Origin of the sequence: Litoribrevibacter albus, from assembly GCF_030159995.1 — a bacterium.
GTDB classification, from domain to species: Bacteria; Pseudomonadota; Gammaproteobacteria; order Pseudomonadales; family Litoribrevibacteraceae; genus Litoribrevibacter; species Litoribrevibacter albus.
Genome location: NZ_BSNM01000002.1, coordinates 230,687 through 288,357, shown reverse-complemented (window position 1 = coordinate 288,357; position 57,671 = coordinate 230,687). Strand labels below are relative to the sequence as shown.

Annotated in this window: 56 protein-coding genes (2 of these 56 running past the window's edge); 25 read left to right on the top strand and 31 right to left on the bottom strand. The window is 44.7% G+C overall.

Going from position 1 to position 57,671, the window contains the following annotated elements; all coding sequences use genetic code 11:
• From QQL66_RS01430 to rpoE, 6 genes are all read right to left on the bottom strand, one after another.
• Positions 1–653, bottom strand: partial view of a DUF4344 domain-containing metallopeptidase gene (locus QQL66_RS01430; protein ID WP_284377904.1) — the 5' portion only. 373 nt of this gene lie to the left of the window's left edge; only the first 653 of its 1,026 coding nucleotides appear in the window; it begins with the start codon at positions 651–653; its stop codon lies beyond the left edge, outside the window.
• A 100-nt stretch (positions 654–753) separates the two neighbouring features.
• Positions 754–2,148 (bottom strand): DegQ family serine endoprotease, encoded by a 1,395-nt coding sequence (locus QQL66_RS01425; protein WP_284377902.1) that lies wholly within the window; start codon positions 2,146–2,148, stop codon positions 754–756.
• 60 nt (positions 2,149–2,208) lie between these two features.
• Entirely contained in the window at positions 2,209–2,646 is a 438-nt protein-coding gene (locus tag QQL66_RS01420; RefSeq protein ID WP_284377900.1) for a SoxR reducing system RseC family protein, read from the bottom strand.
• Positions 2,647–2,671: 25 nt separating this feature from the next.
• Entirely contained in the window at positions 2,672–3,598 is a 927-nt protein-coding gene (locus QQL66_RS01415; protein ID WP_284377898.1) for a MucB/RseB C-terminal domain-containing protein, read from the bottom strand.
• 142 nt (positions 3,599–3,740) lie between these two features.
• A complete protein-coding gene (locus QQL66_RS01410) occupies positions 3,741–4,316 on the bottom strand; it encodes a sigma-E factor negative regulatory protein (protein WP_284377895.1) in 576 nt (191 codons plus the stop codon).
• 97 nt (positions 4,317–4,413) lie between these two features.
• On the bottom strand, positions 4,414–5,007 hold the full coding sequence (rpoE, locus tag QQL66_RS01405; RefSeq protein ID WP_284377892.1) for an RNA polymerase sigma factor RpoE: 594 nt from the start codon (positions 5,005–5,007) through the stop codon (positions 4,414–4,416).
• A 168-nt stretch (positions 5,008–5,175) separates the two neighbouring features.
• On the opposite strand from rpoE, the gene nadB reads away from it, so the two are divergent.
• Positions 5,176–6,837 (top strand): L-aspartate oxidase, encoded by a 1,662-nt coding sequence (gene nadB, locus QQL66_RS01400; protein ID WP_284377889.1) that lies wholly within the window; start codon positions 5,176–5,178, stop codon positions 6,835–6,837.
• Between the two features lie 56 nt (positions 6,838–6,893).
• Here the strand turns inward: nadB and QQL66_RS01395 are convergent, their stop codons facing one another.
• Positions 6,894–7,361: a protein YgfX gene (locus QQL66_RS01395; protein WP_284377887.1), complete on the bottom strand. Its 468-nt coding sequence runs from the start codon at positions 7,359–7,361 to the stop codon at positions 6,894–6,896.
• Positions 7,339–7,596: an FAD assembly factor SdhE gene (locus QQL66_RS01390; protein ID WP_431356878.1), complete on the bottom strand. Its 258-nt coding sequence runs from the start codon at positions 7,594–7,596 to the stop codon at positions 7,339–7,341. The genes QQL66_RS01395 and QQL66_RS01390 overlap by 23 nt, the downstream gene beginning before the upstream one ends.
• Positions 7,597–7,808: 212 nt before the next feature.
• On the opposite strand from QQL66_RS01390, the gene ygfZ reads away from it, so the two are divergent.
• Positions 7,809–8,804 (top strand): CAF17-like 4Fe-4S cluster assembly/insertion protein YgfZ, encoded by a 996-nt coding sequence (ygfZ, locus tag QQL66_RS01385; protein WP_284377885.1) that lies wholly within the window; start codon positions 7,809–7,811, stop codon positions 8,802–8,804.
• A 106-nt stretch (positions 8,805–8,910) separates the two neighbouring features.
• Positions 8,911–9,753, top strand: coding sequence for an HDOD domain-containing protein (locus QQL66_RS01380; RefSeq protein ID WP_284377882.1), 843 nt, complete (start codon positions 8,911–8,913; stop codon positions 9,751–9,753).
• 82 nt (positions 9,754–9,835) lie between these two features.
• Here QQL66_RS01380 and lysS read toward each other — a convergent pair whose 3' ends face one another.
• Both lysS and prfB read right to left on the bottom strand, forming a co-directional pair.
• Positions 9,836–11,392: a lysine--tRNA ligase gene (gene lysS, locus QQL66_RS01375; protein WP_284377879.1), complete on the bottom strand. Its 1,557-nt coding sequence runs from the start codon at positions 11,390–11,392 to the stop codon at positions 9,836–9,838.
• Between the two features lie 78 nt (positions 11,393–11,470).
• A protein-coding gene (gene prfB, locus QQL66_RS01370; RefSeq protein ID WP_284377876.1) for a peptide chain release factor 2 occupies positions 11,471–12,566 on the bottom strand; the annotation gives its coding sequence in 2 pieces (ribosomal slippage) (positions 11,471–12,493 and positions 12,495–12,566; 1,095 coding nt in all).
• Between the two features lie 277 nt (positions 12,567–12,843).
• Between prfB and QQL66_RS01365 the strand changes: the two genes are divergently transcribed.
• The 3 genes from QQL66_RS01365 to QQL66_RS01355 all read left to right on the top strand — a co-directional run bounded on the left by QQL66_RS01365 (position 12,844) and on the right by QQL66_RS01355 (position 13,773).
• Positions 12,844–13,134 carry a hypothetical protein gene (locus QQL66_RS01365; RefSeq protein ID WP_284377872.1) on the top strand — a complete coding sequence of 97 codons (291 nt, stop codon included), beginning with the start codon at positions 12,844–12,846 and terminating at the stop codon, positions 13,132–13,134.
• Complete coding sequence (locus tag QQL66_RS01360) at positions 13,118–13,330, top strand: hypothetical protein (protein WP_284377869.1); 213 nt, start codon at positions 13,118–13,120, stop codon at positions 13,328–13,330. The genes QQL66_RS01365 and QQL66_RS01360 overlap by 17 nt, the downstream gene beginning before the upstream one ends.
• An 89-nt stretch (positions 13,331–13,419) precedes the next feature.
• Positions 13,420–13,773 (top strand): PilZ domain-containing protein, encoded by a 354-nt coding sequence (locus tag QQL66_RS01355; RefSeq protein WP_284377865.1) that lies wholly within the window; start codon positions 13,420–13,422, stop codon positions 13,771–13,773.
• Between the two features lie 36 nt (positions 13,774–13,809).
• Here QQL66_RS01355 and QQL66_RS01350 read toward each other — a convergent pair whose 3' ends face one another.
• Positions 13,810–14,142, bottom strand: coding sequence for an STAS domain-containing protein (locus QQL66_RS01350; protein ID WP_284377863.1), 333 nt, complete (start codon positions 14,140–14,142; stop codon positions 13,810–13,812).
• Positions 14,143–14,338: 196 nt separating this feature from the next.
• Here QQL66_RS01350 and QQL66_RS01345 point away from each other — a divergent pair, with 196 nt between their 5' ends.
• A complete protein-coding gene (locus QQL66_RS01345; RefSeq protein ID WP_284377862.1) occupies positions 14,339–15,460 on the top strand; it encodes a diguanylate cyclase in 1,122 nt (373 codons plus the stop codon).
• Positions 15,461–15,476: 16 nt separating this feature from the next.
• Here the strand turns inward: QQL66_RS01345 and QQL66_RS01340 are convergent, their stop codons facing one another.
• On the bottom strand, positions 15,477–15,869 hold the full coding sequence (locus QQL66_RS01340; protein WP_284377861.1) for a sirohydrochlorin chelatase: 393 nt from the start codon (positions 15,867–15,869) through the stop codon (positions 15,477–15,479).
• Between the two features lie 310 nt (positions 15,870–16,179).
• On the opposite strand from QQL66_RS01340, the gene QQL66_RS01335 reads away from it, so the two are divergent.
• Genes QQL66_RS01335 through minE form a run of 5 tightly spaced genes read left to right on the top strand, consistent with a single transcriptional unit; the run spans position 16,180 to position 20,534 of the window.
• Positions 16,180–18,087, top strand: coding sequence for a hypothetical protein (locus QQL66_RS01335; protein ID WP_284377859.1), 1,908 nt, complete (start codon positions 16,180–16,182; stop codon positions 18,085–18,087).
• Between the two features lie 45 nt (positions 18,088–18,132).
• Positions 18,133–18,477, top strand: a complete 345-nt coding sequence (locus tag QQL66_RS01330; protein WP_284377852.1) for a HopJ type III effector protein — start codon at positions 18,133–18,135, stop codon at positions 18,475–18,477.
• Between the two features lie 47 nt (positions 18,478–18,524).
• Positions 18,525–19,412, top strand: coding sequence for a septum site-determining protein MinC (gene minC / locus QQL66_RS01325; protein WP_284377850.1), 888 nt, complete (start codon positions 18,525–18,527; stop codon positions 19,410–19,412).
• A gap of 60 nt (positions 19,413–19,472) precedes the next feature.
• On the top strand, positions 19,473–20,279 hold the full coding sequence (gene minD / locus QQL66_RS01320) for a septum site-determining protein MinD (protein ID WP_284377847.1): 807 nt from the start codon (positions 19,473–19,475) through the stop codon (positions 20,277–20,279).
• 3 nt (positions 20,280–20,282) lie between these two features.
• On the top strand, positions 20,283–20,534 hold the full coding sequence (gene minE / locus QQL66_RS01315) for a cell division topological specificity factor MinE (RefSeq protein WP_284377845.1): 252 nt from the start codon (positions 20,283–20,285) through the stop codon (positions 20,532–20,534).
• Between the two features lie 131 nt (positions 20,535–20,665).
• Here minE and QQL66_RS01310 read toward each other — a convergent pair whose 3' ends face one another.
• Positions 20,666–21,673 carry a DUF2804 domain-containing protein gene (locus tag QQL66_RS01310; RefSeq protein ID WP_284377843.1) on the bottom strand — a complete coding sequence of 336 codons (1,008 nt, stop codon included), beginning with the start codon at positions 21,671–21,673 and terminating at the stop codon, positions 20,666–20,668.
• Positions 21,674–21,821: 148 nt separating this feature from the next.
• Between QQL66_RS01310 and QQL66_RS01305 the strand changes: the two genes are divergently transcribed.
• Both QQL66_RS01305 and QQL66_RS01300 read left to right on the top strand, forming a co-directional pair.
• Positions 21,822–22,811, top strand: a complete 990-nt coding sequence (locus QQL66_RS01305) for a DUF3187 family protein (protein WP_284377841.1) — start codon at positions 21,822–21,824, stop codon at positions 22,809–22,811.
• 234 nt (positions 22,812–23,045) lie between these two features.
• On the top strand, positions 23,046–23,744 hold the full coding sequence (locus tag QQL66_RS01300) for an OmpW/AlkL family protein (protein ID WP_284377839.1): 699 nt from the start codon (positions 23,046–23,048) through the stop codon (positions 23,742–23,744).
• A 70-nt stretch (positions 23,745–23,814) separates the two neighbouring features.
• On the opposite strand, the gene nhaA is transcribed toward QQL66_RS01300, so the two are convergent.
• A complete protein-coding gene (nhaA, locus tag QQL66_RS01295; RefSeq protein WP_284377837.1) occupies positions 23,815–24,999 on the bottom strand; it encodes a Na+/H+ antiporter NhaA in 1,185 nt (394 codons plus the stop codon).
• 115 nt (positions 25,000–25,114) lie between these two features.
• Positions 25,115–25,606: a Crp/Fnr family transcriptional regulator gene (locus tag QQL66_RS01290; RefSeq protein ID WP_284377835.1), complete on the bottom strand. Its 492-nt coding sequence runs from the start codon at positions 25,604–25,606 to the stop codon at positions 25,115–25,117.
• Between the two features lie 199 nt (positions 25,607–25,805).
• On the opposite strand from QQL66_RS01290, the gene QQL66_RS01285 reads away from it, so the two are divergent.
• Together QQL66_RS01285 and QQL66_RS01280 are read left to right on the top strand one after the other, a co-directional pair.
• Positions 25,806–26,681 (top strand): putative RNA methyltransferase, encoded by an 876-nt coding sequence (locus QQL66_RS01285; RefSeq protein WP_348524826.1) that lies wholly within the window; start codon positions 25,806–25,808, stop codon positions 26,679–26,681.
• Entirely contained in the window at positions 26,678–27,103 is a 426-nt protein-coding gene (locus tag QQL66_RS01280) for a YchJ family protein (RefSeq protein WP_284377831.1), read from the top strand. Before QQL66_RS01285 ends, QQL66_RS01280 begins: the two co-directional genes overlap by 4 nt.
• 79 nt (positions 27,104–27,182) lie before the next feature.
• Here the strand turns inward: QQL66_RS01280 and QQL66_RS01275 are convergent, their stop codons facing one another.
• The 3 genes from QQL66_RS01275 to QQL66_RS01265 all read right to left on the bottom strand — a co-directional run bounded on the left by QQL66_RS01275 (position 27,183) and on the right by QQL66_RS01265 (position 30,909).
• The gene (locus tag QQL66_RS01275; RefSeq protein ID WP_284377828.1) at positions 27,183–28,520 is read right to left on the bottom strand and encodes a DUF1329 domain-containing protein; all 1,338 of its coding nucleotides are present in this window, start codon (positions 28,518–28,520) and stop codon (positions 27,183–27,185) included.
• A gap of 265 nt (positions 28,521–28,785) precedes the next feature.
• The gene (trxB, locus tag QQL66_RS01270) at positions 28,786–29,742 is read right to left on the bottom strand and encodes a thioredoxin-disulfide reductase (RefSeq protein WP_284377826.1); all 957 of its coding nucleotides are present in this window, start codon (positions 29,740–29,742) and stop codon (positions 28,786–28,788) included.
• Between the two features lie 129 nt (positions 29,743–29,871).
• Entirely contained in the window at positions 29,872–30,909 is a 1,038-nt protein-coding gene (locus QQL66_RS01265; RefSeq protein ID WP_284377823.1) for an NADP(H)-dependent aldo-keto reductase, read from the bottom strand.
• A gap of 164 nt (positions 30,910–31,073) precedes the next feature.
• On the opposite strand from QQL66_RS01265, the gene QQL66_RS01260 reads away from it, so the two are divergent.
• Positions 31,074–31,517 carry a flavodoxin domain-containing protein gene (locus tag QQL66_RS01260; RefSeq protein ID WP_284377821.1) on the top strand — a complete coding sequence of 148 codons (444 nt, stop codon included), beginning with the start codon at positions 31,074–31,076 and terminating at the stop codon, positions 31,515–31,517.
• Positions 31,518–31,613: 96 nt separating this feature from the next.
• Here QQL66_RS01260 and QQL66_RS01255 read toward each other — a convergent pair whose 3' ends face one another.
• The 5 genes from QQL66_RS01255 to QQL66_RS01235 all read right to left on the bottom strand — a co-directional run bounded on the left by QQL66_RS01255 (position 31,614) and on the right by QQL66_RS01235 (position 37,751).
• Positions 31,614–32,459 carry a hypothetical protein gene (locus QQL66_RS01255; RefSeq protein ID WP_284377819.1) on the bottom strand — a complete coding sequence of 282 codons (846 nt, stop codon included), beginning with the start codon at positions 32,457–32,459 and terminating at the stop codon, positions 31,614–31,616.
• 70 nt (positions 32,460–32,529) lie between these two features.
• Entirely contained in the window at positions 32,530–33,687 is a 1,158-nt protein-coding gene (locus QQL66_RS01250; RefSeq protein ID WP_284377817.1) for a DUF1513 domain-containing protein, read from the bottom strand.
• Positions 33,688–33,689: 2 nt separating this feature from the next.
• Positions 33,690–34,763 carry an imelysin family protein gene (locus tag QQL66_RS01245; RefSeq protein ID WP_284377815.1) on the bottom strand — a complete coding sequence of 358 codons (1,074 nt, stop codon included), beginning with the start codon at positions 34,761–34,763 and terminating at the stop codon, positions 33,690–33,692.
• Positions 34,764–34,783: 20 nt separating this feature from the next.
• Positions 34,784–36,229 carry a di-heme oxidoreductase family protein gene (locus QQL66_RS01240; protein ID WP_284377809.1) on the bottom strand — a complete coding sequence of 482 codons (1,446 nt, stop codon included), beginning with the start codon at positions 36,227–36,229 and terminating at the stop codon, positions 34,784–34,786.
• A 235-nt stretch (positions 36,230–36,464) separates the two neighbouring features.
• Positions 36,465–37,751, bottom strand: a complete 1,287-nt coding sequence (locus QQL66_RS01235; RefSeq protein WP_284377807.1) for an imelysin family protein — start codon at positions 37,749–37,751, stop codon at positions 36,465–36,467.
• A 582-nt stretch (positions 37,752–38,333) separates the two neighbouring features.
• On the opposite strand from QQL66_RS01235, the gene QQL66_RS01230 reads away from it, so the two are divergent.
• The 4 genes from QQL66_RS01230 (at position 38,334) to QQL66_RS01215 (ending at position 43,879) form a co-directional block, all read left to right on the top strand.
• The gene (locus QQL66_RS01230) at positions 38,334–41,234 is read left to right on the top strand and encodes a putative bifunctional diguanylate cyclase/phosphodiesterase (protein WP_284377804.1); all 2,901 of its coding nucleotides are present in this window, start codon (positions 38,334–38,336) and stop codon (positions 41,232–41,234) included.
• A 92-nt stretch (positions 41,235–41,326) separates the two neighbouring features.
• A complete protein-coding gene (gene tsaA, locus QQL66_RS01225; protein ID WP_284377801.1) occupies positions 41,327–42,031 on the top strand; it encodes a tRNA (N6-threonylcarbamoyladenosine(37)-N6)-methyltransferase TrmO in 705 nt (234 codons plus the stop codon).
• Positions 42,032–42,093: 62 nt separating this feature from the next.
• On the top strand, positions 42,094–42,363 hold the full coding sequence (locus QQL66_RS01220; protein WP_284377799.1) for a VanZ family protein: 270 nt from the start codon (positions 42,094–42,096) through the stop codon (positions 42,361–42,363).
• A gap of 247 nt (positions 42,364–42,610) precedes the next feature.
• The gene (locus QQL66_RS01215; RefSeq protein ID WP_284377796.1) at positions 42,611–43,879 is read left to right on the top strand and encodes a DEAD/DEAH box helicase; all 1,269 of its coding nucleotides are present in this window, start codon (positions 42,611–42,613) and stop codon (positions 43,877–43,879) included.
• Between the two features lie 134 nt (positions 43,880–44,013).
• Here QQL66_RS01215 and QQL66_RS01210 read toward each other — a convergent pair whose 3' ends face one another.
• The 3 genes from QQL66_RS01210 to QQL66_RS01200 all read right to left on the bottom strand — a co-directional run bounded on the left by QQL66_RS01210 (position 44,014) and on the right by QQL66_RS01200 (position 47,361).
• Positions 44,014–45,801 (bottom strand): Ig-like domain-containing protein, encoded by a 1,788-nt coding sequence (locus QQL66_RS01210; RefSeq protein ID WP_284377794.1) that lies wholly within the window; start codon positions 45,799–45,801, stop codon positions 44,014–44,016.
• Between the two features lie 494 nt (positions 45,802–46,295).
• Positions 46,296–46,640, bottom strand: a complete 345-nt coding sequence (locus QQL66_RS01205; protein ID WP_284377793.1) for a hypothetical protein — start codon at positions 46,638–46,640, stop codon at positions 46,296–46,298.
• Between the two features lies 1 nt (position 46,641).
• Entirely contained in the window at positions 46,642–47,361 is a 720-nt protein-coding gene (locus QQL66_RS01200; RefSeq protein ID WP_284377791.1) for a hypothetical protein, read from the bottom strand.
• A gap of 254 nt (positions 47,362–47,615) precedes the next feature.
• On the opposite strand from QQL66_RS01200, the gene QQL66_RS01195 reads away from it, so the two are divergent.
• The 3 genes from QQL66_RS01195 (at position 47,616) to yihG (ending at position 52,243) form a co-directional block, all read left to right on the top strand.
• Positions 47,616–48,812 (top strand): acetate kinase, encoded by a 1,197-nt coding sequence (locus QQL66_RS01195; RefSeq protein WP_284377788.1) that lies wholly within the window; start codon positions 47,616–47,618, stop codon positions 48,810–48,812.
• Between the two features lie 73 nt (positions 48,813–48,885).
• Positions 48,886–51,030 carry a phosphate acetyltransferase gene (pta, locus tag QQL66_RS01190; RefSeq protein WP_284377786.1) on the top strand — a complete coding sequence of 715 codons (2,145 nt, stop codon included), beginning with the start codon at positions 48,886–48,888 and terminating at the stop codon, positions 51,028–51,030.
• 277 nt (positions 51,031–51,307) lie between these two features.
• Positions 51,308–52,243, top strand: coding sequence for a 1-acylglycerol-3-phosphate O-acyltransferase, YihG family (yihG, locus tag QQL66_RS01185; protein WP_284377784.1), 936 nt, complete (start codon positions 51,308–51,310; stop codon positions 52,241–52,243).
• A gap of 81 nt (positions 52,244–52,324) precedes the next feature.
• Here yihG and QQL66_RS01180 read toward each other — a convergent pair whose 3' ends face one another.
• From QQL66_RS01180 to QQL66_RS01165, 4 genes are all read right to left on the bottom strand, one after another.
• Positions 52,325–52,681 (bottom strand): hypothetical protein, encoded by a 357-nt coding sequence (locus QQL66_RS01180; protein ID WP_284377782.1) that lies wholly within the window; start codon positions 52,679–52,681, stop codon positions 52,325–52,327.
• Positions 52,682–52,702: 21 nt separating this feature from the next.
• Positions 52,703–53,782, bottom strand: a complete 1,080-nt coding sequence (locus QQL66_RS01175) for a hypothetical protein (RefSeq protein WP_284377780.1) — start codon at positions 53,780–53,782, stop codon at positions 52,703–52,705.
• A gap of 229 nt (positions 53,783–54,011) precedes the next feature.
• Positions 54,012–54,794 carry a hydroxypyruvate isomerase family protein gene (locus tag QQL66_RS01170; protein ID WP_284377778.1) on the bottom strand — a complete coding sequence of 261 codons (783 nt, stop codon included), beginning with the start codon at positions 54,792–54,794 and terminating at the stop codon, positions 54,012–54,014.
• 63 nt (positions 54,795–54,857) lie between these two features.
• A complete protein-coding gene (locus tag QQL66_RS01165) occupies positions 54,858–55,760 on the bottom strand; it encodes an NAD(P)-dependent oxidoreductase (protein ID WP_284377775.1) in 903 nt (300 codons plus the stop codon).
• Between the two features lie 181 nt (positions 55,761–55,941).
• Between QQL66_RS01165 and QQL66_RS01160 the strand changes: the two genes are divergently transcribed.
• Complete coding sequence (locus QQL66_RS01160; RefSeq protein ID WP_284377773.1) at positions 55,942–56,343, top strand: MaoC family dehydratase; 402 nt, start codon at positions 55,942–55,944, stop codon at positions 56,341–56,343.
• Positions 56,344–56,482: 139 nt separating this feature from the next.
• Here QQL66_RS01160 and phaC read toward each other — a convergent pair whose 3' ends face one another.
• Positions 56,483–57,671, bottom strand: the 3' portion of a protein-coding gene (gene phaC / locus QQL66_RS01155; protein WP_284377771.1) for a class I poly(R)-hydroxyalkanoic acid synthase. 602 nt of this gene lie beyond the right edge of the window; the window shows 1,189 of its 1,791 coding nt (coding positions 603–1,791); the start codon falls outside the window, past its right edge; its stop codon occupies positions 56,483–56,485.

The following is a 57,671-nucleotide window of genomic DNA, read 5'->3' as shown; positions in this document are numbered from 1 at the left end:
GTCGGAATAAACTGTATCTTCACGACCTCATCGGCCGGAGGATGTTGTTCTTTTTGGAAAAGCTGCCAATTACGATCAAAGCTGACATAACTGTAATTGTCCGCAAGCCAGAGCAACGCTTGCCGATTCTTTGTGTATTCTTTATCGCACTCCCAGGCGCGTTCAATGGGCAACCAGGTCTCTTTACGAATCTTCTCCAGCTTATCGGGGGCTGCCCCGTAAACTAAACAGGTCACGTCGTAAAAGCGCTGTATTGCCAAAGGATGAACATCCCAAAACGCCAGAGGATGACGCTTTATATCCTCACGCCACTCAATCATCCATTCACCAGAGATCGAAAGCATTTTATCGAATAAGGTTTCATCAAAGCCGTGACTGGTCATGATCATGAGCATAATTGCAATTTGATCTGCAGCCCGCTCATTACCGCCAAGTACTGGAATATCATTAAGCTCAATAACCGCATGAGACAGTTCATGGAGTAATGTGAATTCAAGATTGCTCTCCACAAAGAACCGTGGATCATAAGCCGAACTGGGGCGATAGGTTATGGAGTTCCCTTGCGACCCTTGCTCCATAGACAGCAGCGTTCCAGAGAACATCATCATAAACCCCATCAAGAGCAGGAGTCGTTTCGATACTTCGATCTTCATGCCACATCCTCAAAACATATTGTGCGTCACTTACCCCATTAACTATAAACAAAAAAGGCACCCCGTAGGGTGCCTTTACGCAATGTTCTTACAGAATAAATTAATCAATACGAACCCAAACGAAACGGCGCATTCCTTTACGAATCACCAACATAGGCAGGTTACGACCGGATGGAAGCTCTGACACAACCTGATCAAAGTCCGACTTACTGCCAATCCATTGATGGTTAAGCATCGCAATGATATCCCCCGGGCGAACACCTTTACGCGCAACAATGCTGTCCGGCACGACTTGATCAACAATAACCCCCTTATTGATGTCAGCATTACGACGCTGTTCATCGGTCATGTCCTTCACAGACACACCTAAAGGATTCGTTAACTTAGGCGCTTGCTGTTGATTACCTGCATACACTTGCTCTGTGGTTGGAAGTTCACCCACTTTAACCGTAATGGTTTTTTCTTTACCCTGGCGATTAATCACAAGAGTGGCCTCTGAACCTGGAGTAACCTGACCCACTACATGAGGTAAATCTGACGATAGGATGATTGGCTTATCGTTAAACTCAACAATCACATCACCTGCCATAATGCCGGCTTCTGCGGCTGGCTCACCATCATAGGCTTGAACGACCAAAGCACCCGCTGGTTTATCTAAACCAAATGCTTCTGCCAACTCTTTATTCACTTCCTGGATTCTTACGCCTAGATAGCCTCGACTTACATAGCCCTTATCTTTTAACTGAGCAGCCACCTTCATCGCAACATCGATTGGAATTGCAAAGGACACGCCCATGAAGCCACCCGAACGGGTATAAATCTGACTGTTAATACCAATGACCTTACCATCCATATCGAACAGCGGGCCACCCGAGTTACCTGGGTTAATCGCTACATCCGTTTGAATGAATGGCACATAGTTTTCGTTAGGAAGACTGCGACCTTTAGCACTAACAATGCCTTTGGTAACGGTATGATCGAAACCAAATGGAGAGCCAATGGCTAACACCCACTCTCCAACTTCAAGCTCTTCGGAACTGCCTAATTTGGCTGTCGGTAGACCAGACTCTTCCACTTTCAATAACGCAATGTCTGAACTCTTGTCAGCACCAATTAATTTAGCTTCCAACTCACTGCGATCACTTAAGCGCACAATAATCTCATCTGCACCCTCAATCACATGGTTATTGGTCAAGATATAACCGTCTTCTGAAATAATGAAACCTGAACCCAAGGATTGAGCATCGCGTTGACGAGGCTCACCATCGCGGGGGCCAAATTGGAAGAAGTGACGAAAGATTTCTGGCATTTGCTCATAACCAGGAGGCATACCAGATGCAGACTGACTATGAGTGATAGTACTGATGTTTACCACAGTGGGAGACTGTTCTTTTACCAGATCGGTAAAATCGGGAAGGCTTCGAGCAGACACTTGAAGCGAAACACTCATTAAGAGTACAAAAAGAATCGAGATTGACGTCTTTAATGCTTGCATTCTAATCCTCTCAAATGCGTTTTTAGTTATTGTTGTTGACTTGAATTTTACTCAGAAGTTTCAGCTTTCTGCGTCAGGATTTACCGCCAATAGCTGAGGTTCTTGACCAAACCGTCCTGAATTACCAAGGAAACGAACCAGAAAGAAGCCTAACCCCAAGCCCAACAATCCACATACGATGCTGGGTAGCTCTCCCCAAAGCCACTTCGCAGTCCCTGAGAACAGAATCAATAATACAATAGGTAATAAATAGCCTATGAGTGAGGCTTTAAGAATAGAGTCTTCAGGAATACCCACCAAAGCTATATCGCCTACCTTGGCAGGAATACCGTTTCGTTGGACATCCAGAGTAAAACGTTGACCAGAGGACGCTTTATTCAACAGCCCGTGACCACATCCTTTCTGGGCTTTGCACGAATCACAAGCACTGGTGCGAATCGTTTCCACCCACACTTTGTCGTCATCAACGTCGACAATAAGGCCAGATTCTTCAACCAATTTGATTACCTCTTAGATACACTCATCAGTTGAGCATACTAACAGAACTTGCCACACGTTTTGCGGTTTCTACCGGGATTTCACCCACTAAGGTGATACCCCATTTTTCACCCTGCTCTGTTTCGATAATGCGAGAGACAGCCACAGTTGCTCCCCCACTGCGCCCTTCCATTTCCACAAACTGCTGGCTTAACTGTTCACGAAATATTGAGAATGAAGAAAGGCCATCACTGTAGGTATGTGCTTCAACAAAATTCTCACCTTTGCCCGAAGTTACATCCGTCAACTCGAACCCTTCAGGCAACCATTTCGGTTTCCAATGAGGGGATTCCTTAATTGTTTCAGTCCAGTGCTTACGATCAAACTTGGTCATCTTACCGTGCAGAGTCGGTTTCAGATCGTCGTCAAGATTATCAGGGTTAATATCAATATGTGTGAACTGAGCTAATTCCAATGATCGGCCATCGGCCCCTAAAATTTCTGTTTTCAGCAAGAGACCGGTTTTCTCATCCACACCGTAACGACGAATAAAGCGGTCCTGATCAATGGCTTGAGCTTCAATTAAGATAGCATCTCGCCCGGCGATTCGAACATTTGATAGTATGGTGAAGGTCAGCCACTTTTGAAGCTCCGACCAATCGACATTCTCTCCTGGCACCAAAGGACTTAGTGGTGGAACCTGATCCCATCGAGAACCATCTTTACCAGGGAGGATACAGGTAACACTTTCACCATCACGAATGATCTCTCTCGGTGCTCCATCAAGGCTTTTTAAGCGTTCATATTGAACCCCATCCTTAACGGCGTGAACAATGTAGTAACTATTTACACTGTCCCCGCGTCGATGAATAAAGGTTCCTGCAAACGAATTCTGTTTACGGGCTTCATCCAACATGGACAACAGCTCTATCGGCGTCATTGCACGAACAGAGGCGGAAACTGTTGCCAACATCAGTGGACATATCACGGCCAGAAAAAATACCTTAGACCAGGCAGATTTTTTTGACCGAGAAACTGAAATGCCTTTCCACATAATTTCAATAAACCTTAAGTAATACCTTCAAATAAGTACGAATCTAGTCACCACTAATGGCTTACTTATTCTTTTCTTCTACTTCGAAGCTCACCACACGAGCATATGGCATGACATCACCAACACGATCTTCCGTAGAGTTTTCGGCGTGATGCTGCATATAAGAACGAAGTTTATCTTGAAGTGCTTTATATTGTTCAGGAGACATATCAGAAGCGGCCAAACGAGTTCCGCTGTCATCTGACGATTGAGGCTTTTCAGAGGTTTCTACTTTAGGTTGGTCATTTTCAACGAACTGAGCATCACCATTTGTGAACTGATCATTTTGAATTCCGATACCAACAACAGCCATCGCTACAGCCGCAGCCACACCAAAACCACCGACCCACTGTTTCAGACCTGACCGAGATTGTTTTACTACGATCTCTTCATCTGCAATACCCGCACGTACACCCTCAAGCAGATTTACAGAAGCAAAGGTCATATCTTCGTTATGAAGTCCCTGTTTGACGGAACAAAGTCGACGCCAAGTATCCAGATCTTCATCCGACATATGCTTTGTCAGACGTCTTACATCCAACTCCGTTGCTTCGTTATCCAATAGAGCCGACAAACTTTCCGCAATTTTATCGCTCATAATATCCTCACAAACAAATTAATTTTGAGTTAGCTTTCATCACTCACAGTGACAAAACACGTTAAAGAACAAGGGTTAAAAAACCTTCAACGATCTCTTAATAATTGACAGCGGTTTCCAGGATTGGTTCAAGCTGCTTGTCAATCGCTTCCCTTGCTCTAAAAATTCTTGATCGCACTGTTCCCACAGGACAATCCATGACTTGAGCAATGTCCTCATAACTCAAACCATCAAATTCTCTTAACATCAACGCCGTTCTTAAGTCGTCTGGTAATCCTTCTAACGCCTTCTTAAGGGTCTGCTCCACTTGCTCTTTGTGGAGACTCGCTTCCGGGCTGTCGATATTTTTCAGTTCACTCAAGCCACCGTCCGAATGAACTTCATCCACGTCAATATCTGTACCGGGTGGACGGCGACCACGGCTGATCAAATGGTTCTTAGCAGTGTTTACAGCAATTCGATAAAGCCAGGTATAAAACGCACTGTCCCCACGAAAGTTTGCCAATGCCTTATATGCCTTGATGAATGTTTCTTGAGCAACGTCCATAGATTCATGGGCATCAGAGACATAACGACTGATTAAACTTAACACTTTGCTTTGATATTTAATGACCAACAGATCAAAAGCACGTTTATCCCCTTTCTGAACGCGCTCTACCAACAACTGATCTGATTCCACTGATGTTGTCATTCTTTCTCCATGGAGGCTTATTATTTATGGAACTCGATTCCAAAAGCTACGACACTCTAAAATAGCATTTAGTTCCCGTTTTTTATGACATTTCTGTTATTCTTAGCGAAATATTTATGGCATAGCTTCATTTTATCCCAAAATGAAACACTACTAAGCATTTATCTCATGTCTAATACGAATACGCCTTCTCATCAATTTGATGTTGTTATCATTGGCTCCGGAGCTGCCGGATTAACCACTGCGTTGCAATTGCCTGAACATTTCAAGATTGCCATCATATGCAAGCAATCAATGACCAGCGGATCGACCCCCTGGGCGCAAGGTGGCGTTGCAGCAGTTCTTGATGAACAAGACAGTGTCGAAAGTCATTGCCAGGACACCATGATCGCCGGTTCCAATCTAAACAACCCGAACATGGTAAAGTTTATTGTTGAAGACAGTACTGAAAGCATTCAATGGCTCATTGATCAGGGCGTCCCTTTCACCAAAGATACCGTATTAGATGGTGCTCCGCCTGAAACTGAGACACATAACGACTCCCGAACCTTTCACCTGACCAAAGAAGGTGGGCACAGTTTCCGTCGTATTATTCATGCTGCAGATGCCACAGGCGCAGCCATCACCAAAACGCTCATCGAGCGAACGTTGGAACGGAAGAACATCGAAGTTTTTGAAAACCGTATTGCCGTTGATCTGATCATATCCCGCGATAACCAAGGCCAATCCAACTGTGTGGGTCTTTACGTTTTAAATCTTGAATCAGAGCACGTAGAAACCTTCCAAGCCGAGCATACTGTGCTGGCTACAGGTGGTGCCAGTAAAGCCTATTTGTATACCAGTAACCCGGATGGTGCCAGCGGTGATGGCATTGCAATGGCATGGCGTGCAGGATGCCGTGTTGCCAACATGGAATTCAACCAGTTTCACCCGACCTGTCTGTATCACCCTCACGCAAAATCCTTCCTGGTAAGTGAAGCGTTGCGAGGCGAAGGGGCTCATCTAACACTGCCAAACGGCAAGCGCTTTATGCATCAGTTTGATGAGCGTGGTGAGCTTGCACCACGAGATATTGTCGCTCGCGCTATAGACCATGAAATGAAACGTCTGGGTTGCGACCATGTGTATCTGGATATCAGCCACAAACCGGAAGACTTTATTAAAAGTCATTTCCCAACCATCTATGAACGCTGCCTGAAGTTCAACATCGATATCACCAAAGAGCCTATTCCAGTCGTACCTGCGGCTCATTACACCTGTGGTGGTGTGGTTATTGATCATAAAGGCCGAACCGATGTTCGTAGCCTTTATGCTATTGGCGAAGTCGCTCATTCAGGGCTTCATGGCGCCAACCGTTTAGCAAGCAACTCTTTGTTAGAATGTATTGTTCTGGGTCGCTCTGCTGCAAAAGACATCCTTAAACGTCACGTTGACGCAGTTGCACCATACAATGTGAACATTCCTGCCTGGGATGAATCGCAAGTAACCAATTCCGATGAAGACGTCATCATTTCCCACAACTGGGATGAATTGCGTCGTTTCATGTGGGACTACGTGGGAATTGTGAGAACAACTAAACGCCTGGAACGCGCAAAGCACCGTGTGGACTTACTGTTACGTGAAATTCACGAGTATTACAGCAACTACAAAGTCAGTCGGGATTTGATTGAATTAAGGAACCTGGTGATCGTCGCAGATCTTATCATTCGATCTGCTTTGCTACGAAAAGAAAGTCGAGGGCTGCACTTTACGCTGGATTACCCAGACTTATTACCTAAGGCAGTTGATACCATTTTAACGCCACCACCGAGACAACCTAGCTGGCGTTAAAAAACCAAAAGTGCCAATAAGTACTTGGAACGCGGAAACAAAGACGCTAGCCTAAGCTAGCGTCCGAATGACATGCGAATAATCCGAATGAGGGTATGAAACTCTTCCCGTCGACATTGATCAGGAAAGATCATTAACTGCTTATTGAGCGTTAATTTTTTCCACAGCCCCGGTTTACCTTCTGATTGCTCCTCATCTCTTAGCTCAAGCATGATGTAGCTTGGCAGCAACACAGAATTAGGCATGACCTGATAATTTTTATCATTCAGGGTCAGACTTGGAAATTCATCCATTCTCGGACGTTCCGGACCAACAGGCATTTCAATGCACTCCCTGCGACGGACATAGCTCACCATCTGAATAATATAGAAGAGACTTAGCACCACTATTGCAATGATACTGGACCATTGCAAAGCAAACAGATGATTCAAAATCTGTAGACACACCAGATAAATTACGGTGTACAGAAGAACCATATATTTTGAAGGTTTGAGTTCTATTCTAAGCAGGCTGAACGCGTTCAAGAATATAATCCACTATCGCTTTAAGTTCTGGATCTTGAGGTTCGGTTTTTCTCATAAACCACTGAAACATGTCCTGATCTTCACAATCAAGCAACTTTATGTAACGTTCTTGATTTTCAGGATCCAAACTAGGAAACACTTCTTTAGCAAAAGGCATTAACAGTACATCTAACTCTAACATACCACGACGACTGTGCCAGTATATTCTGTTCAAATCTTGTTCAGTAAATTTCACGTAACATCTAGCCTTTTATATGGATCAATATTTCGCATCTAATGCGACCCGCACCATTATACACAGGAAGCCGATTGAGCAGAATGCCTTTACTTCGATCCTTGACTTGGGACAAGCGCTTTCTTCCTAGTAAACAAACCCTATCCTGATGACTAAAAACCAAGTATTTTGATATGATTTAACTACCATCAGACAAAACACATAGAGCACTTATGTCCACTAAGATTGAACAACTTCTTGAAAGCTTTCCTGCCACCAAGTTGGAGTTAGACCTCGATAACGCACCTAAGTTCGTAGTTGAGACAGACACCAAGCCTTCTGCCGGCATCACCCTTTGTGCAACAAAAGGCATTCTAAGTATTACCGGCGAACAAAGACTCAAGTTCCTTCAAGGACAAACGACCTGTGACACTGCAGTAATCACACCAGAGCGAGCCAGCTTTGGTGCGTTTTGTAATATCAAAGGCCGTGCCATTGCGAACTTCCTTGCCTTTGATGATGGTATTAGTACTCACTTAATTATGCATCAGGGCTTGATTCAGCCATTAATAGCGCATCTAACGAAGTTCGCGGTATTTTTCCGAGTAACCTTAGAAGAAACCTTAGATCAGCTTGTGCTTGGAGCACTCAATGAGCAGGATGATTCTGATTCATCAACTCAAACAGCTTTACACACCTCCAAGAACGATGGTAACTATCGTATACAGCTAACACCTCAACGCACGATAACCATTACCTCAATAGAAGACGCCAAAGACAGCATTTCAGGCACTCAATTACTGAGTGAATCCCAATGGAACATCGAAGATTTGAAAGAAGGCATCTGCTGGCTATCCCCTTCATCCAGTGAAGAGTTTCTGCCTCAATTGCTGGGTCTGGAAGAGATTGAAGGTTTGAGCTTCACAAAAGGTTGTTATACTGGCCAGGAAATCATTGCCAGAATGAAATATCGTGGTCAGATGAAACGCCATATAACTTTGGCTGGGCTTGCGTCCGATGATTCTCAGGTGAACCTTCAGGAACTAAAACCTGGAGATAAAATTAACACCTCAGAAAAAAACAACATCGGACAACTGATTAACTACGAAATAACACCCACGGGTCTGTTAGCTCTGATCTCGCTGGAAGATGATTTCAAAACAATAGACAAATGTTCCATCAATCAAAATTCTTTAGAAATCAAGCTCATGGAAATAAATCCAAGTTAAATTTCAAAAAGAAACTAATCCCTGTATATCAACACTTTACAGAACACCAATCGCTCGCTTTAATTGTAATTTAATCACAATTAAAGATGCTTCAAGGACGTCCATAATGTCTTCTGTGTTTGAAACCGTATTTGCGGATATTAAACAGCGTATCAAAGACGATACGCTTACACTGCCAACACTTCCCGAGGTGGCGTTCCAAATTCGTGAAACAGCGGAGAATGAAGACAGTACTGTAAATGATATTGTACGTGTACTTCAAAAAGACCCTGCGGTCTGTGCAGAGCTGGTTCGATGTGCAAACAGCGCACTGATGCGTACAGTGAATCAATGCCGCGATGTTAGCGGTGCAGTCAACCGTATGGGGATGAACACAACGGTCAATATCGCAATGACTCAGGCCATGAAACAAATGTTTCAGGCGACCTCGGATACTGTAGACACCCGTATGCGTGAAACCTGGAACCGGGCCGTTGAAGTTGCAGCGATGTGTTTTGTGTTAGCCCAAACGCGTCGCAAGCTAGGCTTAAAGCCTGATCAGGCAGCATTGGCCGGTCTAATGCACAATATCGGAGCGCTTCCGGTATTGCTTTATGCCGAAGAAAATTCAGATCTGATTAACGACAGTTTTGCACTGGATAAAACCATTGAGAAGCTCCATCCAATTCTAGGTAAGTACCTTTTACAAAAATGGAACTTCACCCTAGATTTAATTGCCGTTCCTTATCAATACCTTCAGTTTGATCGTGAAGGCAGCTTTGCGGATTATGTGGATTTGGTTCAGGTCTCTTACCTTCATACACTGAGCGGAACCAATCACCCTCACGCCAAGATTGACCTCAGCACAGTGGGTGCATTCCAGCGTCTTGATATTGACCCAATGACGTTCATTAAGCAGGACGAAAAAACCGAAGCTCAACTGCAAGAAGCAAAAGATATGCTGGGTTAGAACTTAACAATCAAGCATAAAAAAGGCCGATCATGATGATCGGCCTTTTTTGTTTTCTGTCCCTTTTGGGTTTCTTACCCAATTAGTCTTCTGAAGACTGCTTCAGAGGTCTCATGTGAGGGAACAGAATAACGTCCTTAATAGTTGGGCTGTCAGTAAACAACATCACCAAGCGGTCAATCCCAATACCTTCACCTGCGGTCGGAGGCATACCGTATTCCAACGCCTGGATGTAGTCAGCATCGTAATGCATCGCTTCATCATCACCCGCGTCTTTCTCTTCCACTTGTTTACGGAAACGTTCCGCCTGATCTTCTGCATCGTTCAGCTCAGAGAAGCCATTTGCCAGCTCGCGTCCCCCCACAAAGAACTCGAAGCGATCAGTAATAAATGGGTTATCGTCGTTACGACGTGCCAGTGGAGACACTTCCCACGGATATTCGGTAATGAAAGTCGGTTGATCCAGTTGCTCTTCAGCGGTTGCCTCAAAGATTTCACACAACCACTTACCTGCACCCCAAACAGCTTGTTTCGCATCTTCACGAATACCAACCTGGCGACCATACTCAATCAATTTCTCCAGGTTGTTCTCTGCATCGTTGATCACAGCAGGATCAAAGTCCGCGTTATACTTGAGTACCGCTTCAGCCATACTCATACGAGTAAACGGCTTAGCAAAGTCGTAGACGGTTTCAGAGATCACATTGCCGTCTGCATCTTTTTGAGTGCTCTTAATGTCGGTCGTACCCAAAACATCATTCGCAATCGTACGAAGCATGTCTTCCGTTGTATCCATCAAATCATGATAGGTTGCATACGCCTGATAGAACTCAATCATAGTGAATTCAGGGTTGTGACGAGTCGACAAGCCTTCGTTACGGAAGTTACGGTTAATCTCGAAAACACGCTCGAAACCACCAACAATCAAACGCTTAAGATACAACTCAGGCGCAATACGCAGATACATATCAATATCCAACGCATTGTGGTAAGTCTCAAACGGTTTCGCCGTTGCACCACCAGGAATGGTTTGCAGCATTGGAGTTTCAACTTCCATGAAGTTACGATCACTCAAATACTTACGAATGCCTTCAATGATTTTCGAACGCACCATGAACAAATCACGAGTATCACGATTGATGATCAAGTCCACATAACGCTGACGGTATTTCGTTTCCTGATCTGCCAAACCATGGAACTTATCAGGCAGAGGGCGAAGTGATTTAGTCAACATCACCAAATCATCAGCTTGGGCAACGTTTACATACAACTCGCCTTTACCGGATTTATGAAGTGCACCTTTAACCCCAACGATATCGCCCAGATCAAACTTGGACTTGTAATTGATCTCTTTCTGAACATCTTTTGGTACGTAGAATTGAATTGCACCAGACGCATCTGAAATCTGTGTAAACGGACCACGCTGGAACATAATTCGTCCAGCTACAGCCACTTGATTATCTTGCTCTTCCAGCTCTTCTTTTGAGAACTCGCCAAACTTAGCCTGAAGATCTGCCGACAAGTGTTTTCGATCAAAATCATTACGATGGCCATTAGCGCTACAATTCTCACGCAAAGATTCCAACTTTGCACGACGCTCAACAATCAATTTATTTTCATCACGTGGCTGTTCAGACATGTTTTAACCTATATTCCTCATGGAATGTGTTTATTTAAATTCGTTTCTAACGTTATAGCACCGACCAAAGATCGATGATTACAAACCTGCTTTCAGGCTGGCCTCAATGAATGGGTCCAAATCACCATCCAATACCGCCTGTGTATTTCGATTCTCAACACCAGTTCTTAAATCCTTGATGCGAGAGTCATCCAATACATACGATCGAATCTGGCTACCCCAACCAATATCGGCTTTGGAATCTTCCATCGCCTGGGCTTCAGCATTTCGCTTTTGCATTTCCATCTCATACAACTTAGCTTTTAACTGCTTCATTGCCTGATCTTTGTTCTTATGCTGAGAACGGTCGTTCTGACACTGGGTCACGATACCTGATGGCATGTGAGTAATACGTACCGCCGACTCGGTTCGGTTTACGTGCTGCCCACCTGCGCCCGAAGCACGGTATACGTCAATCCGTAAATCGGCCGGATTAATTTCAATATCAATATTGTCATCAACCTCTGGTGATACAAACACAGAAGCAAAGGACGTATGTCGGCGATTACCAGAATCGAATGGCGACTTACGAACCAAACGATGAACGCCGGTTTCGGTTTTTAACCAACCGAAAGCATATTCGCCATCAACCTTAATCGTCGCACCCTTGATACCAGCCACCTCACCATCGGTGACTTCCATCAGTTCTGCTTTGAAACCTTTGGATTCACACCAACGAAGGTACATTCGCAGCATCATGTTTGCCCAATCCTGAGCTTCTGTCCCGCCGGAACCAGACTGGATTTCCACATAGGCATTGTTCTCGTCCATTTCTCCAGAGAACATACGACGGAATTCCAGTTTTTCAAGCGTCTCTTTCAGACCCGCTAATTCTTGCTCAACTTCCTCAACCGTATCCGGGTCATCTTCCTCAACCGCCAGTTCTAACAAACCTTCTACGTCTTCAAGACCTGAATCCATATTTTCAATGGTTTCCACAACCGTTTCGAGAGAAGCACGCTCCCGACCTAACGCCTGCGCCTGCTCAGGGTTTTCCCACACAGCAGCATCTTCAAGTTCACGATTAACTTCTTCTAATCGTTCTTTCTTCTCTGCGTAGTCAAAGATACCCCCTAAGAACGTCTGTACGCTCACGAAGGTCCTTAATGGTTTGTACGATTGGATTGATTTCCACCTACTACCTCGGTTCAGTTTCTAAACAATTCGAAATGACAAGTCAGAGCCGGGAATCAGCTCTTGCCCAAGATCGGCCACCAATTGAAATGACCCTAAATTTTAAGAGGCGCAATTGTACATGAAATCATCGACAGTTTCAGTCTTTTCCATGCGTTTAAGACAAAGTTTTCCCCTTCTAGCCCTGTCATAAACTGTTAACAATTTAGTCACATAACTGTTATTGCCTCAGCCTACATTATCCACATCAAGAACATAGACATTGTCTGGAGTTAGACATGGCGTACCAAGTGATCAGCAAATCAAATAATACCTTTTGGTTAATGACTTCAAACGGTAACTGGATTTCTTCTCACCACAGCACCGATGAAGCCATTGCTGCCTGCCGGGTTTGGTTCAAGTGCTCGCCTATTGTTCGTCTGAAACAGGAAGGGCCGATAGCGCAGCAAAGCATGCTGAAACAACGATTGGCTAACATACTAATCAAGGTCGCTGAGATAATCTCAGACATCATCAAGAAAACACTCGATAAAAATAATAAGAGAGAACTTCATGAGTTTCGCCATTAAAAGCAATCATCACCGCCAACTGATCAAACTACTTCAACAGCATCAGCGCGGAAAGCTCAGACCTCAGTGGTCACATAAGTCGGACGATCATCTGGATAATCAATTTTCAGGGAACGAGCTAACCAACCAGTTAGATCAAAGAAAAACCTTAAGTGGACTTATGCGTGATTCTGATCACAACTTATTGATTCTTTAGCTGCTCAGATCCACGTCTCTCTGTAAGATTTATCCTACAACCATATTCTTACAACAATAATAGATAGTCCTAACAAAGAGATAAAAACTATGGTAAGCAATCCGGTGAACCAAAGAGAACACCCTCGCTTTCAACCAAGACAAACCATCAGCTGCCAAGATCTGGATGGGCGAATCTCTGGTCGAGTTATGAATTTAAGTGAAAGCGGCTTTATGTTGATGAGTAATGCCCCATCGGACGTGAATGAATCACTGATTTTTCGCCTGGAGCTACCTTTAACACCGCCTCACCAGATTACCATCACCAGTGAAACCATTTGGTGTCAAAAGTCGAGCTACAGTGATGAATATGGTATTGGTATTCAGATAACGCAGATTGACGATTTGGCTTACGCCGCATTACGACGCTTTTTAGGCGACACAAACCAAGCTACCGCTGCCTGATACAAAGACCAGACAGCCGATAGTGAACTGAATGAATTACCCGTTTATAGCTTCATCAACCGTGTTGTAGCTTTGGAATAATTTGTCCATGCGGGTAATTCGAAAGAGTTCCTGAACAGCCCCCTGAGCTCCGGCAACCCGAAGATAACCATCATCGCCCGTGAGTTTTTTACACGCTACGATGGCCCCTAAGCCACTACTGTCCATAAAGTCGAGCCCTGTCAAATCGACAACGATTCGATCTCGCCCTTTGTTAATCAGATCCGCAACATAATTCCTAAGATTTGTCGCATTCACCGCGTCTAAACGCTTTTCTCCAATTTTAATTACTGCAACCTGTCCGTCTGCTAGCTGATGAGACACGCTCATTCCCAGATCCTCAATTTATTTTTTTAAAATACGATAACAATAGCCATACAATACAACGTATTTCTGATCTTAACTATAGCGTATATTATGCCAAGTTAATGACTTCACTGATTTTTCAGTGAGTCCTATCCAGAAATATACGACAGTCCTACCTATACTATAGGTCAAAATACTTTAAGATCGAGTCGAGACACGCGTGACATACTTTAATAACAATAATAGCAACAAGCCGTCTCTCAAAACCGTCTCCGAGCGGAAATATAATGAATTAAAACAACAGTTTGATGATTTAATTCATAATGCTCGTCTTAATGAACAACTTTTCAAACGTTTTTCTGAGTTTGAGTCCCATCTCATGGAAAGCAATGACCTAAAGTCTTTACTGACTGCGATGACTACAGAGTTTGCGGACTACTTTGAGATTCCTTTTCTTAAATTGGTACTGGAAAAGGATATCTTCACTCACTGGCATCTGGCCCCTGTTAATCTGGAACAATACAAGGATGTTCTCACCTACACTTTATGTGATTACCCTGAGTTATTGGTCAATGCTAATGGCAGCCTGTACATGGGCGCTACACCTAAGAAAATCAGCCGTGAAATTCATATCCCGATCAACACCTTGTCTTTTGCTCAACTTCCCCTGGTCAGGAATAAGAAGTTAATAGGAATGCTAAATCTTGGCAGTCCTGACCCTAATCGCTTCAGACCGGACATGGGCACAGATTTCCTGGAACGCTTAACAATGATCGCCTCGCTGTGCTTCGAAAATGCCTGCAACATGGAGCAAGTACGCCAGCTCAGCTTAGTGGATGGCTTAACACAAGTCTGCAACCGTCGGGCGTTTGATGAAGCCCTGATACAAGAAACGTCCAGCGCAATGCGTTATCAACGACATCTGGCCTGTTTATTTATAGACATTGACCACTTTAAGAAAATCAACGACCACTTTGGTCATCAAGTAGGCGATGAAGCATTAAAGCAATTAGCCAATTGTGTGAAGCCTCTACTTAGACGATCGGATCACATCGCAAGATACGGCGGAGAAGAGTTTGCCATTCTATTACCTGAGACAGATCTTTCAGGGGCAAACATCATTGCAGAGCGAATTCGTGAAACCGTCGCAAATCAGGAATTTCAACTATTGGATCAAGCGTTGAAAATAACCTTATCTGTCGGTGTCGCCTGCCTGGACGGGTCATGTGATGGCGGAACTAACATTGAAACTCTGGCTCAAATCTTGGTTAAAGATGCCGATGAACAGGTTTATATCGCCAAAAAAAGCGGCCGTAACCGAGTGTGCAGCCGCCAACGTTAGTCAAGAAACGCTCAATCTAATCAAGAATCGTTCGCTCAATATTCTCTGACTTACCTATTAACCCTGCAGCTATAAAATCCGATAACCCCTGCCACATTCCTAGATAAGGTTTCAGAACCACTTTTACACCCGGATGAGTTGATTCAAATTGACGAATAATATCAGGCACATCATCTCGAACATGGCGACCTTCAGCTAAGAAATGAGGATAGACGACTATTTCAGTCACACTCTCTGTCGCAACATCAGCAAGCACACGAGAAAAGCGCGGTTCAGTCAATTCCAGAAAACAAGGTTCAACACGATCGTATTCAGGCATTTTTTCAGATAGCTCTGTCGCCAATGCGACCACTTCCTCATTTGATTTTACAACTCGACTTCCGTGCGCCAACACCAACAATACTCTCATAGATACTCCAGAAGGGTTTGATAGCCTGCATAATACAGCCTAAGAATCCTGTCACAATCATTTTTGGCCGGTACTTTCGACAGGTACTTTATACGACAGGTGCTTTATACGACCTCAGTCAGAGAACAGATCACCACGAATCTCAAACCAACAAGATTGAATATTTTAAATCCAACAAGAGACATCATATGTTCAGCTCACTTGGACTGATATACACTTGTTTAGTATAAATGTTCGGATCTATTGAAACCTTTGGTTTAGTCGACTCAATTTTTACGGCGCCGTTTTGTTCATCAAGTTAGGGATTAACATGAAACACTCAACACTGGTCTCTCTATTGGCCGCTTTGCCCTTAGCCATTTCAGCTGCATCAATTCAACAGGCATCCGCCTCTTCAGATGAGTTTCTGAAGTGGAAAGAACAAACCATGAGCAGCTATCAGGCTTACAAAGATGAACGAGACAAAGCGTTTACCGACTTTTTGAAAAAACAATGGAAACAGGTGGACACGAAAGAAGGGGAAGTTCGGGATACACAACCCAAGCCTGTCAGTATTCCGGTTGCGAAACCTAAACCGGTTGAAGTGAACGATTTACCTGTGGTGGAAATCCCTAAAAAAATCAAACCCATCATAGATCTTCCCAAGCCAGACATCACAACGCCTGAACCAGTAGTGTCTACTCCTACACCGAAACATCCTCAACCCTCTACACCGATTGAGGATAAAAAACCTGCTCAGCAGTTACCTGACTTCGACTTACCACAAACGCCAGAGCCAGATTTTGATCAAATAACCAAAGCAGATCCTATGTATGATCAACCGGATTTTGACCAGCCTGGATTTGATCAACCAGATTTTGACTCTCCTGACTTTGGCAAGGACATCAAACCTGAAATTCCTGAGCTTAAACAACCCGCCCCTATCAAGATTGAGCAGCCGATAACGATTGAAGAGCTGCCTCGTGTGGAAGATATCCCAACACCCGAGGTAACCCCTACTGTTCCACCAGCGCCTATTGTTTCTCCAACACCTATCGCGCCTCCGGTACCAATTGTTAAGGACGTAACTCCGACACCGCCGCCGGTTATTGTCCCAAAACAACCCAAAGCGCCAGTTTATTCAGGTAAGAAATATCAATTCGATTTCTTTGGCCGATCAACCATCGTCTATGCCGATAAGAAGTTGGCTGCTTCGCTGGGCCGCACCTACAACGCTAAAGCGATTGCCAAAGGGTGGTCCGATTTAAGTTTGTCCGACTATGAGCCGGTATTAGAACAACTGGCTAAGATTTCCAAACAACACAATCTAGGCGACTGGGGCAAGGTGCAACTTGCATTTGCCTTATCAAAAGCTATGCACCCCGGTGATATTAATGCTCAAAGCTTTACCAGCTGGTTTCTTCTGGTAAAACAGGATTACCAAGCTCGCCTTGCGTACAACAATGCAGGCATCTACCTTTTGGTTCCCGCAGAGCAATCACTCTATGAAGTTACCTTCTTCACCTTTGGTGGTAAACGCTTCTACGCAGTCTCCCCGGATGGTAAACCAAGATATCTTGGCCGGGTCTACACCTATGATGGTGAATACCCTCGTGCAATCGTTCAGGTTAACATGAAAGACCCATTAGCCTTTGGTGACGAACAGCACTATCAAAAACGCACCTTCAAATTTAAATACAACCGTCAGCAATACCAAGTAACGCTGAACGTGAACCCAACCCGGGTGAATTACCTAGCCAGTTATCCACAGATGGATATCGATCAATATTTTGTATCCCCTGTGGATATGGTCACTGCTAATGATGCATTGGATTTGTTCCGACCAATGCTGCAAGGCAAGTCCGAACTGGATGCCGTAAATTTACTCCTTCGCTTTGTACAAACCGGGTTTGAATACCAAACAGACGACCAGCAATTTGGCTTTGAAAACTACCTATTTGCAGAAGAAACCCTCACCATGCCAGCCTCTGACTGTGAAGATAGGTCAGTCCTGTTTGCCTGGTTAGTTCGTGAACTGCTTGGACTGGAAGTGGTTGGCCTGGATTACCCTGGTCATATCGCAGCAGCAGTGGCCTTCAGCAAGCCCGTCCCTGGTGACAGCATTGCTTACAATGGGAAGCGCTATACCATTACTGACCCAACCTACATTAACGCTAATGCAGGTATGACCATGCCGGAAGTTGCAGGTCACCAGCCTAAGGTTGTGGCAATTCAATAAGCGGTGCAAAATACCGCTTCATTTTTTTAGGACAGAAGTTTTAACATGACGAAAGAACACTTCATCGAAGGGTTAAAAAACCAAACCAATAGTTTTCAACAAACCATGGACTTCATTGAAGCCAACTTTGACTTCACCCCAGTTGCTTTTACTGTGGGTGAACAAGTAAATGAGCTTGGTACCAATCAAGGGTCAGCCAAGATCTTTAGTCTCGGTAAAGCATTGTCTTTAAAGGAAGAAGAAGTGCTTCAGTGCTTCGGTGATTTCTATCGAAAAGACGTTTTAGAGCACCCGGAAGCCGAGGATCACCAAAACATTCGTAACTTTATAAAGTTTGGATGGTCTGGTGTTTCTATCGATGCCAACGCCCTGGCACCTAAAACACACTAAATATCGCCAAGCCCAATTAAGTTAGCTATCCGCAGGAATTTGGACACATGAGCAACAACGCTTTTTCCTTAAAAAGCCAAATGATCCCTCTTACCGTGATCGAATTAACCACGCTGGACAATGCCATTTTTGATCAGCAATTGACTGAAAAAGTACAAGCGAGCCCAGCCTTGTTTGACCGAATGCCTGCTATTTTGGGTTTGGAAGCCTTTGAAACAGCGGATGAATCCGCCATTCAAAAGTTGCTTTTCACCATCCGAAAACACAATATTTTACCGGTTGCAATTAAAGGTGCTGAGCCTTTAAAAGAACTTGCTCAACGATTAGACCTTGCCTGGATTCCTCCTGGACGAAATAAGCTCCAGAAAAAAGCCCAACAAGCCAAAGAAGGCATCGAAGCGGTCAATGAGACAAGTGCTTCAGCGAGTGAAGATCCATTATCACAGGAAGCCATCCCGGATACCGCTATATCAGCTGAACCGCAACAATTAGAGCTGACCGAAGCTGAAAGCTCTACCACCACTTTATTACAAGAACAAAACACGAACGCTGTCGAAGCACACCATTCGTCGGAAGAAAGTAATAGAAGTGACGCTGCTGCACTCACGGTGAAGGCAAAAATCGTCGCGACACCAGTCCGCTCTGGCCAGCAAATTTATGCGAAAGGCAGTGATTTGATTGTGCTTGCACAGGTCGGCCAAGGAGCCGAAGTCATCGCCGATGGTAACATTCACATTTACGGAACCTTGAGAGGCCGTGCTATCGCTGGTGCCAGCGGAAATTCAGAGGCAAGAATCTTCTGCCAATCATTGCAAGCCGAACTGATTTCAATCGCTGGTGTTTATCAAGTAAGTGATGATCTTCCTGCCGACAGAATCGGCCAAAGCAGCCAGATTGAGCTCAAGGAAAACCACTTGCATATAGATACGCTTTAACCAATAATCGCCGAAAGACTCTCACGCCCGCAGGGATAGAACTAAAAGAACAGGACTGACATGGCCAAGATTATCGTTGTCACCTCAGGTAAAGGAGGTGTTGGTAAAACCACCTCTAGTGCTGCTATCAGTACAGGTCTCGCACTTCGCGGACACAAAACCGTTGTTATTGATTTTGATGTAGGTCTTCGTAACCTAGACCTTATTATGAACTGTGAACGTCGAGTTGTTTTCGACTTTGTTCAAGTCATTAACAAAGAAGCCACACTGAAACAGGCTTTGATCAAAGACAAACGCTGCGACAACCTTTTCATCCTTGCGGCTTCTCAGACCCGTGACAAAGATGCTCTGAATAAAGAAGCGGTGGGTGAAGTTCTTGAAGAACTTTCCAAAGAGTTTGATTACATCATTTGTGATTCACCTGCCGGTATTGAGCATGGTGCGTTAATGGCGCTGTATTTTGCAGACGAAGCCATCATCGTAACCAACCCGGAAGTCTCTTCGGTTCGTGACTCTGATCGCATCATTGGTATTCTGCAAAGCCGTTCTCGCAAAGCCGAAGCTGGAGAAACAGTAAAAGAACACCTTCTTGTTACTCGCTATAATCCAAAGCGCGTTGAAAAAGGCGAAATGCTGTCGGTTGAAGATGTGGAAGAAATCCTGGCAGTACCTCTGTTGGGTGTGATTCCTGAATCAGAATCTGTGATCAAAAACTCAAACCAAGGCACACCCGTGATCCTTGATGATGACAGTGATGCAGGACAAGCATACCGTGACATGGTCGCTCGCCTTCTTGGGGAACAGGTTGAATATCGTTTCCTTGAAGCCGAAAAGAAAGGCTTTTTGAAGAGAATGTTTGGTGGCTAAGAAATGAGTATTTTTAGCTACTTCAAAAAAGACCAAAAGGCGTCAGCATCCATTGCCAAAGAACGCCTGCAAATTATCGTCGCTCATGAACGATCTGCTCGCCATCAGCCGGACTATTTACCTGCGATGCAGCAAGAGATCTTAGCGGTTATTCGAAAGTATGTCTCAATTGCTGACGACGATGTTCAAGTCCAACTAGAGAACTCAGATGATTGTTCAATCTTAGAACTAAACATCACCCTACCAGAAAAGTAAGTACCCACTTATTTATAGATCTGGCTAAAGCGCGATTCGGGTCGCGCTTTTTTATGCCTATCGAAACGATGCCAGCAACTTGATGCGAGCAGACAGATCGAATACCTGGCCGCTCTTATGAATCCACATACTTACCATTTCGCGTAATGGTCTTCGGCGTAGCCAGGCACGTTTTTAAAGACCACTGGATTACCCTCATCATCCAAAATCGAACCAGAATAGTGACCGAACATCTGTTTGAAGTTTGATGCAAGTAAGCCAACATTCAGTTTTTCCGAGCGACAACCTTGTGAGTGAAATTCCAATGTCACTCGGCCACATTCAGAAACCACCCGCCAAGGCCGTTCCATATGATTGCGATCGAACTCAAAACGAACCCCACCTAGCTTATGAAGCTTGCCATCGACCCATAAACCATTTTCTGTGGTTCCGGTTTCATTCACCCCTGACGCAAGATTTAATCCAATGGTTCGATCCAGTTCATCACGTCCTGAAAAACACGCCCAGTTCCAGGCCGTCTCCCGGCGCATGTAGCCACATGACCAATCTACGCTACCCAGTGCATTCATGGCTTTTAAATCAAAGTTTTGCCCTTTGATTGAAATATGCCCATTGGCTTCCAGACCTGCTGTTTTTTGTGTGTATACCCAACCGGTATAACCCGCTTGAGAACAGACTCTCAACGGTTCGTAGTTCTGACCTTGATGCAATGAAAAATCTACTTGCACCTGTTTGGAGTTCAAACGAACCCGGGTTGTTGGTCCAGACTGCTCAATGCTGGCTTTGGTCCCCATAAAAGAAAAATGAGAGTTTGCTTCATCGGGGGAAGAGGATAATCGCGCACCTAACCCGAACGGACTGATGACACTCTTCTCTATCAATAACCCCTGCTCTTTTGTCCAGACATAAAAAAAGCAATTACTGACCAACTTCAAATCCACAATGGCCAACCCAGCCATGAAATCTTCCGTCAAGACACCAATAAAATGAAACTGATTAAATTTCCGTTTTTTACTGGATACACTTAATTGCTTATCCATCGTCGTTGTTAAAGGGAAATCCAGATAATTAACCTCACTCACCGGCTCTTTAATCCAACCATATTGAGGCTTTCCGTTTGCATTAATTAATTTATTCATTCCTTTCCCTACAACCAATTCCACCATAAGCAGATGACCAAAAAATCTGCCTACTACCCTAATCAATACTTGCTGCAATTGCTATGTCTTAACTAACTATCTAGGATGGGTAATATTCCAAATATGGACAATATCCTAAAGGATTGAAATGATCAGAATGCGCAAAATTCCTTACCTAGTTTCTTTACTATCCTGCACCGCCTTAGCGTCAATTTGCCAAGGGGCAGATCTAAACCCAATCAACAGCCGCTTTTCGTCGCCCATTGAGGGGCTCTTTAATATTCCTGGAATGTCTGAAATTCAATTACTTTCATCTGGCCAGCAAAAGGCAGGAGTAAAAGCCGAAGTTGTAAGTAATGCCGTCACGATGAATGACGGCGCCGAAATCGTTCGCTTTGATGGTGAAACATGGCGCCTGACTCCTACTTGGTCCATGGGCTTTGATGACGGCTGGCAAGTATCAGCTGAACTACCCCTGATACGGCACTCCAGTGGTTTTCTAGATAACGCCATTGATAAATGGCATGAAATCTTTAACTTCAGGGAAGGCAGTCGTGATGATTTCCCAAGAAATGAATTGGTTTATGGATACCAAAACGACAACTCAGTCGATTATTTGATCACCAGCAGTGAAAACGGCGTAGGAGATCTCAGACTGCAACTCAGCAAATCCTTTGCAGATGAACTTCCCTTTGTCCTTCACTTCTATTTAAAAGCGCCAACCGGTGACGAAGATAAACTCATGGGAAGTGGCAGCTGGGATCTTGGCACCAGCCTCAGTTACATTAAGCCTCAATTATTTGATATTGAATCATTATCCCTCGCTGCAGAAGTCGGGCAACACTATTTGGGCGAGACAGATCAGGTACGAAACCAAAAGCAGCATCTAACCACCCTACATGCAGGGCTATTTTGGGAAGCCTTCTCTGGCTTTACACTGAAAAGCCAATTAGAGAGCCACAGCAAGCTCGCCGAGAGTAGTGTCGAACCCGCTGAGAGTGAGGCTCTACAGCTAACCCTTGGCGCATCTATAACGGCAATGGAATCACAACAATGGGATATCGCATTTTCCGAAGACGTTAAAACCGACTCAACTGCGGATGTTACCTTCTTTGTCGAGTGGAGTTACCGATACTAATAACGCTCTAAACCTATAAATTTCGATATTCCCCTTCTCTTTGGTCAGCTTTCTTACAGCTGACCTCAAAAATCCCATGACATGGATCAATAACCACATCAAATATACCCATTTGTGATAAAGGGGCATTCATCAAATTGATTCATATCAATAATCCGGTTTCATCTGCTCATAAACTACGCCTAACAAATTAAAACCAACTAAAAAAAGTGCTCTGCGATCTTGGAGAAACCTATGAAAATGAACAAGTTAAGCTCCGCTATATTGGCTGCGACATTAACACTAACTGGTGCAACAGCGACTTATGCACACGAAGCTGGCGATATTATCGTCCGTGCAGGTTTTGCTAACGTTGACCCAAAAGATGCAACAACTAATGATATTGATGAAGTATCGGCACTTGGTGCAAATTCAAACATCGCAGCAGATGGGGACACACAACTAGGTTTAAACTTTGTTTACATGCTTTCAGACAACATTGGCGTAGAACTACTAGCTGCCACACCATTTGAGCATGACATCCAAGTGTCGCTAGCTAATACCGGAACTGCACTAGATGGCACACATAACGTGGGCTCAACTAAACATCTACCGCCAACCCTTTCTTTACAGTACTACTTGTTTGATAAAGACGCATCTTTCAGACCTTACGTAGGCGCAGGTATTAACTACACTTGGTTCTTCGATGAATCAGATGGCACTAATTTCGACGACCTAGATCTGGACGACTCAATTGGACTAGCATTCCAAGCAGGTGTGGACGTAATGTTGACAGACAATCTGCTTTTTAACGCCTCTGTATATCACATCGATATTGATACAGAAGCTACTGTTAAGCTTGATCAATCATTACCTTTAGGTGGTGAAGAACTACACGCTGATGTAGATATCGATCCTATGGTTTACATGGTAAGCCTTGGCTACAAGCTGTAAGCCAATTGATTAAAGAACCATACCCAAAAATCAAAAAAAACCGGTTCATTTGAACCGGTTTTTTTATGCGTTATTCAGAAGTATTGGCAGGTGCTTTGGGCAACACTTTATGCAATAACAAAAAGCCCACTACCGACGACAATAAGGAGCCAAACAAGATTCCTAACCGATCATCCATACTCTCACCAGTCTGTTCAAAGGCCAAAGATCCAATAAATAAACTCATGGTAAAACCAATACCACATAAAATTGCAACGCCATAGAGCTGAGCCCAGTTGATACTGCTTGGTAATTTTGCCAACCCTAACTTAATCACTAACCAGGCAAAGCCAAATACACCTAGCTGTTTACCTAAGAACAGGCCCATTGCGATACCTATAGGCAGCGGATCAAGGAAACGCTCGAGAGACATGCCTCGTAAATCAACGCCGGCATTAGCAAAGGCAAAGATAGGAACGATCACAAAAGCGACAGAAGAATGAAGATCATGTTCAAGCTGACGCGCAGGTGATTCTCCATGTTCATTTTTCAGTTTAAGAGGAATGAAAAACGCCAAAACAACACCGGCCAAAGTAGCATGTACACCCGACTTCAATACAGATACCCAGAGCACCAAACCAACAAGTAAATAAGGTGCAATCTTAACCACTCCACGCTTATTCAATACCGCAAGAAACGCTATGGAAAGCCCTGCGACAACCAAAGATTCAATAGACAAATCACTGGTGTAGAAGATTGCAATGATGATGATAGCGCCAATGTCATCAATAATCGCTAATGAGACCAAAAAGACCTTAAGAGCAACCGGAACACGACTCCCCAACATTGCCAAAATACCTAAGGCAAAAGCGATATCTGTAGCTGCTGGGATCGCCCAACCCGTGATGGCCTGTTCATCACCCCAGTTAAAGAACACATAAATCAGCGCAGGCACCAACATACCGCCAACCGCACCAGCAGCAGGCAGAATAATTTGTTTAGGATCCGACAACTCACCTTCAACAAGCTCGCGCTTTAGCTCCAAACCGATAAGGAAAAAGAACACCGCCATTAAGCCGTCATTAATCCATAACAACAAAGGCTTATTAATTGCCAAAGCCCCAATATGCACGCCCATTTGAGTGGAGAGAAAGAGCTCGTAGTACTGATCTAATGGCGTATTAGCAAAAACTAACGCCACGGCAGTTGCAAGGATAAGTAATATTCCTGAAGCAGACTCCAACTTGAGAAAATCCTTTATCATGCTTTGTATCATTGAGTTTATACCCTTTTGATAAGACAGAAAGAGAGTTTTATATATCGTCTGACGATATATATGAAAATTGATAGCCAGAATTACTATAGATTACTGTACATAGACATCGACCGGACTAGACCAAGTCGACTAATTGACCGCTCACCTGACGCAGTCTCTGACTCATAAGGCTTGATATTTTCCATAAAATTTTAAACGCAAGATGTGACTGGCGCTCACTCATTGCCATAAATTTTTCCTTTGTAAGAAGAAGACAAGTGCAACTGGAGTCCGCAACTACCTCAGCCGATCGAGGTTGCCCGTCGATCAAACTCATCTCACCAAATGTCTGAGGACTTTTAACCTTAGCAATCGACTTCTTCTGATTATTCAAGGTCGATTTAAGAATCTCTACCCTGCCTTCGACCAGAATAGCCATGGTTTGGTTCGATTCCCCCTCAGCAAACAATACAGTATGAGGCTTCACTTTATAGGCCTGAATGAACTTCCCCAAGGTTACAAGTTCACTCCATGAAAGATCATTTCCCCAAGATGTTTTATCCAACATTTGAGCAAGTTCATCCGGATTCAACTGAAGTCGCTCAACATTTTTCTCTTTGGGGAGCATAAAACATCCTCGATAACATCATTAACATAAATTTTCTAGATACAGGTAGGTTAAATAAAACCGAACATACCCGCTCTATGATATTATAAGAAATCTTCAAAATCTCGATATTCCATAATATCAGTTGCAGTCTTTAATCGGTTATCCCTAAGGTTCAGATCCTAGACTTGATCGCTTATCTGAGAGCTTCAATAGAACTATGTCATCCACCACACTTAAATGCCCTATTTGTGCACACTCCTTACAGAATGATCAAAAGAACTTATCATGCGTAAATCGACACAGTTTCGATCAAGCGAAACAAGGATATTTCAACCTACTAATGTCGAACAAAAAACGCTCTAAAAGCCCAGGCGACAATATCGAAATGGTTCTCGCCCGACAAACCTTCCTGAATACAGGGATTTACCAACCCATTTCAGAAGCACTGAATGAAACCTGTAGCCAATGGATTACTGAGCACGCCTCAACATTAGAAGATCCCATCAGAATTCTCGACTTAGGTTGTGGTGAAGGTTATTACACCGAGCGACTCTACAACGCGTTACATCCCCAATCCATCGAATTGATTGGCCTGGATATATCGAAAGACGCAGTTCGATACGCAGCCAAACGAAACAAACAAGTCACATGGCTGGTTGCTTCAGGGGCAGAAATTCCCGTAATGCCACGCTCACAGGATCTTATAGTATGTCTGTTTACACGTCTGATGCCGGAAGGAATTGCGCCAGCATTGTCTCGCCAAGGTACATTAATTACCGTAACCACGGGTAAACAACACCTCATAGAGATGCGTGAAATCCTGTATCCTTCCATCAAAGATCAAGTGTTGGATCCACAAGTGCCTTTGGCAAGTCACTTCAAACTCGATCAACAACAAGCCTTCCAGGCAAAACATACATTAACGTCAAGCCAACAAATCCAAGACCTATTGGCAATGACGCCTCATCAATGGCGTGCACCTGCCGTTGGCCGAGAAAAACTGCTATCCCTCGATTCGCTGACAATCACCATTGATGTCAACATCTCATGCTTTAGTTTGAAAGAAGACCAGATCAGCCCGGAGTCACTATGATAAAAGCGCAACCACTGTCAAACATCCCGAAGTCCTCTGAACCCTGCCCTTGTGGTAGCAATAAGGCCTACAGTCTGTGTTGTGCGCCGTACATTAACGGAACGAAGCCGGCAACCACAGCCAAAGCATTGATGAAAAGCCGCTATACCGCTTATTTCATCAAAGATGAACACTATTTATTCAATACCTGGCACCCTAGCAGTCGCCCCGCACGATTAGACCTTGCCAAAGATCAAACCCAGTGGCAACAGCTGAAAATTTTAAATACAAAACGAGGAAAAGTGACGGATAAAAAAGGCTGGGTAAGCTTTGCGGCATTCTATCTTGATGAGCAAGGAAATCCCGGGGTGTTAAAAGAAGAGTCCATGTTCGTGCGTGAAGCGGGCTGCTGGCTGTATCACTCCGGCACTTTTATCGACTAGAACCTAATTCGGCCTATTGCCAAATTTGAGACACAAAAAAGGAGCCAATTCAGGCTCCTTTTTTATTCGACCAGATCGATTAACGTACACCCGCTCGACGTAGGGCTGATGGCGTGTAATCTTTCTTAGAACTACGGTAATCAAAGTTATACCCTTCGGTTTCGTTCACCATACCGAATGTGTAGTAACGACCGTTGTTCAAGTCATACAAAGCTTCCATTGCATACCAAGGAATCTTTACATCATAGAACTGTGCACTGTGTGCTTCGGCAATACGCCATAGTTGTCCACGTGCATCGTAGTGATCAATATAAACCACTGAGTAAGAATCTTCGTCAAAGTAGAAAGTACGCTTCGCATAAATATTACGAACACCGTCTTTCAACGTCGCCTCAACAACCCAAACACGATGCAATTCATAACGTGCAAAGTCTTGGTTAATATGGCCTGCCTTAATGATGTCATTCAGAGCAACAGATTTATCCATCAACTTATACGAGTTGTATGGGATATAAATTTCTTTCTTACCCTTTAAATCCCAAGTGTACTGATCCGGAGAACCATTGAACATGTCATAGTTATCGGCAGTACGCTGACCATCTGACGCAGTACCTGGACCATCATAAGCAACTTGAGGTGCACGACGAACACGACGCTGACCCGCGTTATAAACCCAAGCACGACGAGGTTCTTTTACTTGGTTAATGGTTTCCTGTACCAACAATACATTACCGCCCAAACGTGCTGGCGACTTAATGATTTGTTTGAAATAGAAAAGGCTGTTTTCAGAAGGATCACCAATGAACTTCAATTCATCAGTCAGTACGATCGGATTAAAAGAGCCGTTCGCATTGGGAACAACCTGAGCCACCGTACGTTGAATATCACGAGAACGGAAACGAGTTACGTGGTTCCAAACCAACTCAACGCCAGTCTTAGGAATCGCGAAAGGAACTGTTTCATCGTACTTATCGATTCCGTTACCGCTATCAACTAACTCAGCCGTTGTTGCATTCGCTTTCGCTTTTTCATAAACGAAATCTGGGTATGCTGCAGTACGACGTGTCTGATACACAGGCATTTTGAATGTTTCAGGATAACGCTGGAACATTGCTTTCTGACCTTCAGTTAATTGGTCAGCGTATTTTTGATAATTCTGAGCAGTGATCACTCGAACAGGTTCATCACTTGCAAAAGGATTAATGTATCCTTCAGCACTTTTATAACCACCAGGTCCCTCGGTCAATCCACCTGTCCATGCTGGAATTGTTCCTGTTGCGTTACCCGCTTTTTCAGCACCAATTGGAGTCAACTCTTGACCAAGCTTTGACGCTTCTTGCGGACTAACTGCAGCTACTGCAACACTCGTAGACACAGATAACACTGCGGCAAGTATTGTTTTATAAGAAAATGACATCGTTTACCTTCCAGACCTTTTGAATGAAAATTGAATTGCATTCCAATCGCAATCAAGCAATTCCATCTAATATATGCCAGCGGGCGCCATTATACATAAATAGGCGACAGCCACTCAAAACGTGATGTAACGTTTTGTAACATAACAATCAAAAGTACTCACTTAGATACAAAAAAGCTCACGCCGAGGCATGAGCTTTTAATAATAGTGCAATATAACCAAGTGTTTGAATCAGAATTGAAAATCCATAACTTGGTATGAAGGGTTAACCTTCCAGATTATCCAGATAGCGCTCTGCGTCCAACGCCGCCATACAGCCAGTACCTGCAGAAGTAATCGCCTGACGATAGATATGATCCATTACGTCGCCCGCCGCAAATACACCAGGAATGCTGGTTTGGGTTGCATTCCCTTCAGATCCGCTTTGAACCTTAAGGTAACCACCCGCCATTTCTAGCTGACCTTCAAACAAACTGGTATTAGGTTGGTGACCAATGGCAATGAACACACCATCAACAGACAACTCTTCAGTCTCACCCGTTTGGTTGTTACGAATACGGACACCAGTAACACCAGCATCATCACCCAACACCTCTTCAAGCTCAGAATACCACTTGATATTGATGTTGCCGTTCTCCGCACGTTCACGGATTTTATCCTGAAGAATTTTCTCAGAGCGGAATGAATCACGACGGTGAATTACTGTCACTTCAGAAGCAATGTTTGAAAGGTACAGTGCTTCTTCAACCGCTGTGTTACCACCACCAACAACTACCACGGGTTTGTTACGATAGAAGAATCCATCACACGTTGCACAGGCCGATACACCACGACCAGAAAACGCTTCCTCGCTCTCAAGGCCCAAGTACTTGGCGCTTGCACCCGTACAAATGATCAAAGCGTCACATGTGTAAACACCGTTATCCCCTTCCAGGCGGAAAGGCTTTTCTTTCAAATTAGCCGTATGAATTTGATCGAAAATAATCTCAGTCTCAAAACGCTCTGCGTGCTGTTGCATACGAGCCATTAGATCCGGCCCCTGAACACCGTCGTGATCACCAGGCCAGTTATCCACATCGGTGGTTTGTGTTAGCTGTCCACCCATTTGCATGCCGGTTACAAGAACCGGATTCAAATTTGCACGAGCAGCATATACAGCAGCGGTATAGCCTGCTGGTCCAGAACCTAAGATTAATAATTTAGAGTGCTTCACTTCGCTCATTGTTCGGGCCTATTTATAGCATGATAAAAATTGTCGGCTAGTGTAATAAATGTCACCGATAAATTGTATTAAAAAGAATTAATTACTCTGATTAATATAATTAATACTGTTAACACCGTCTGCGCTAAATTATGGACATGGATTACTGTTTTCAGCATGTAAGGCGTTAATATCTGCCAACAGTTCCTGCGACAAAGTCACATCCATACTCGCAATATTCTCTTTTAACTGAGCCATTGACGTCGCACCAATGATATTCGATGTTACAAAATCCCGACTCGTAACAAACGCCAAGGCCATATGTACCGGAGAAATCCCATGCTTTTTAGCAATATCAACATAGCCTTGAGTTGCGGTTTCTGCCTGGCTGCTCGCATAACGGGTAAAACGATCAAACAAGGTTAATCTCGCTTTTTCAGGCCGTTGACCGTTCAGATACTTACCGCTCAACACACCAAAAGCCAATGGGGAATAAGCTAGTAATCCAGCTTTCTCGCGTATCGACACTTCTGCCATCCCCACCTCATAACTCCGATTCAGCAAGTTATATGGATTCTGAACACTCATGATGCGAGGAAGATCAAACTGTTCTGCCGCCTTTAAGAAAGACATCACGCCCCAAGGCGTTTCATTTGAGAGACCGATATAACGAATCTTGCCTGCTTTCACAGCAGACTCTAAAGCACGCAACGTCTCTTCAATGGGAGTACGCTGCTCGTTACTGTCGTGCTGATACCCTAACTGCCCAAAGAAATTGGTATTCCTGTCAGGCCAATGCAGTTGATACAAGTCGATGTAATCGGTTTGAAGTCTCTTGAGGCTGCCATTAATCGCTTCTTCAATATGAGTCTGATTAAAGCGTGAACCGCCCCGAATATAAGTCAGCCAATCAGCAGGGCCTGCTATTTTAGAAGCGATGATCAGTTGATCCCTATCTTTGCGACCAGCCAACCATTGACCAATAATACGTTCCGTATCACCTTGCGTTGAAGCCATTGGTGGCACAGGATACATTTCAGCAGTATCAATAAAGTTAATCCCCTGAGATACGGCATAAGCCAGCTGTTCAAAGGCTTCTTCCGCTGTATTTTGTTCGCCAAAGGTCATGGTTCCCAAACACAATGCACTGACCTTTAACTGAGTATTACCTAACTGTCGATATTCCATAATCGTTCCTTAATCCTCTTGAATTTAACAGGTCAAAAGTACTTCACTTTATTATTCACTCCCAGACACGATAAAATACGCAGGAAATCAATCATTCACAAGCAAGTACACTTCATAACTGTCTTGCTTTCTTTCATCATTACTAGCTAGAAGTACTCATAACCATGGCAAACATTACCGTTGTTTATGGATCGGTTCGAGGCAATGCCAAAACCGTTGCAGAAACCGCCACTCAACTCCTCAATACACTGGGTCACAAAGCCGAACTTGTTGAAAACCCAACTGCAGCGTTGTTGCAATCCCCAGAAATGGACGCCCTATTAATCTGCACATCCACAACAGGCCAAGGTGATATCCCCCAGAATCTAGTGGGTTTGTATATCGACATCCAGGATAAGTTCCCAATGATGACCAACAAAAAAGCGGGCATCATTGCGCTGGGCGACAGTTCCTATCCTAACTTTTGTGGTGCGGGTGAAAAATTTGAAGAGCTAATGTACGAGCTTCAGTGCGGTTCGGTCAGTCGTGTGACGGTCGATGCAACAGAGACAACTCAGCCGATGGCAGATGCAGAGCCTTGGCTTAAAGAGTGGGCAACAACTCTGTAAATAAGCTGATTTCAGCCATACAAAAAAAAGCCACTAAAGATAACTCTTCAGTGGCTTTTTGACGTTTGCGTCGACTAAACGTTATTCAGACAAATATTAGTCCAGAATAATTTTCTGCTTATTGATCAAGTAACCGGCTTTAAGATTCGCTTGTTTTGCTGTCTGGCTCTCCGGAAACTCACGCTGAATTCTTACAAAATACTCAAGCGCCTTTTCTTCACTCCCTTGAGCATTGTATGGGCTCATGTACATCAAACCGATCTGATACAAAGACCCAGCTTTCAACTCATTTGTGGAGCCTTTATTTTCATACATCAAGGTATAGAGCAAGATGGCTTCCTGAACTCGATCAGTACTGATCGCTCGTGCAGTAAAGTCCTTCATTTCATCATCATGAGGAATCACTTTCGGAGGCAACTTCGGCTGCTTCTTCCAATTCATTAAATGCTGATCGGCCGACAAAATTACTACATTGCTCTTACGTTGCTCAATTTTGGCCAAACGATCATCAATGCGCTTATTTAATGGCTCAATATTAAACTCGTCTTTTGCTTTCTTTAGATAAGTAACCGCTTTCTCATCATCACGAGCACGGTTGTAGTGGTTCATATATAGCAAACCGATTTGATATAAAGCGATCGCTCGAATAGGGTCAGAATTCTTAGGGTTGTTATAACCTTCCAGGTAGGTTTCTACTGCTTTTTCGGTTTTATCTTTAGAAATAGCTTCAACAGAGAAGGTCAGTAAATCACTTTCCTCATGCAAAGCGGCATGAGCACGCATTGCAATGTTCTCTTTATTCATTGCCAGTTTGTGACCGCCAAGGCCGGCAACCGTCAGACCAGTACCTGGACCAGGTAAACAAGCCTGCAAAGACACCGTAAGCAGACCTATACCCAACAAAGATGCCGCTTTTTTTAATAAAGGGGCTTTGCGTAACATGAGAGCGTTCCTTTTCGATCAAATATTCTTGTTATTATTGGAGCGAATCAGTTGGAAAACTAAAGACGTACTAACTGACTACGACACGATCCATATGGTTATCCCAGCGAGTATCGCTTACAAGCTCATCCCGCTCAAGTGTCAAAACGCCATTATTTGATGATAAACACACAATCTGGCCCGTCCCCGTGCTGACCAAATACCGACCCAAATCATCAGTACATGCGCCACCAGGATCTGGAAGTTTGAATTGACTCAACCATTTCCCTTGGGTTAATGAAAACAAATGAACCAGATTTGAACGAGGGCAAGTCACCAGAACTTCACTGCCATCTTCATTGATTTGAACACTGGCAATGTATTGATTCATCGACTGCCAGACAGACTCCGGTGCATCAAAGGGTTTCAACCCTTGATCAACTTGGTAATGATATACCAGCGGGAATTGCTCATATTTAGGCCCTTGATATTGAGCTGCAATCACCACTTGATCACGCACTGCGGCGACATCCAAGTGTCGTAAACTCAACTGAGGGTCTAACGGCTTATCACGATCTATAATTTGCTGAGCCTTGGTATCAACCAGTAAGATCTCAGATTGCATGGTATCCAGATTCAGTTTCTTGCGAGGAAAATCCGGGTGCGTCTCAATGCCCCCCAAACCAATGACGGCAGTTCTGCCATCTTTTAAGAATCGAAACTCATGCGGACCAATCCCCTGAAGATCAATTTCAGCGTCCACGGTTTCTAACCGAGAACCCGATCTCGCCACCAATAAGGAACGGCCATTCACATAGTCATTTTCTGTAAACCAAACTCGATTGTCGGCATCGACAGCCGCATGACCAAAGAAATGTCGGCCTTCAGCCGCAGTCAGCTCAATCACTTGGCGCTTAGTCAAATCCAGAACAACAGCCAGATTACCAGGTCGGCGAGCAACAAAGACTAACTGCTGACTAACAACTCCAGCACCATCAAATCGAGCCACACCACTGTGGTAACGACGACTGACGGCCACTCGCTCCAACCACGTTTTGGCTGAAAGATCATAAGCACCAACGTAATGCTGCCCTTTAAGATCATCAAAGGCAGAAACCAGGATATTCCCCGAGAAAGAAGGTGATGAAACCTTCTGACTGGAAGGCATTACATAAGTCGCGTTTGCTATGGCAGGAGAAGCCGCTAATGCGGCCAATAATTTAACAAATGAACGACGATCCTGACTCATTCTTAATCACCGTCATTTGCATTAAAGCCGAGTACGAAGCCAGTCAATGGCGTGACATCGTTTCTTAGGAAGCTATAAAACTCATGAACCTTTCGATCATAGGCTTTTAAACGATCACGACCCGATGAATCTTTGAGCATCAGCACCATTGGCTGCTCAAACCCAGCAACTTCAGCAATCAACTGATCAAATCCTTGAATCACTTTCGTATTCATCTCAGCGCTCTGTGAAGCGATCGCTTTTTGGAAACCAAGCACGTACAGCTGCTTCAATGATTCCAGCCCATGCTTAATGTTGTTAAAAGAGTGTTCACTTCTCCAGGACTCCGCTTGGGTAGGCTTTGCTTTCTTCGCATGCGGATTGACCGGGCCTTCCAGCTTTCTTAATTGAATAAACTCAATCTCTGATAACAGCGCATTCCAAACAATGGATGCGGAAGACTCAAACTCCTTTGCCTGATCAAGCATATCCACACCTTGCTTGAACGGAGAAATCACCTCTTCTGTTTGCCAAGCCTTACTTAAGGCCAAGGCAGACTTATGTCCATTAGCAATGGCTTGACCAAGTATGATGCATCGGTTTTTCGCCGATTCATCCTGATATTGAGCAAGTTGCCCACCCGAACCACTGAAGAGCAGATATTCACTGCCCGTTAGACCTCTAACAGAAACACCGGACTTATCAACGTCTTCAGTCGACAACTGAGTATTCGCGAGTAATGACTGTACTTTCTTATGGGTAATCCCTTTACGGATAGGCCAGATTTGAATATCAAATCTCGCACTACCAGAAGAGATTGGACCAAAGTGAATCCAGGAGACGCCCATCCAAGCCAATATAGCTTCTTTCCAGGCCGCTTGAACTTGCTGATAACTCGCCTCTGAAGGTTGAGTACAAAAGCCATCGGCCTGTTTACCCAGAGCCTCAAAAGAACTGGCCAAGTGTGCATAACCAGGACGAATAACTTCCTTGGTCACAGTTTCTACCGTTGGTTGCCAATCGCTTGCAGAGACGCCGGAAGATACCAGAGCCAAAAACAAACCTACCTTAGAAATCATCCACTTATACTTTGGCATACATCACCCTAAGATCTTTATTAAAGAGAGTTCAGGAACGTCTCTAATTGTGTTCTTTGTTCTTTAGTCATTTTTAGCACAGTTTGCTTACTTTGCTCGGCTTCACCACCGTGCCATAACACGGCTTCCATAACATTTCGAGCACGACCATCATGAAGAAACTGCGTGTGACCATTAACGGTTTCCGTCATACCAATACCCCACAATGGTGGAGTACGCCATTCATTGCCTTGAGCAAGAAACTCGGTATGACCACCGTCACTCAAGTCATCCCCCATGTCATGCACAAGCATGTCCGTGTAAGGGAAAATCACTTGATTTCTCAGATGCTTATCAACTGTTTTTGCACTACTTGTTTGATAAGCTGGGGTATGACACGCCTGACAACCGGCATCGAAGAATAATGCCTTACCTTTTAGAACCTCAGGTTGATCTGCATCACGACGAACAGGCACGGCCAGGTTCTGACTATAGAAAGCAACCGCATCAAGAATTTCATCACTCACTTCCGGCTCACCATTACGACTGCCCGTTGGAGCCTTCAAACAATCAGCTTGAGCTGCTGTACAGTTTTCAGAAGAAAAGAGCGAAGTGGTCAGCCCCATATCACCGTTAAATGCGCCGGCACCTTGCTGTTTAAGCGACGGCTGACCGGCTTTCCAACCAAAACGTCCCAGTACCAAATCACCGGTTTGTGCATCCACAACCCAGTTAGCTTTACCGGAAACACCATCGTTATTCTTATCGTCAACGTCTTGCTGAGACAAAATATCTTTTGCATCAATCGCTTCAATCAACCCCAAGCCAATCATTGGCGGAGCAACACGTGGCGACATTTTGGTATCAGGATGCAAATCACCATACGCCAGATCTTCCAAAGCGAACGTTGGTTTTCTCAGAGATACGGCTTCACCGTCTGCAAAGGTCACCTGCACTTCTGTCCAGGTCACTGCAATTCGTCCTTCCGGCTTAACGCCAAATACCGCTTGATCCTGAAACTGACCACCGTAATTAGGTTCAGCAATCGATGGTGTTTTACCTTCAGCTAACAGCGCCTGGTGAGCTTCGCTCTGAGGCAAAATGCTCAAACGAATTAGCATCGAATCCGCACGATCTGACGCATCCGTTGGCGCATGACCACGACCATCTTTAATATGACAACTTTGGCAAGCGTTTACGTTGAATAATGATCCCAAGCCATCACGGGCATCCGTAGAGGCAGGCGCAACAACCCAAGGATTTTTAAAGAAACTGTTCCCTACTTTGAAATCAGCTCGTTGAGATCCTTTCAACAAAGTAGATGGTTTTGAGAAGGCATTATTGGTCATGGTTGTTGTAGAGTTATCCCCACCCTGCTGAACTTCACGAGGATCAAACGCTGCACCTACATCTAAAACATCAGCCAAGCTTACTGATGATGCCAAGGCCATCAACGTACCTGAGACCAACCACTTGCTATACGACATACCAACCTTCTCCGTATCATTCGTTCAGGCCGTCTGACAGCCTTACTTTTTGTAGTGTTTTTGCTGCGCGCATACTACACCCACACGCAAAACAAATCAAAATCATTATTATTTGCAATCAAATAAAAAAGGAGGTGCTGATTTACATCAACCCCTCCTTTTCTCAAGCTTCTTTATAAGGAAGAAACAAGACTTTCTACCCTGTACTTACTATCCGGTACTAACTACCCAGTAATTACAGTTCAGTGATTCCGATTTCTTTCGCAGCAGCTTCAGTCACTTCTGTAACTAACAACAAGCTATTAATTGAATCCTGAACGATCTTGTTACCTTCTTTATTACCTGAAGCAATCAATTGGTCGAACGTTTGAGGATTCGTCTCGCTTTCTGCAGAAGTCACCAGACCTTCAACCGCAATTCGAGCCGTTTCGATTTGGGCTTCCAGCTTCTTAGCAACATCAGTATTTTTGCTAGCAATCAATGAATTTACAGACGGACCTTCAACCACATCACCATTTACTCGAACATAACGCCCCAGGTAAACATTCTGAATACCCTTGATGTCGTAGTAGTGAGAGTAATGTGTGTTGTCGCTGAAACAGTCGTGCTCGTCTTCCGGGTCATTCGCCACTAACGCCACACGCATACGCTCACCAGCCAACTCACCACCAGCCAATTCACCAATACCGGTCAATACTTTCTTAATGCCAGTCTGACCTTCAGTGACCAAAGTTGCACGATAGTTTGCGTCTGCCTCTGGGTTCCATTCTGCAACCATAGACTCAAGGTCTTCGATCATCATATCCATAGCTGTCGTCAGGTACTGACCTCGACGCACACAAATCTCAGCGGCTGCTTTCACAGTACCATTCGTACAAGCTTCACCATTTACGTAGTCAGTGAAAGGACGGTTACCGGCACCTGCATTTGTACCGTTTAAATCTTGCCCCCAAAGTAGAAACTCAACAGCATGATATCCACGGGATACGTTAGCTTCACCACCACGAAGTTCATGCAGACTAGCGATCAAAGAAGCCGAAATTTCAGCAGTATCAACTGAGCCATCGTTATCAATATCCAGCGAATTATTGGTAATAACGGAATAAATCGCAGACTGATCTACTTCTTCGCCTTCCTCAAGGTTAGATGCATTTCGGTTATAGCTAGCCGCTACATAGTCGATCAAACCTTCATCCAATGGCCAAGCGTTTAAATCGCCTTCCCAGTCATCAACCACAGAGTTACCAAAACGGAATACTTCACTTTGCTGATAAGGAACACGAGCCGCTTTCCAGGCGTCCTTTGCGTTCTGCAATGTTTCTTCTGAAGGGTTTGCAACCAATGCATCCGTTGCAGACTTCAATGCTTTCGCTGTTTCTAACGAGTCACTGTAGACAGCAAATGCGATATCTGAATAGTTATCTAAAACCGTTTGCTCAGACACGTCTTTGGTTGGAGTACTGTTACAGCCAGTTAAGCTCGCCAGCGCAATGCTTGCACCCAGCAAAAGAGTCTTGTTCATTTTCTAACCTCAGGTAAAAAACGTAATTGACGTTCGGAAACAGTCAATATTCGTTTAATTTTAATAATATTGATTCCTATTTAGATTATCACTTTGTATTTTATTAGGTAAAGTGCTTATTTCATAAAGACACTGGTAGGTAAGCCTGAACAAGCGAACAGCCAAGCTCAGATAAATTTCCTATATCAGCATAGACAGACTTGTGAAGTTTTCTAAAAACCGATAAAGAGCTCTTTTCGCATTTAAACTAAATTCTTATACTTTCTCATTAATCGGTTGATTTACCTTATGTATTTCTATACTAATACTTGGTTCTCAGCACTTTATCGGAAGAATTCTCTAAAACTGTTCTACAGTTAGTATTCGTGTTAAAAACATTAGACGATAAAAAGAGTGAACAACGCCTGATGCACCTAAAGGGATATAGGTTACGCGAGAAAAGATTCGCACCTACCAGATGCACAGCGCGAAGAGATAAATAAATCAGACCTTTAGGGTCAACCACGAAAAGAAGCCAGATTACGTTTTATTTTCTAGAACATTCAAACGTAGGACTGGACAAAGCTAACACTTGGATGAAGTATGCACTTTAGTTTTGTTGCAAATATTGCATTATCAGCAGCCTGCCTGGTTTGGATTGCTGTAAGCGCATACTATTTATTCTTTAGCACTCGGCAACTTCCAAAGTTAACCCGAAAAATCAGCATTGCACTGGCTGTTCACGGTACATTAATCGCCGCCTTATCATTATCCAGCCTACTCTCACTTCCACAGTTCAGTAACTATTTCCAAATTCAGAGCGAAGTTCCACAAATGATTTCTGGAATTTTAGCCCTGTCACTCGGTTTTTTATCTATCAGTTGGTTCTTGCCCAAGGTTCTACCTAGTTATTCACAGCGTGAGTATGAACTGGAAACGTCTCTTTCAGACACTACAAGCCACCTGAAGTCCCTCTATTCTTTGTCTCAACAAGGTGTGATGTTAGTTTACGCCGACAGCTTTGAGATCCAGCAAGCAAACACAGAAGCAAAGCGTGTGCTGCATTTGGTTAATCGAGGGGGCGATCAACTGGCCTTACCTAAAGCCATGCGGGATTACCTTGCCAACTGGCTCAAACACGGTCGGTCGTCGAGCATTCTGAGCCTACCAAGCAACCACGGCATAGTGACTCTGAATTTGGACATCACGTCCTTTGCGATGGAAAAGTCACCAGTGTTATTAGTGCAGTTTAAAGACATTGAAACGCTGCCAGACAGCCATCGTCCATCTGTTGAGCATGAGCACTCCTTTGAAGTTCAGCTGATCGAACGCTTCGATGAACTGCTCAATATTCAAGCTGGCAATGGTACAGAACTGGTGACTCAACTGGCTAATCGACTGGCAAATTTCAGCCTGTTTGATTACGTGGCGTTCTTAGAAACCGACAACAAAGCTCAGACCACTTCCTTCAGAATGATCTCCGAGCTGGGTCAACAAACACAACAGGTTCTAGCCAAGAACAGCTTCGAAGAACGTATGCTTGACCCACAGAGCGGCATACAACTCTACAGCCGAGTTTCCGAACTGAAGTTACCCACAGAAATTACAGACGTAATCGAACCACACAGCTCGCTGACCGTTGTGAATCTTGATGATCAATTGAGTCAACAATTCACACTGATTCTGTTCACCCGAAAGACCAGCAAACTCAACAGTGCCGTTCTTGCTCTTGTGGAACAATTACGAACTCAAATTTGTTACCGGATTAACCAGCTCAGCCAAAGCAATATTCAGAAACAGAACGCTCTGCTCCAGAAGCAGCTGACGACCATCATTGAGTCCAGCGCTAATGCGATCATTCTGACCAACACCAATTTCATGATCGAATACGTCAATCCCAAGCTCTGTGAAACCAGTGGTTTTGATGAACAACAACTCATTGGTCGCCCTTTCAGCCAGTTATGTCCGATTGAAGATAATCCGTTAATCCACAGAAGCATTCGTGATCATGTTAAAGCCAACCAACCTTGGTATGGCGAGGTTGTGCAACGTGACCGCCAAGGTCATCTGCGCTGGAGCAACCTCCAACTGTCCTTCATGCACGATGAGCAAGGCGAGGTATCTCACTACATCATGCATCTGGAAGACAGAACCGAACTTTATCTGGCACAGGATGAGATCAATCAGCTCACCCACTTTGATCCACTGACGAATCTTCCGAACCGAAATCTGTTAACGTTACGAATGAAATCGGCGATTGAAGAGAATAAATCGAAGAACATCATGGCCTTGATGTATCTTGATCTGGACGGTTTCAAACACATCAATGACTCATTGGGTCATCAAAGCGGTGACCGCCTGCTGAAACAAATTGCCGAACGCTTAACTGAACATCTGACACCCGACGATACGTTAGCTCGATTAGGCGGCGATGAATTCGCCATTCTCATTCCGAATGTGTTAGCTAAAGGGTCGATCGTTAATCTGGTGAACAGCGTACTGGAAACAATTTCACTGCCCACCATCATCAGTGATAACTCCGTGGTGCTGACGGGCAGTATCGGTATTACGTTATTCCCGCAAGATGCTCAGACGGTAGAAGAGCTGCAAAAGAATGCCGACCTTGCGATGTACCAGGCTAAAAAAGAGCAAGGCAACTCTTACCATATTTACACACCGGAGTTGAACACTCAGGCTGTTAAACGCTTGGATATGGAACACCGTCTTCGTAAAGCGATACAAAATGAAGAACTGGATGTTCACTTCCAGCCTCAAGTCGATATTACTACTGGTGAGGTGGTCGGCGCGGAAGCGCTTGTTCGCTGGACCGACCCTGAACGCGGTCCGATTTCCCCGGTTCAGTTCATTCCACTTGCAGAAGAAACCGGATTGATTGCCGAGTTAGGAAACTGGGTACTGCATCAATCGTGCGCTTATTGCCGCGAGTTCATGGCCCATGTTACCGGGCCATTCAAAGTTGCGATCAATCTCAGCGCATATCAATTTAAACGATCGGATCAATTGATCCAGGAACTGGAATCCGCGTTGTACAACCATACCTTACCGCCTGAGTGCATTGAGCTGGAATTAACCGAAAGTATGTTGATGGAAAACGTACAGTCCACCAAAGAAACTCTCAGACAGCTTCATGACAAAGGCATCACCCTAGCGATTGATGACTTTGGTACAGGCTATTCTTCACTGGCGTATCTAAAAGAATTCCCTATCGATAAACTGAAAATCGATCGATCCTTCATCAAAGATGTTAATCGCAGCCAGGACGATGCAGCGATCACCACAGCCGTTATCGCGATGGCGCACAAGCTCGGACTCACCGTTCTTGCCGAAGGCGTTGAAAACAGCAGTCAATTGCAATTCCTGATCAACCACAACTGTAATTACATGCAAGGCTTCTATTTCAGTAAGCCATTGCCTGCCGATGAGTTCATCGACCTTTTATGTAAAGACGAGCGTACCCCAGACCTTTTAAAAGGGTTACAATAAGCCCCCTGTCTTTACCAACCATATCGTCACCAACCATATCGTTGACCATCCTTGCCACCGACCAGACATACTTGCAGCCACACAGACTCACTATGCAATTGACCATAGAACCTATCGGCATCGTTCATTCTCCCTACAAACAAAAGTTCGGTATCCCCAGACAACCGGGATTAGTTACTCATGCATCTGGCGTTATAGAAATTCTAGGGAAGTACAATCGCCCTGAGGCGTTTGAAGGCATCGAACAATATTCACACCTTTGGCTTGAGTTTTACTTTCATCAGACTGCGGATAAGGAGTGGAAACCGAGTGTTCGTCCCCCGAGACTGGGTGGTAACAAAAAGATCGGCTGTTTTGCCACGCGTTCCAACTTCCGACCAAACAACATTGGCTTATCGGTAGTTCAATTTAAGGGATTGGAAATCAAACAAGGGCAAGTAAAACTTCACATTGCCGCACACGACCTTCTTGATCAAACACCTATTCTCGACATTAAGCCCTATATCCCTTACAGCGATGCGTTACCACAGGCCAATGCAGGAATATTTGAACAAGCCCCGGAAACGACACTGTCTGTTGAACTTTCATCCACAGTAGAATCAAAACTGGTTCACCTAGAAAACCGTTACCCAAACCTAACCGAATTTATCTACCAAGTGCTGGCACAAGACCCAAGGCCTGCTTACATGAAAGCCAAAGCCAATCGGGATGATTTTTCTATCCAGCTCTATGATTTGGACATTAAGTGGCGAGTCCAGGATAAGCAGATCTTAGTAACGGATATTATCTCGGTATGAAGATTCAAGGTTTCAAATGCGCATTATATGGCCTACTGGTAGCCACACTTGTAGTATGCCTTATGCCATCCTCTTCGCATTCAGGCATTCCGCACTTCGATAAGCTGGTGCATTTTACCAACTACACCATTTTGGGTTTCTTTGCGGCCAAGAGTTATCCACAGCCATCATATTTCACACGGCTTTTTCCAGCATTACTGATTTTTGGATTTATTATTGAAGTCTTGCAAGGTTTGAGTGGGTATCGCACATTCTCGCTGCTCGACATGCTGGCAAATGGTGCGGGTCTTATTTTCGCGGGGATTCTCGTCCGGGGCAGTATCTACCGATAACAGATCAAGCGAACATGTATCTGCCGAAAATGTTACTAACCCAAATCGCCGAGCTGCCAGTTTCATTGCACTGGTATATACTTAGCCGCAATTACTGTAAATCGCGATTAATACAAGCAACGATTAATACAAGCAACGATCAATACAAACAACGATGTTTGAGCAAATTAATACTTGGAATAGCTAAGTTTTTACAATAGCCACCTACTCAAACCATCGATTCATAGACCTAAGACAGAGTAACTGAATGACCTCTTCTGATATTGCCAACTTTAAAGATTTTCAACTCGACCGCTCCCTTACCCGAGCGTTAAGCGTAAACGGTTTCCGAACGCCAACCCCAATTCAAGAGGCTGTCATTGGCGACATTCTCAATAAGAAAGATGTCATTGGTTGTGCACGTACCGGCTCAGGAAAATCATTGGCGTTTATGCTACCGGTCGCCCAGCGTCTTCTTAAGCCTGCCGAAAGAGATGTCCGAGGACCTCGTTGTTTAATTATGAGTCCAACCCGAGAATTGGCTCATCAGTTATTCAAAAAACTCAAAGAACTTTTAACTTTTACCAATCTGCGTGTTGAATTAATGAGCAATGCGTCAGATCTGAAAGATCAGGAAAAGTTCTTAAAGAAACCTATCGACTTCTTGATAGCGACTCCAGGTCGTCTGATTGATCACACTCAAAGTGGCATCGTTAACTACAGCAGACTCGAAGTACTGATTCTTGATGAAGCTGACCGTATGCTGGACATGGGTTTTCGGGATGATTTGAACTACATCATTGATCAATGTCCGGCAGAACGACAAACCTTGCTGTTCTCCGCAACGCTGGATCACCCAGATACCTTGGAAATCGCGCGAACTGTCATGACTGGGCCGGTTGAACACATCGTCGATACGGTGGATCAACCGCTGGAAAACATTACCGAGCATTTCTATCGCCTCAAAGGCATTATTCAGAAATTTGACCTGCTGACTCACCTGATCAAAGAACAGTCGAAGCTTAAGAATATCGTCTTCATTACGTCACGCGCTGCGGTGGAACAACTTTCTGCACGTCTTAACGAACAAGGGCTGGAAGTAGTTTCTTTGCATGGCAAGATGGCTAAGAATGCACGCGAAGATGCAATGCTGAAATTCAAAAGCCTTGCGCAAGGCACACTTGTGACCACAGACCTGGGAGCGCGTGGCTTGGATGTGTTAGACGTGAACCGTGTAATCAACTTCGATATGCCAACTAAGCCAGAGGATTATGTCCATCGCATTGGTCGAACGGGTCGTATTGAACGCAAGGGCACCGCTGTATCTTTTGTCTCATCAGGTAAAGATACCGAGTCGCTTAATGCTATTCGAGACTATCTGGATCGCTACATTCCTCTTGAGAATGATCCTTTAGCACCGAAGAAATCAGCTAATCCTTATTCAAAAGGCAAAAAGAGAACGGCGACTAAACCTAAGCTTGGCAATTTCAAAGGCAACGCCGATGGCATGGCGCCATTGAAGCGGAAAAAGAGCTAATCGATTGGGCTCTGTGCTCAACACCGGCGTTACACTACGGACTTTTGTGCTCTAGCGAAACGCCAAACAAAAAAAACGGTGACATCCTGTCACCGTTTTTTATTTAGAGTGTGTATTGTTGAGAGAGAATTATCTTAGCGATTCTTACCTCCTTTACCACCTTTGGTAGTTGTTGTGTCAGTTGTTGTATCACCTGAAGTTGTAGTGTCTGCCTGTAGAGTAATGCTTACTGTTGCGATCGCTACCTTGTCACCGTCTGTGATGGTGTAGCTGAAGCTGTCTACATCTTTGAAGCGCTTACCAGGAACATAAGTCACAGTACCGTCGTTGTTGATGCTTACTGAACCTTTTGCTGCACCGCTTACTTCGATTACCGTCAATGCATCACCTTCTGCGTCATAATCGTTTGCCAATACTGCGATGGTTACGGTTTGTTTGCTGGTGATGGTTACTGCGTCGTTTACTGCAACTGGAGCACTGTTCGCTGCTGCTGTTGCTTCTACTGTGTAGTATACCGCTGAGTTTGATTGACCTTCTACGCTGTCTGCCATCAAACCAATCACGTAGTCACCTGCGTTTGCGTTGCTTGCTGATGCAATGCTTAGAGTTACTGTCTTGGTGGTACCTGCCGCTACCGTTACGCTGTTGTTCGCCCATGCTGCATTCCAACCTGCTGGTACTGCTGCCTGAAGGCTAATGGTGCTGTCTGCACACGCATCGCTGCTGTTGTTAGTTACCGCTACTTGGTAGTTTGCTGTGTCACCCGCCGCTGCCGTTACTGAACCAGAGATCACCGCAATGCTAGGTGCTGATGGTGCACATACCGGAGCTGGAGCCGCTGCAGCACCGTCGAAGGTGATGGTCACGCCCGCGCCGAACGCATCAACGTAATCGGTGATGAAGCTTACGCCAGTGTCTGTGTCAGTGAAGCTGTTACCTGCAGTTAGTGCAGCGTCATCGAAATCACCCCAGCTGGTGCTGTTCGGCGTCATATCCAATTGGAATGCTTCGTTTGCATAGCTGTCGTGGGTTACGCTAAAAGAGATACCCTCTTCCGCATTACCTTGGGTTGCCAGGAAAGCATCATGACCTTGTGCCTTACGCGCTTCCAGATAGTAATAAGTCGGTTGACCCGCTGCGTCTGTACCACGACGCACTTTCAATGCTTTCACACCGTACGTTGATTCAACGTCGTCCATGCTGTAGCTGCCGCTTTCTTCAACCGTGGTCATGTTACCGTTGTGCAACCAACCTAGACGTTCTTTTGCGTGTGCATTGAAGTGACCGGCGTCAAGGTTACCCATGATGTCCAACATGTGTGTTTTCAAAGACACGGCACAGTCTGCACCAAGTGCCAATTCACCACAGTTCAAAGAACCTGCGTGAGTCAGACCAAAGTTATGACCCATTTCGTGAGCAATCAATTTGTAGTCGATAGAACCATTGATCCATGAGTTTGAAGGGTAAGTACCGATGTCACCCAAACCGCTGAAACCACAAGCGCTGTTCTGAGGCATGATGAACACAAAACGGTCATACGCAGAGATATCAACACCACTGTCCGCTGCCGCTTGTTTGCCCAACGCTTGAATTTGGTAAGTGTCACATGAGCTAGAGCTCATTGCGATGGTGTGCCAGCCGGTCACATCACCCGCTAACCAGGTTTGTTGATAAGAGTTCTCGTAGAAAAAATCGCTTGCTTGATTGAATACGGCGTTTGCTACGTCTGCTTCGTTGAACGGCATGTTGCTTGGCGCGTCCTGGAAGTTCACCATCACAACCAAGGTGTCTTGTTGACCGATTGTATTGGTAAGTGTGGTTGCTGATGCGCCCATTGTTGCCAGTGATACAGCAGACGTTAGAGCAAGGGTTTTAACAGACGAAGGAATAGTGTGCGCGAACGCAGATACAGCATTTTTCATTTGAGGACTCTCTATACAACATATGAAAGCCCTCAACGGTCATCACTCCTTCGGCAATCCGGATATCCACGTGGGACCAGGACTTTGCTTGCCACAATTGCTTGTGGGTCGCCTTTTCGGGAGGACTTTCTAAATCTTTACACTCTTGCAGCTGTGATCTTCCACTTGCTTACCCATCCGAGGTAAGCTCCAAACTGTTCACCAGCTGACGAAACGAATAATAGGTCATTTAATGACCAAAATATGTGAATCAGCTACCACAATTGATCGCTTTTTAATCAATTCAGCAAAATAATACGAAATTAGTCTGATACCGGATGAACGGTTGTTGAATGTGATCATCTACCTTGGTCCAAAACACAGATCACTTTTCAGTGAAAACAAAAAGGGAGATTATCCATGAAGGTAATCTCCCTTTTTCGTTGTTAAGACGGTCAAACCATTAAGGTTCAAATCGTTAACGATAGCCGTCCAAATCTACAGTGAATTAACGTCTAGCGAATAAGCTTGCCAATCACTCGTCCTGCCGGCCCTTCAATCGATTCAACAGGCTGATCAAACATAGTCAGTGACTCTGAGTCACACTTTGTCAGGTCAACTTCCAAGCCGTCTTCCCCTTTGGTAAGGGTCAGATAGTGTTCACCTGTCGCTTCGGCCGTAAAAACAGCATCAGCACGTAACATCGCTTGAGGTTGCCCTTTCACTACCATTTGATAGGCATTATGACATCCGCCAAACAACACTCTTTCATCATTTAATAACTGCATGTCATCGCCGCACGCTGATAGCAGCGCCGCGCCACTGAGTAAAATGCTTATCTGCATTACTCGTAATTTCATACTACTTTAACTCCTTACAATTGCCCCACTTACAGGCAATAACCACAGACTCGTTTTTACAACTGCCCTGATAAATTTCATCCGGCCATTTTGCCACAAGTACACTCACAGCACCGCGCTCACACCCTTTCTTGGCCCAAAACTTTTCAACAACGTACAATGAACGACCAGAACGCGGTGCTTTTTTAACAACCGCTTGTTGAAGACGAAGTTTTTCATCCTTCAAAGAACGGTTGCTTTTAAGATCTCCCAGTTGAGCCGCCATCGCCTGGTTAATTTTGACCAGATCAAAACCACCTTGCTTATATTGATCCAGTGTTTTCAAACAAACACTGCGCTTGTCACTGGATTCTGCCGGAATCATTTGACGAGCTGCCTGTTCCGCACGCTGTACCGCTGCATAGACCATTTGTTGGGACATGGCAGTAGCGCCTTCCCAGTTGCCGTTATTAAACATCGACATGTGATAAGTGAAGTGTTCATCCGCAGATTGAATCAACTCTCCGTTACGAACATGCCAATCACGGACGGCATAATTCGCAGCCGCTTCCAAAATCCCATCCAACTGAGCACAATCAGATGCTACTAGACGCAGCTTTACTTCTTCTGAAATCGCCCACTGAACCGCTTGCTGCTGACGTTCAGCTTCTGAGATCTCCTTTTTAGGCGCCGCACACGCAACCAAAGTCAACGTCGCAAGCATGATTAACAATGCTCTCATCTTAACCCTCAATAGTTTGATTTCTACAGATCTTATAAGTGGTTGTTAGTATAACAAGTTTTAGTTGTTTACAGTCTAAAGCAACATGAATAACCTACTATCTTAATCAGTTGTCTATTCTATAGTGAATTTGGTTTTAGACTGGGTGTTCCTTCTCATTGTTGTATTTTTCATTGACGGTAATCATTAACTTGTCTTGAACTGTCATTAGAATACCCGCCTAATTCTACTCGATACGAGGAATTTCTTTCTTTATGAGCTCAAATATTTTAGTTATCAATTGCGGTAGCTCCTCCCTCAAATTCTCAGTCGTTAACAGTCAAAGTGGTGAACAACCGATATCCGGGTTGGCAGAACGCTTAGGTGATGCAGAAGCCATTGTGACCATTAAAACCTCCAATGGAAACAAGCTGACCTTTGATATTAGTGGTGGTGAGCACGACCAAGCGCTGGAAACCATCCTAAATTATTTACAGCAAGAAAATCTGCTAGACAGCATTCAGGCAGTAGGCCATCGAGTTGTTCATGGCGGTGAACATTTCACCGCATCAACCATTATTAATGAGGATGTACTAAACGCGATTGAAAGCTGCAATCATTTGGCACCACTTCATAATCCGGCCAACCTGATTGGCATTCGTTCCAGTCAAAAGCTACTTAATAAGGTACCTCATGTCGCAGTGTTTGATACCGCCTTTCACCAAACGATGCCGGCCCAGGCTTATCTATATCCAGTGCCTTACGAGCTCTATCAAAAAGAAGGCGTTCGTCGCTATGGATTCCACGGCACCAGTCATAGATACGTTTCTATGGCTCTGGCTGAAAAACTTGAGAAACCATTAAGCTCGCTGAATTTAATCAGTGCACACTTAGGCAACGGTTGCAGTGCCACAGCCATTAAAGCGGGTCAAAGTGTCGATACCACAATGGGTCTGACACCACTTGAAGGTTTGGTTATGGGGACTCGCAGTGGCGATGTTGACCCAAGCCTGCATCACTTCTTATGCACCCAAACTCAGATGACCATTGATGAAGTAAACACGCTTCTTAATAAGAAGAGTGGTTTGCTGGGCTTATCAGGGTTAAGCAATGACATGCGTACCCTTGAACAAGCGGCTAGTGAAGGTAACCAACAGGCCGAAATAGCCATTCAGGTGTTCTGCTACCGATTAGCAAAACAGATTGCGGCGTTGGCTGTGCCTCTGGGTCATGTGGACGGATTAATCTTTACGGGTGGCATCGGTGAAAACTCGGTATCCATTCGTCAGCGTGTTTTGGAACAACTGACAGTTCTCGGATTCCAACTCGACCCATCACAGAATGAACTAGCCGGTAAGAGCCAATTGGGCTTAATTACTCAAGCCGGATCAACCCCAGCCTACGTGGTAAATACCGACGAAGAATGGATGATCGCAAAAGACACACAAACCTGTGTTACTGCCGGTGAATAATTAGCGCGTTACAAACCACTGTTACTAAATATTCTTTATTACAAATACTTATTGTTAGCAGGAGATATCTGCTGTGGCTACAAAACTCTTTCTTTCACCGGTAAGCTCCAGTACCGGTCTTACATCCATCAGCGTCGGATTACTTCGCGCACTGGATGAACAAGGGCTAAAAGTTGCCTTTGTTAAACCCATTGCCCAAATGCATAAGTACGACGAAGGCCCTGAACGCTCCACTCGCATCGTTCAAAACACAACCACCCTAGAACCACCTCAGCCTTTGTCTCTAAAATACGCCCAAAAGCTGATTGGCGACGGCAAGCTGAATCGATTGATGGAAGAAGTGGTCGGTCTGACCGAGCAAGCGGCTGAAGACTATGACGTGGTCATCATTGAAGGTCTGGTTCCTGAAAACGAACCATTCATTGCCAAACTGAACGTTGAAATGGCTCAGTCTTTAGATGCCTCTGTATTGCTGACTGCAACACCGACCATGTTTGGTAGTTATAAAGAACTTGAAGATCGAATTACCATTACCAGCAGCCTGTTCGGCGCCGGTAAGAAAAACAAAGTGATTGGCGTGATCGTCAATAAGCTTAATAGCCCGACCGCAAAAGCCACCTTGGTGGAAAGCACAAGCATCACCAATGCGGACGTTGATGTGGATGAAGTGGATGTCATCAAGTCACTGAATATCTTCCATGGTCACCACCGCTTACTCGGCACCATTCCGTGGTCACCGGATTTAATGTCGCCACGCACCACCGATGTATGCAACCATTTGAAAGCCGAATTTGTTTATAAAGGGGCGGCGGACGAACGACGGGTTGATCACATGGCATTGTGCGCACGCACTGCGGCCAATATGGCTGGAAGCCTGAAACCTGGCTCTTTGATCATCACCCCTGGCGATCGCCACGACATCATCATGGCAGTATCCCTTGCGGCACTAAAAGGGGTTCCACTGGCGGGCTTGGTTGTGACCGGCGACTACACACCACCAGACAGTATCATTGAGCTGTGCAGACCCGCGCTGGAAAGCGGCCTTCCTGTTATGAAGTCCACCCTGGACAGCTTCTCAACGGTAAGCCGTCTAAACCTGATGAACAACGAAGTACCTACAGACGACACTGACCGAATCAACAAAGTGATGGATTCAGTTGCTGGGAATATCGACGGCGAAGGCTTGCGTGACCTACTTAAATTGCCAAAAGTAAGTCGTCTCTCACCACCAGCATTCCGCTACCAGTTAGTAAAACGTGCTCAAGCGGCTAACAAGCGTGTTGTCCTTCCGGAAGGAGAAGAGCCTCGTACCATTCAAGCCGCAGCGATTTGTCAGGAACGAGGCATCGCCAACTGTGTTCTGATTGGTAAAGAAGAAAAGATTCTTGAGATCGCCAAAAACCAGGGCATTGAGTTACCGTCCAATATCGAGATCATTGATCCGGATAAAGTACGTCATAACTACATTTCTCCGTTTGTTGAATTAAGAAAACACAAAGGCGTCACCGCGCCAATGGCAGAAGCCATGCTGGAAGATACGGTAGTTATGGGCACCATGATGTTGGCTATGGATGAAGTGGACGGATTAGTCTCCGGTGCTATTCATACCACCGCCAACACCATTCGTCCTGCACTGCAGTTGATCAAAACCAGCCCGGATGCAAAACAAGTATCCTCAGTCTTCTTTATGTGTCTGCCTGAGCAAGTGTTGGTCTACGGTGACTGTGCAGTAAACCCGGACCCGGATGCAGAACTATTGGCAGACATTGCGATTCAGAGTGCCGACTCCGCGAAAACCTTTGGTATTGATCCGAAAGTCGCGATGATCAGCTACAGCACAGGAAAATCAGGGTCAGGTGCGGACGTAGAAAAAGTTATCCAGGCAACATCAATCGCTCAGGAACGACGCCCTGATCTGATTCTTGATGGCCCGTTGCAGTACGATGCCGCCGCGATTGAAAACGTAGCCAAGAGCAAAGCCCCTGACAGCCCGGTAGCAGGCCAGGCGACCGTCTTTGTCTTCCCGGATCTCAATACAGGTAACACCACCTATAAAGCCGTTCAGCGTAGTGCCAATGTAATCAGCGTGGGCCCAATGCTTCAGGGCTTGAGAAAACCGGTAAACGATTTGTCTCGCGGTGCGCTGGTTGAAGACATTGTCTACACCATTGCCCTTACTGCGATTCAGGCCAAACAGGCTGCGGAAAAACTGCTTTAATCTCCACAGAGGGCACACCTGTGCCCTCTTCTTCCTTTCCCCCTCTCATTTTTCACGAATAAACACGCCTCTTAACATTTGTTATGGTGAGCCACTGATTCCTGAAGTAAGCTCTTTCGTTTTGAATAAAAAAAGAGCAAAATCGCCAACATCAATAAGGTCATGTACGCCCAAAAACAAGGCCGACATTTCCCAAAAAGTCCGTTTATTCACTTGGATTTGAAATAAAGTCATCTTAGAATTAGCTAACACGTGTTAGCTGAAAAACAGGTTCATCATGCTTAGCTTTTTACCACCGACTCTCAGAGGAATCCTTGCCAGTATTCTTTTGATTACTAATACCCTTATCTGGACGCCACTACTGTTTACTGCGGCGATATTTAAATTATTGCTCCCTTTCAAAGCAGCACGAAAGGTGACGGACTTTTTGGTCATACGTATCGCGCAGAACTGGATCTCTTGTAACAGCGGCTGGATGCACTTGATTCAAAAACTTGATTATCGGGTAACAGGCTTAGAGCAACTCAACCACGACGGTTGGTATTTAGTGACGTCCAATCACCAATCCTGGTCTGACATCACCATCTTGCAACACATCTTCAATCACAAGATTCCGTTCTTTAAGTTTTTCCTAAAACAAGAATTAATCTGGGTGCCTATCATGGGCCTGAACTGGTGGGCATTAGAGTTTCCTTTCATGAAACGTTATTCGAAAGAATTTCTGGAAAAGAACCCGCACCTGAAAGGAAAGGATATGGAAACCACGCGTAAAGCGTGTGAAAAGTACAAGCATAATCCAGTCGCCATTTTTAATTTTCTGGAAGGTACGCGTTTTACGGAAGCCAAGCACAAGCGTCAGAATTCACCGTACAAGCACTTACTGAAACCCAAAGCCGGTGGTGCAGCTTTCACACTGGAGGCCATGGATGGATTAATCAATAAACTGGTCAACATCACCATCGTCTATGAAGAAGGCACTCCGATGGATTACTGGTCGTTCATGTGTGGCAAGGTGAATAAAGCACGCATCGTGGTAGAAGAAGTGATTATTCCTCCAGAGCTACTGGAAGGTGATTACACCAATGATCCAGAATTCAGAGCTGACTTCCAAGACTGGATCAGCGCGCTATGGCAAGAAAAGGATCAGTTAATCACGCAATTGAAATCGGAACAAAGCAGTCCGGCCACTCAATCCGTGGCTGATCCGGCTTAAGTGCTCGATTCAAAAACTAAAAAGGCGATCGTTTGATCGCCTTTTTAGATTTTGAAGTTCAAGTTTTGAAAACAGAGCAAGTCACTCAGTAGGGCCATACAAAAAATAGAATACAACAGCTAGAACCATAGATATGTTTAAGGTCGAAATAAAGCATACAGCCAAGTACCAATCTTTCTTACGAGCAAACCGTAAAATTGACTCTGAATCTATGAAAGACTTTACTGGATATCTTTTGATTATAATCAGAGTTGCATATGCACTTACTCGAGCACCGATCCCTTTGTCCCACAAAGGAGGCTCTTTTCCTTCCTTCGCCATTTGTTCTTCAATGTAGTCAACTGAAATTTTTCTAAAAATAAATCCCAGCACCCCTGATACCAAAAAAATCCCGACTACCACAAACGCCCAAATTTCTTCAATAGAGAAGTCATCCATATATCACTACCACCTTTACATTTAAAACCAGCTCATGGCCGAACTACGATCATACAAGGCGCCAGCAACAACTTTACCACCATAATCAACCCCCTTAGCTACAGCATAACCAGCCACTATACCTGCACCAATCACAAATACCCATCCAACAGGAGTAGCAGCTAAAAATACTCCCATAGCAGCTGTAGCGACATGGGCACCAACGTATGCTCCAGCAGCTGTTCCCAACCCAAAGCCTACACTTTCCGTCACCAAGGTACGTTGCCAATCCTTTCCAGTTTGGTAATCCTTATAAACATTACTCACACGAAGGCCTGCATCCAAAATAATCATCGACTTTCCTCCGACATTCGCAACCTTCTCAAACTTTCTAATTAAGTTAAACTCGTTCATCGAAGACAACGTGATTGGCTTACTGGTTCTGGCGCCCTTGGCCTGATTAATCCCACGCTCCGCGTTGGTCCAAACGTTACCGCGTTTACCGGCTTTGCCCATGTATTTGTTAATTTCGGCCTGGAACCTTGCATTAAACTCTTTGTGAAGCAGTCTAGCCTTTTGCTCCAACTTGGTCAGTTCCATTTTAGGTACCTTAGCAATATGGGCCGCTCGTACTTGCTCCAACGCTTTTTGATATTTGAGTGCCGACTTAGCAAACTGACTCATACGGCTTTCCATGGCGGTTGCGGCTGCACCAGACACGCCTGGAAATTCATTAACAGCTATAGGCATGACCGTGTTCGTCATGTAGTTTTGAGTGTATTGCGCCAAAGGTTGAATTTCATTTTCATAAACTTCAGACAGCGCCAATAACATGTCCGTCCCGAAGTACTCATTCATTTCAGAAATGTTTCGTCTTTCAGAAGCAGACAAAGACTGAATCTTCTTAAACATCAGCGCTAAGTCTGGTCTCATTTGTTGCCAAGGTTGTTGATGCGCTCCGGTATTTGGACGAATAATGTAAGGAGTTCCCTTTTGGATAACCGGGCCGGAGATATGAGGATTATCCAATTTAAACTTCTCAGCCGATGGCTGGTCACCAGGAAAACATGGGGTTTGGGTAGTGCTGGACGCACTAAGGCATAGTTGAATTTGATCTGACATACCTGATCCTTTGGTAATGTTTGATTAGTCCGTTGGTGCGCAACTTTACCACTGAGAATCAGATAGACATAACGACAGAATGTGACCTAACTAACAAAAAATAAGAATGCTATCAATAACCTACCAAAAGAAGCGAATGACCTGGGAGATCTTCTAAATACCAGATACGAATTTAGACTCAGAGGCACTCACCATTGGCCATTCTTTAACTACAAGGTTCTGCGTTCTCTTAAGACGGCATCACCCTTGGCCCCATCCAGTTTAAGGTTTTCTCAGTTTGCTGGGTTGGCTTGTACTCTGCCGCGACATAACCATCGTAGGTACTGTCTTCAATGATTTGGAAGAACTGTTTCAAGGCCAAGCCACCGGTACCTGGCTCCCCTCGACCTGGCATATCAGCAAACTGAATATGACCGATCTGATCTGATCTGGTAGACAAGTCATGCCAAAGATTTTCGCCCATCATCGCCATATGATAGAGGTCATACTGTGCTTTCACATTCGGGTGATTCACACGAGACATTACAGACCATAGGTGCTCGGCACGATGCACCAGAAAACCAGGCATGTCTTTGGTGTTGATGGCTTCAAACGTGGTGAGAATTTTATGCTCCGCCAAAGCATCCGCAGTACGCGATAAGTTCCATTCAAAGGTCTGCCAATATTTGGATTCTTGTTCTGCAGTTAAGCAACGTCCTGCAAGTACATTTACCGCCTTCACATTTAAAGCCGTAGCGTATTCAATGCATTGAGCCAAGGCCTGTGAGTATTCTTCTGTTAATTCCGGGACCGAAGCCAAACCCTCTCCGCCTGTCATCAAATCACCGGCAGGTACATTGATTAATACCACTTCAACCTGAGCTACATTTTTGGCTTTCACCAACTCATCAATACTTGCTTCATAAGGAAACTGGATTTCCACTGCATCAAACCCACAGGCACGAGCTTTGGCAAAACGCTCCAGTAAAGGAACCTCAGTAAACATTAGGGATAAATTTGCACACAATTTCATGATCTGGTTACCTTTTCGACCTTATGTTGATTTGACGATGGGTTAGATGGATTCCGCACGATATTAATTCTTCGAAATGTATTGTTCGATCAAGGTACATGGGTCCTGATCCATATTGCCTTTACTGCCGTGCATACGCATTAATTCAGCGCCCAATCCAGCCATAGGAATCGAGGACTGGAGTGTTTTAGCCAAATGATTAGCCATGTCCAAATCCTTCAACAAGGTTTTAACGTGCCATTTCACCTCATCAAAATCTCTGGTTGCCATTCTCGGCCCCGTTAACTGAAGAGGAATCGAATCAGCAAAACCACCTTTCAAGGCCTGCGGAATCTGAGAGGAATCCACCCCGGCTTTCTCGGCCATCGCCATTACCTCAGCCATCACCAGTACGTTACAGCTCACGATCATCTGATTGCAGATTTTAGTGACCTGACCGCTTCCTACAGGCCCCATACGTGTAACTCGCTGCGACAGCGGTTCCAGAATTGGCGTCACCTGCTCAATTACACTTTCTTCGCCACCACACATAATGGCTAACGTGCCTTGTTCTGCCCCAGCTACACCACCTGAAACAGGGCTATCTACCCACTCAATTCCGGTACGATGTTTAAGTGTTTGTGCCATCTCGCGAGTTTGTTCAGGGTCGATACTGGAGAAATCGATTAGGAGGCGGGTTTTTGCGCTGGTATTGCCTTCAACGGCATCCACCACGCCCCCCTCACCAAAGACCACCGATCGAACTGCATCAGTATCAGATACACACAGCATGATCACATCGGAAGCTTCCACCAGCTCCACAATCGAAGATTTAGCGATCGCCCCAGCATCAACCACAGCAGCTAATTTATCCACCGAACGGTTCCAAACATTCACTGGGAAGCCTGCGGCCAATAACCGTTTGGTCATTGGGTTGCCCATTAAACCAATGCCAATAAATCCAAGAACGGGGGATTGCTGAGACATATTTCTTACCTGTATCTGTTAATCAAAAAACTGTGCAGTCTTCGCGCCCAGATCGATCAAAAAGTGATCTAAATCATTAAAGCGTAATTTGAGAGCCGTATATTAAAAGAGCCTACCTAAAGGGGAAAGCGAAACTAAAAATAAAGATAACACCAAGGTAATTTAACTAAGGAAAGTAGGTATGTCGAAAATACGTGTAGGTCAAAAAGCCTCAGTTACCCGAAAATTTACAGAGCATGACGTTGGAACATTTTCTGAATTATCTCTCGATTTTAACCCTGTACATCTTGATCCCAAGTACGCGGAGCAATCCATGTTTGGTCAACGTATTGTGCACGGCATGCTCGTTTCGAGTTTATTCTCCGGATTACTAGGTAAACATCTCCCGGGCGAAGGCACAATTTATTTAGGGCAAGATCTGAAATTTACAAAGCCGGTGTACCTAGATCAGGAAGTCACTGCAACTGTCGAAGTCACGGAGGTTCGTGACGATAAACCAATCATTACGTTATCCACAACCTGTATAAACGATGAAGGCGACGTTGTGATTACTGGCGAAGCGGTAGTGCTGTATAAAGGCTGATTCAGTAAGAATCCGCTTGGAAGCATGAGCTACACAACAAATACCCGCGCTTGAACGTATAAAAGAACAAACTAAAAAAGGCCCACAATGGGCCTTTTTTAGTTACGTTTATTTTTGTGCTTTGGAAAGCTGACTTACGTTAATTATTCACACCCAGCGTGCGCTTCACATAGGTACCAGGAGCATCACACAGTAGCTCAAACTTACCTTCTTCCGGAGAACGTGCCTCAACCTGCTTCCCTTTATTTGGCGCTAGCCATTCATCCCAATGAGTCCACCAGCTACCTGAATGTTGCTCTGACAAATCAAGCCACTCATCCGCTGAGTCACACAGAGTTTCGTTGGTCCAGTAGGAATATTTTTTCTTGGCTGGAGGATTTACAATCCCCGCAATATGACCTGATTCACCCAGCACAAAGGTGCTGTTATTACGGCAAATCTTGGCACCTTCATAGGTTATTCGCCAACGGGCAATATGGTCCTGATGAGTAGAAATAAAATAAAGCGGTGTCGTGATTTTCGACAGATCAATCTTAGTGCCATTGACACTGTAGGCTCCAGGTTTGACCAACTGATTTTCCAGATAGAAACGTCTCAACATATCGTTATGACATGCCGCCGTTATGTTGGTACTGTCTGAATTCCAATACAGCAAATCAAAGGGAACAGGCGACTCACCTTTCAAATAGTTCTGTACAAAATAGTTCCAATACAAGGAGTTTTCACGGAGCAGGCTAAAGGAAACGGCCATCACCCGACCATCAAAATACCCTTTGTGGTTATTCTGATCCTCAATCGCCTTCACGGTATGCTCATCGACGAACACCCCTATATCCCCCGGATCAGAGAAGTCGGTCAAGGTTGTAAACAAGGTGGCACTTTTTACTCGTGACTTCATACGACGAGCAGCCATATAGGCTAAAGAGGTCATCAATAGAGTTCCACCGATGCAGTAACCCACTGCGTTGACCTCACGAACGCCAGTCTGCTCTTCAACCGCCTCAAGCGCTTTTAGCACGCCTTCTGTTACGTATCGGTCAAAGCCCAAATTTCGATGTTCCTCAGTTGGATTCACCCAGGACACCATGAATACGGTATTACCTTGCTCCACTGCCCATCGAACGAAAGAATTCTTGGCCGACAAATCAAGGATGTAATATTTATTCACGAAAGGAGGAATGATCACCAAGGGTCTTTCAGCCACTTTTTCAGTCGTTGGCGTATATTGAATCAGCTCAAACAGCTCGCTTCGATAAACGACTTTACCCGGCGTCGTAGCAATGTTGGTTCCTAATTCAAAGGCTTGATCATCAGTCATTGAGATCTTC

Excerpts from the sequence above, each read along its gene's own strand:
- tsaA (WP_284377801.1), top strand. The coding sequence starts at position 41,327 with ATGCAATTGACCATAGAACCTATCGGCATCGTTCATTCTCCCTACAAA.
- QQL66_RS01330 (WP_284377852.1), top strand. The coding sequence starts at position 18,133 with ATGACGAAAGAACACTTCATCGAAGGGTTAAAAAACCAAACCAATAGT.
- QQL66_RS01335 (WP_284377859.1), top strand. The coding sequence starts at position 16,180 with ATGAAACACTCAACACTGGTCTCTCTATTGGCCGCTTTGCCCTTAGCC.
- QQL66_RS01215 (WP_284377796.1), top strand. The coding sequence starts at position 42,611 with ATGACCTCTTCTGATATTGCCAACTTTAAAGATTTTCAACTCGACCGC.
- QQL66_RS01200 (WP_284377791.1), bottom strand. The coding sequence starts at position 47,361 with ATGAGAGCATTGTTAATCATGCTTGCGACGTTGACTTTGGTTGCGTGT.
- QQL66_RS01360 (WP_284377869.1), top strand. The coding sequence starts at position 13,118 with ATGAGTTTCGCCATTAAAAGCAATCATCACCGCCAACTGATCAAACTA.
- QQL66_RS01350 (WP_284377863.1), bottom strand. The coding sequence starts at position 14,142 with ATGAGCGTGTCTCATCAGCTAGCAGACGGACAGGTTGCAGTAATTAAA.
- QQL66_RS01275 (WP_284377828.1), bottom strand. The coding sequence starts at position 28,520 with ATGTCATTTTCTTATAAAACAATACTTGCCGCAGTGTTATCTGTGTCT.
- QQL66_RS01290 (WP_284377835.1), bottom strand. The coding sequence starts at position 25,606 with ATGCTCCCCAAAGAGAAAAATGTTGAGCGACTTCAGTTGAATCCGGAT.
- QQL66_RS01260 (WP_284377821.1), top strand. The coding sequence starts at position 31,074 with ATGGCAAACATTACCGTTGTTTATGGATCGGTTCGAGGCAATGCCAAA.
- QQL66_RS01235 (WP_284377807.1), bottom strand. The coding sequence starts at position 37,751 with ATGAACAAGACTCTTTTGCTGGGTGCAAGCATTGCGCTGGCGAGCTTA.
- lysS (WP_284377879.1), bottom strand. The coding sequence starts at position 11,392 with ATGTCTGAACAGCCACGTGATGAAAATAAATTGATTGTTGAGCGTCGT.
- QQL66_RS01380 (WP_284377882.1), top strand. The coding sequence starts at position 8,911 with ATGTCTTCTGTGTTTGAAACCGTATTTGCGGATATTAAACAGCGTATC.
- nhaA (WP_284377837.1), bottom strand. The coding sequence starts at position 24,999 with ATGATACAAAGCATGATAAAGGATTTTCTCAAGTTGGAGTCTGCTTCA.
- QQL66_RS01250 (WP_284377817.1), bottom strand. The coding sequence starts at position 33,687 with ATGAGTCAGGATCGTCGTTCATTTGTTAAATTATTGGCCGCATTAGCG.
- minC (WP_284377850.1), top strand. The coding sequence starts at position 18,525 with ATGAGCAACAACGCTTTTTCCTTAAAAAGCCAAATGATCCCTCTTACC.
- QQL66_RS01245 (WP_284377815.1), bottom strand. The coding sequence starts at position 34,763 with ATGCCAAAGTATAAGTGGATGATTTCTAAGGTAGGTTTGTTTTTGGCT.
- nadB (WP_284377889.1), top strand. The coding sequence starts at position 5,176 with ATGTCTAATACGAATACGCCTTCTCATCAATTTGATGTTGTTATCATT.
- QQL66_RS01220 (WP_284377799.1), top strand. The coding sequence starts at position 42,094 with ATGCCATCCTCTTCGCATTCAGGCATTCCGCACTTCGATAAGCTGGTG.
- QQL66_RS01285 (WP_348524826.1), top strand. The coding sequence starts at position 25,806 with ATGTCATCCACCACACTTAAATGCCCTATTTGTGCACACTCCTTACAG.
- QQL66_RS01195 (WP_284377788.1), top strand. The coding sequence starts at position 47,616 with ATGAGCTCAAATATTTTAGTTATCAATTGCGGTAGCTCCTCCCTCAAA.
- QQL66_RS01300 (WP_284377839.1), top strand. The coding sequence starts at position 23,046 with ATGAAAATGAACAAGTTAAGCTCCGCTATATTGGCTGCGACATTAACA.
- QQL66_RS01310 (WP_284377843.1), bottom strand. The coding sequence starts at position 21,673 with ATGAATAAATTAATTAATGCAAACGGAAAGCCTCAATATGGTTGGATT.
- minE (WP_284377845.1), top strand. The coding sequence starts at position 20,283 with ATGAGTATTTTTAGCTACTTCAAAAAAGACCAAAAGGCGTCAGCATCC.
- QQL66_RS01425 (WP_284377902.1), bottom strand. The coding sequence starts at position 2,148 with ATGCAAGCATTAAAGACGTCAATCTCGATTCTTTTTGTACTCTTAATG.
- QQL66_RS01165 (WP_284377775.1), bottom strand. The coding sequence starts at position 55,760 with ATGTCTCAGCAATCCCCCGTTCTTGGATTTATTGGCATTGGTTTAATG.
- QQL66_RS01180 (WP_284377782.1), bottom strand. The coding sequence starts at position 52,681 with ATGGATGACTTCTCTATTGAAGAAATTTGGGCGTTTGTGGTAGTCGGG.
- QQL66_RS01205 (WP_284377793.1), bottom strand. The coding sequence starts at position 46,640 with ATGAAATTACGAGTAATGCAGATAAGCATTTTACTCAGTGGCGCGGCG.
- rpoE (WP_284377892.1), bottom strand. The coding sequence starts at position 5,007 with ATGACAACATCAGTGGAATCAGATCAGTTGTTGGTAGAGCGCGTTCAG.
- yihG (WP_284377784.1), top strand. The coding sequence starts at position 51,308 with ATGCTTAGCTTTTTACCACCGACTCTCAGAGGAATCCTTGCCAGTATT.
- QQL66_RS01160 (WP_284377773.1), top strand. The coding sequence starts at position 55,942 with ATGTCGAAAATACGTGTAGGTCAAAAAGCCTCAGTTACCCGAAAATTT.
- ygfZ (WP_284377885.1), top strand. The coding sequence starts at position 7,809 with ATGTCCACTAAGATTGAACAACTTCTTGAAAGCTTTCCTGCCACCAAG.
- QQL66_RS01410 (WP_284377895.1), bottom strand. The coding sequence starts at position 4,316 with ATGAGCGATAAAATTGCGGAAAGTTTGTCGGCTCTATTGGATAACGAA.
- QQL66_RS01175 (WP_284377780.1), bottom strand. The coding sequence starts at position 53,782 with ATGTCAGATCAAATTCAACTATGCCTTAGTGCGTCCAGCACTACCCAA.
- trxB (WP_284377826.1), bottom strand. The coding sequence starts at position 29,742 with ATGAGCGAAGTGAAGCACTCTAAATTATTAATCTTAGGTTCTGGACCA.
- QQL66_RS01240 (WP_284377809.1), bottom strand. The coding sequence starts at position 36,229 with ATGTCGTATAGCAAGTGGTTGGTCTCAGGTACGTTGATGGCCTTGGCA.
- QQL66_RS01355 (WP_284377865.1), top strand. The coding sequence starts at position 13,420 with ATGGTAAGCAATCCGGTGAACCAAAGAGAACACCCTCGCTTTCAACCA.
- QQL66_RS01305 (WP_284377841.1), top strand. The coding sequence starts at position 21,822 with ATGATCAGAATGCGCAAAATTCCTTACCTAGTTTCTTTACTATCCTGC.
- QQL66_RS01230 (WP_284377804.1), top strand. The coding sequence starts at position 38,334 with ATGCACTTTAGTTTTGTTGCAAATATTGCATTATCAGCAGCCTGCCTG.
- QQL66_RS01255 (WP_284377819.1), bottom strand. The coding sequence starts at position 32,459 with ATGTTACGCAAAGCCCCTTTATTAAAAAAAGCGGCATCTTTGTTGGGT.
- QQL66_RS01280 (WP_284377831.1), top strand. The coding sequence starts at position 26,678 with ATGATAAAAGCGCAACCACTGTCAAACATCCCGAAGTCCTCTGAACCC.
- QQL66_RS01415 (WP_284377898.1), bottom strand. The coding sequence starts at position 3,598 with ATGTTGGCAACAGTTTCCGCCTCTGTTCGTGCAATGACGCCGATAGAG.
- QQL66_RS01365 (WP_284377872.1), top strand. The coding sequence starts at position 12,844 with ATGGCGTACCAAGTGATCAGCAAATCAAATAATACCTTTTGGTTAATG.
- QQL66_RS01170 (WP_284377778.1), bottom strand. The coding sequence starts at position 54,794 with ATGAAATTGTGTGCAAATTTATCCCTAATGTTTACTGAGGTTCCTTTA.
- QQL66_RS01210 (WP_284377794.1), bottom strand. The coding sequence starts at position 45,801 with ATGAAAAATGCTGTATCTGCGTTCGCGCACACTATTCCTTCGTCTGTT.
- QQL66_RS01265 (WP_284377823.1), bottom strand. The coding sequence starts at position 30,909 with ATGGAATATCGACAGTTAGGTAATACTCAGTTAAAGGTCAGTGCATTG.
- QQL66_RS01340 (WP_284377861.1), bottom strand. The coding sequence starts at position 15,869 with ATGAGAGTATTGTTGGTGTTGGCGCACGGAAGTCGAGTTGTAAAATCA.
- minD (WP_284377847.1), top strand. The coding sequence starts at position 19,473 with ATGGCCAAGATTATCGTTGTCACCTCAGGTAAAGGAGGTGTTGGTAAA.